47 protein-coding genes and 1 pseudogene (1 of these 48 running past the window's edge) are annotated in these 57,509 nt (G+C 62.1%); 25 read left to right on the top strand and 23 right to left on the bottom strand.

Annotation, left to right across the window (positions count from 1 at the left end):
* Nucleotides 1-28: 28 nt before the first annotated feature.
* Nucleotides 29-649 (bottom strand): L,D-transpeptidase, encoded by a 621-nt coding sequence (locus M6D32_RS03220; RefSeq protein WP_298253242.1) that lies wholly within the window; start codon nucleotides 647-649, stop codon nucleotides 29-31.
* A 253-nt stretch (nucleotides 650-902) separates the two neighbouring features.
* Between M6D32_RS03220 and M6D32_RS03215 the strand changes: the two genes are divergently transcribed.
* Complete coding sequence (locus tag M6D32_RS03215; protein ID WP_298253240.1) at nucleotides 903-2,450, top strand: acetolactate synthase large subunit; 1,548 nt, start codon at nucleotides 903-905, stop codon at nucleotides 2,448-2,450.
* 107 nt (nucleotides 2,451-2,557) lie between these two features.
* Complete coding sequence (locus M6D32_RS03210; protein WP_298253238.1) at nucleotides 2,558-3,064, top strand: hypothetical protein; 507 nt, start codon at nucleotides 2,558-2,560, stop codon at nucleotides 3,062-3,064.
* Nucleotides 3,065-3,152: 88 nt separating this feature from the next.
* Here the strand turns inward: M6D32_RS03210 and M6D32_RS03205 are convergent, their stop codons facing one another.
* Nucleotides 3,153-4,253 (bottom strand): DUF2336 domain-containing protein, encoded by a 1,101-nt coding sequence (locus M6D32_RS03205; RefSeq protein WP_298253236.1) that lies wholly within the window; start codon nucleotides 4,251-4,253, stop codon nucleotides 3,153-3,155.
* 2 nt (nucleotides 4,254-4,255) lie between these two features.
* Nucleotides 4,256-4,522 (bottom strand): EAL domain-containing protein, encoded by a 267-nt coding sequence (locus tag M6D32_RS03200; RefSeq protein ID WP_298253234.1) that lies wholly within the window; start codon nucleotides 4,520-4,522, stop codon nucleotides 4,256-4,258.
* Nucleotides 4,523-4,686: 164 nt separating this feature from the next.
* Here M6D32_RS03200 and M6D32_RS03195 point away from each other — a divergent pair, with 164 nt between their 5' ends.
* Together M6D32_RS03195 and M6D32_RS03190 are read left to right on the top strand one after the other, a co-directional pair.
* Nucleotides 4,687-5,472, top strand: a complete 786-nt coding sequence (locus tag M6D32_RS03195) for a cytochrome b/b6 domain-containing protein (RefSeq protein WP_298253282.1) — start codon at nucleotides 4,687-4,689, stop codon at nucleotides 5,470-5,472.
* Entirely contained in the window at nucleotides 5,456-6,232 is a 777-nt protein-coding gene (locus tag M6D32_RS03190) for a molybdopterin-binding protein (protein ID WP_298253232.1), read from the top strand. Before M6D32_RS03195 ends, M6D32_RS03190 begins: the two co-directional genes overlap by 17 nt.
* Nucleotides 6,233-6,342: 110 nt before the next feature.
* Here M6D32_RS03190 and M6D32_RS03185 read toward each other — a convergent pair whose 3' ends face one another.
* The 3 genes from M6D32_RS03185 to M6D32_RS03175 form a co-directional block, all read right to left on the bottom strand.
* Nucleotides 6,343-6,936, bottom strand: coding sequence for a fasciclin domain-containing protein (locus M6D32_RS03185; RefSeq protein ID WP_298253230.1), 594 nt, complete (start codon nucleotides 6,934-6,936; stop codon nucleotides 6,343-6,345).
* Nucleotides 6,937-7,615: 679 nt separating this feature from the next.
* Nucleotides 7,616-8,179, bottom strand: a complete 564-nt coding sequence (locus M6D32_RS03180) for a fasciclin domain-containing protein (RefSeq protein ID WP_298253228.1) — start codon at nucleotides 8,177-8,179, stop codon at nucleotides 7,616-7,618.
* 555 nt (nucleotides 8,180-8,734) lie between these two features.
* On the bottom strand, nucleotides 8,735-9,319 hold the full coding sequence (locus tag M6D32_RS03175) for a CAP domain-containing protein (RefSeq protein WP_298253227.1): 585 nt from the start codon (nucleotides 9,317-9,319) through the stop codon (nucleotides 8,735-8,737).
* Between the two features lie 409 nt (nucleotides 9,320-9,728).
* Here M6D32_RS03175 and M6D32_RS03170 point away from each other — a divergent pair, with 409 nt between their 5' ends.
* Nucleotides 9,729-10,247 carry a hypothetical protein gene (locus tag M6D32_RS03170; RefSeq protein WP_298253226.1) on the top strand — a complete coding sequence of 173 codons (519 nt, stop codon included), beginning with the start codon at nucleotides 9,729-9,731 and terminating at the stop codon, nucleotides 10,245-10,247.
* Nucleotides 10,248-10,792: 545 nt separating this feature from the next.
* On the top strand, nucleotides 10,793-12,142 hold the full coding sequence (locus M6D32_RS03165; protein ID WP_298253224.1) for an integrase family protein: 1,350 nt from the start codon (nucleotides 10,793-10,795) through the stop codon (nucleotides 12,140-12,142).
* Here the strand turns inward: M6D32_RS03165 and M6D32_RS03160 are convergent.
* The 5 genes from M6D32_RS03160 to M6D32_RS03140 form a co-directional block, all read right to left on the bottom strand.
* Complete coding sequence (locus M6D32_RS03160; protein ID WP_298253222.1) at nucleotides 12,087-12,455, bottom strand: hypothetical protein; 369 nt, start codon at nucleotides 12,453-12,455, stop codon at nucleotides 12,087-12,089. The genes M6D32_RS03165 and M6D32_RS03160 overlap by 56 nt on opposite strands.
* Before the next feature lie 281 nt (nucleotides 12,456-12,736).
* Nucleotides 12,737-13,396: a hypothetical protein gene (locus tag M6D32_RS03155; protein WP_298253220.1), complete on the bottom strand. Its 660-nt coding sequence runs from the start codon at nucleotides 13,394-13,396 to the stop codon at nucleotides 12,737-12,739.
* A 308-nt stretch (nucleotides 13,397-13,704) separates the two neighbouring features.
* Complete coding sequence (locus tag M6D32_RS03150) at nucleotides 13,705-15,126, bottom strand: hypothetical protein (RefSeq protein WP_298253218.1); 1,422 nt, start codon at nucleotides 15,124-15,126, stop codon at nucleotides 13,705-13,707.
* An 83-nt stretch (nucleotides 15,127-15,209) separates the two neighbouring features.
* Complete coding sequence (locus M6D32_RS03145) at nucleotides 15,210-16,253, bottom strand: protein kinase (protein WP_298253216.1); 1,044 nt, start codon at nucleotides 16,251-16,253, stop codon at nucleotides 15,210-15,212.
* A gap of 9 nt (nucleotides 16,254-16,262) precedes the next feature.
* Nucleotides 16,263-16,616: a helix-turn-helix domain-containing protein gene (locus tag M6D32_RS03140; protein ID WP_298253215.1), complete on the bottom strand. Its 354-nt coding sequence runs from the start codon at nucleotides 16,614-16,616 to the stop codon at nucleotides 16,263-16,265.
* Nucleotides 16,617-16,709: 93 nt separating this feature from the next.
* Here M6D32_RS03140 and M6D32_RS03135 point away from each other — a divergent pair, with 93 nt between their 5' ends.
* From M6D32_RS03135 to M6D32_RS03125, 3 genes are read left to right on the top strand one after another with little or no spacing between them, the layout of a single operon-like run.
* Nucleotides 16,710-18,251, top strand: coding sequence for a DUF2235 domain-containing protein (locus M6D32_RS03135; RefSeq protein WP_298253214.1), 1,542 nt, complete (start codon nucleotides 16,710-16,712; stop codon nucleotides 18,249-18,251).
* Nucleotides 18,248-19,699: a cyclic GMP-AMP synthase DncV-like nucleotidyltransferase gene (locus M6D32_RS03130; RefSeq protein WP_298253213.1), complete on the top strand. Its 1,452-nt coding sequence runs from the start codon at nucleotides 18,248-18,250 to the stop codon at nucleotides 19,697-19,699. Before M6D32_RS03135 ends, M6D32_RS03130 begins: the two co-directional genes overlap by 4 nt.
* Nucleotides 19,700-19,712: 13 nt before the next feature.
* Nucleotides 19,713-20,588 (top strand): S-4TM family putative pore-forming effector, encoded by an 876-nt coding sequence (locus tag M6D32_RS03125; RefSeq protein WP_298253210.1) that lies wholly within the window; start codon nucleotides 19,713-19,715, stop codon nucleotides 20,586-20,588.
* A gap of 145 nt (nucleotides 20,589-20,733) precedes the next feature.
* On the opposite strand, the gene M6D32_RS03120 is transcribed toward M6D32_RS03125, so the two are convergent.
* On the bottom strand, nucleotides 20,734-21,591 hold the full coding sequence (locus tag M6D32_RS03120) for a WYL domain-containing protein (RefSeq protein WP_298253208.1): 858 nt from the start codon (nucleotides 21,589-21,591) through the stop codon (nucleotides 20,734-20,736).
* Between the two features lie 78 nt (nucleotides 21,592-21,669).
* On the opposite strand from M6D32_RS03120, the gene M6D32_RS03115 reads away from it, so the two are divergent.
* From M6D32_RS03115 to M6D32_RS03100, 4 genes are read left to right on the top strand one after another with little or no spacing between them, the layout of a single operon-like run.
* Nucleotides 21,670-22,779 (top strand): hypothetical protein, encoded by a 1,110-nt coding sequence (locus M6D32_RS03115; RefSeq protein ID WP_298253206.1) that lies wholly within the window; start codon nucleotides 21,670-21,672, stop codon nucleotides 22,777-22,779.
* A gap of 56 nt (nucleotides 22,780-22,835) precedes the next feature.
* Nucleotides 22,836-26,156: a hypothetical protein gene (locus M6D32_RS03110; RefSeq protein ID WP_298253204.1), complete on the top strand. Its 3,321-nt coding sequence runs from the start codon at nucleotides 22,836-22,838 to the stop codon at nucleotides 26,154-26,156.
* A complete protein-coding gene (locus M6D32_RS03105) occupies nucleotides 26,153-35,449 on the top strand; it encodes an RNaseH domain-containing protein (protein ID WP_298253202.1) in 9,297 nt (3,098 codons plus the stop codon). The genes M6D32_RS03110 and M6D32_RS03105 overlap by 4 nt, the downstream gene beginning before the upstream one ends.
* Nucleotides 35,450-35,452: 3 nt before the next feature.
* Complete coding sequence (locus M6D32_RS03100) at nucleotides 35,453-37,132, top strand: AAA family ATPase (RefSeq protein WP_298253201.1); 1,680 nt, start codon at nucleotides 35,453-35,455, stop codon at nucleotides 37,130-37,132.
* 303 nt (nucleotides 37,133-37,435) lie between these two features.
* Here M6D32_RS03100 and M6D32_RS03095 read toward each other — a convergent pair whose 3' ends face one another.
* On the bottom strand, nucleotides 37,436-40,726 hold the full coding sequence (locus M6D32_RS03095) for a UvrD-helicase domain-containing protein (protein WP_298253199.1): 3,291 nt from the start codon (nucleotides 40,724-40,726) through the stop codon (nucleotides 37,436-37,438).
* Nucleotides 40,723-42,726: a PD-(D/E)XK nuclease family protein gene (locus tag M6D32_RS03090; RefSeq protein WP_298253197.1), complete on the bottom strand. Its 2,004-nt coding sequence runs from the start codon at nucleotides 42,724-42,726 to the stop codon at nucleotides 40,723-40,725. Before M6D32_RS03090 ends, M6D32_RS03095 begins: the two co-directional genes overlap by 4 nt.
* A gap of 222 nt (nucleotides 42,727-42,948) precedes the next feature.
* Between M6D32_RS03090 and M6D32_RS03085 the strand changes: the two genes are divergently transcribed.
* Nucleotides 42,949-43,410: a hypothetical protein gene (locus tag M6D32_RS03085; protein ID WP_298253195.1), complete on the top strand. Its 462-nt coding sequence runs from the start codon at nucleotides 42,949-42,951 to the stop codon at nucleotides 43,408-43,410.
* A 193-nt stretch (nucleotides 43,411-43,603) separates the two neighbouring features.
* On the opposite strand, the gene M6D32_RS03080 is transcribed toward M6D32_RS03085, so the two are convergent.
* On the bottom strand, nucleotides 43,604-44,011 hold the full coding sequence (locus M6D32_RS03080) for a hypothetical protein (protein WP_298253193.1): 408 nt from the start codon (nucleotides 44,009-44,011) through the stop codon (nucleotides 43,604-43,606).
* Nucleotides 44,012-44,152: 141 nt separating this feature from the next.
* Between M6D32_RS03080 and M6D32_RS03075 the strand changes: the two genes are divergently transcribed.
* Nucleotides 44,153-45,100 carry a Ku protein gene (locus M6D32_RS03075; RefSeq protein ID WP_298253191.1) on the top strand — a complete coding sequence of 316 codons (948 nt, stop codon included), beginning with the start codon at nucleotides 44,153-44,155 and terminating at the stop codon, nucleotides 45,098-45,100.
* Nucleotides 45,101-45,411: 311 nt separating this feature from the next.
* The gene (locus M6D32_RS03070) at nucleotides 45,412-46,017 is read left to right on the top strand and encodes a cell envelope biogenesis protein TolA (protein WP_298253189.1); all 606 of its coding nucleotides are present in this window, start codon (nucleotides 45,412-45,414) and stop codon (nucleotides 46,015-46,017) included.
* A 482-nt stretch (nucleotides 46,018-46,499) separates the two neighbouring features.
* Here M6D32_RS03070 and dinB read toward each other — a convergent pair whose 3' ends face one another.
* Complete coding sequence (gene dinB, locus M6D32_RS03065) at nucleotides 46,500-47,612, bottom strand: DNA polymerase IV (protein ID WP_298253280.1); 1,113 nt, start codon at nucleotides 47,610-47,612, stop codon at nucleotides 46,500-46,502.
* A gap of 464 nt (nucleotides 47,613-48,076) precedes the next feature.
* Here dinB and M6D32_RS03060 point away from each other — a divergent pair, with 464 nt between their 5' ends.
* The 5 genes from M6D32_RS03060 (at nucleotide 48,077) to M6D32_RS03040 (ending at nucleotide 49,692) form a co-directional block, all read left to right on the top strand.
* Nucleotides 48,077-48,532, top strand: a complete 456-nt coding sequence (locus tag M6D32_RS03060; RefSeq protein ID WP_298253187.1) for an Hsp20 family protein — start codon at nucleotides 48,077-48,079, stop codon at nucleotides 48,530-48,532.
* Nucleotides 48,533-48,622: 90 nt separating this feature from the next.
* Nucleotides 48,623-48,946 carry a hypothetical protein gene (locus tag M6D32_RS03055; protein ID WP_298253185.1) on the top strand — a complete coding sequence of 108 codons (324 nt, stop codon included), beginning with the start codon at nucleotides 48,623-48,625 and terminating at the stop codon, nucleotides 48,944-48,946.
* Nucleotides 48,947-48,980: 34 nt separating this feature from the next.
* On the top strand, nucleotides 48,981-49,208 hold the full coding sequence (locus tag M6D32_RS03050) for a hypothetical protein (RefSeq protein ID WP_298253183.1): 228 nt from the start codon (nucleotides 48,981-48,983) through the stop codon (nucleotides 49,206-49,208).
* Nucleotides 49,205-49,384 carry a hypothetical protein gene (locus M6D32_RS03045; protein ID WP_298253181.1) on the top strand — a complete coding sequence of 60 codons (180 nt, stop codon included), beginning with the start codon at nucleotides 49,205-49,207 and terminating at the stop codon, nucleotides 49,382-49,384. The genes M6D32_RS03050 and M6D32_RS03045 overlap by 4 nt, the downstream gene beginning before the upstream one ends.
* Nucleotides 49,381-49,692: a hypothetical protein gene (locus tag M6D32_RS03040; protein ID WP_298253179.1), complete on the top strand. Its 312-nt coding sequence runs from the start codon at nucleotides 49,381-49,383 to the stop codon at nucleotides 49,690-49,692. Before M6D32_RS03045 ends, M6D32_RS03040 begins: the two co-directional genes overlap by 4 nt.
* 97 nt (nucleotides 49,693-49,789) lie before the next feature.
* On the opposite strand, the gene M6D32_RS03035 is transcribed toward M6D32_RS03040, so the two are convergent.
* Nucleotides 49,790-50,161: a response regulator gene (locus M6D32_RS03035; RefSeq protein WP_298253177.1), complete on the bottom strand. Its 372-nt coding sequence runs from the start codon at nucleotides 50,159-50,161 to the stop codon at nucleotides 49,790-49,792.
* Between the two features lie 276 nt (nucleotides 50,162-50,437).
* On the opposite strand from M6D32_RS03035, the gene M6D32_RS03030 reads away from it, so the two are divergent.
* Complete coding sequence (locus M6D32_RS03030; protein WP_298253176.1) at nucleotides 50,438-51,649, top strand: histidine kinase dimerization/phosphoacceptor domain -containing protein; 1,212 nt, start codon at nucleotides 50,438-50,440, stop codon at nucleotides 51,647-51,649.
* 167 nt (nucleotides 51,650-51,816) lie between these two features.
* On the opposite strand, the gene M6D32_RS03025 is transcribed toward M6D32_RS03030, so the two are convergent.
* The 5 genes and pseudogenes from M6D32_RS03025 to M6D32_RS03005 form a co-directional block, all read right to left on the bottom strand.
* Nucleotides 51,817-52,083, bottom strand: a complete 267-nt coding sequence (locus M6D32_RS03025; RefSeq protein ID WP_298253174.1) for a hypothetical protein — start codon at nucleotides 52,081-52,083, stop codon at nucleotides 51,817-51,819.
* Between the two features lie 128 nt (nucleotides 52,084-52,211).
* Nucleotides 52,212-54,284, bottom strand: a pseudogene (locus M6D32_RS03020) (ATP-dependent helicase).
* A gap of 134 nt (nucleotides 54,285-54,418) precedes the next feature.
* Nucleotides 54,419-55,081 carry an SOS response-associated peptidase gene (locus M6D32_RS03015; RefSeq protein ID WP_298253172.1) on the bottom strand — a complete coding sequence of 221 codons (663 nt, stop codon included), beginning with the start codon at nucleotides 55,079-55,081 and terminating at the stop codon, nucleotides 54,419-54,421.
* A gap of 20 nt (nucleotides 55,082-55,101) precedes the next feature.
* A complete protein-coding gene (locus tag M6D32_RS03010; RefSeq protein WP_298253170.1) occupies nucleotides 55,102-55,401 on the bottom strand; it encodes a hypothetical protein in 300 nt (99 codons plus the stop codon).
* A 20-nt stretch (nucleotides 55,402-55,421) separates the two neighbouring features.
* Nucleotides 55,422-55,628, bottom strand: coding sequence for a hypothetical protein (locus M6D32_RS03005; RefSeq protein ID WP_298253167.1), 207 nt, complete (start codon nucleotides 55,626-55,628; stop codon nucleotides 55,422-55,424).
* A gap of 86 nt (nucleotides 55,629-55,714) precedes the next feature.
* Here M6D32_RS03005 and M6D32_RS03000 point away from each other — a divergent pair, with 86 nt between their 5' ends.
* From M6D32_RS03000 to M6D32_RS02990, 3 genes are all read left to right on the top strand, one after another.
* A complete protein-coding gene (locus M6D32_RS03000; protein ID WP_298253165.1) occupies nucleotides 55,715-56,236 on the top strand; it encodes a hypothetical protein in 522 nt (173 codons plus the stop codon).
* Between the two features lie 23 nt (nucleotides 56,237-56,259).
* Nucleotides 56,260-56,781 (top strand): thermonuclease family protein, encoded by a 522-nt coding sequence (locus tag M6D32_RS02995; RefSeq protein WP_298253163.1) that lies wholly within the window; start codon nucleotides 56,260-56,262, stop codon nucleotides 56,779-56,781.
* 130 nt (nucleotides 56,782-56,911) lie between these two features.
* On the top strand, nucleotides 56,912-57,109 hold the full coding sequence (locus M6D32_RS02990; RefSeq protein WP_298253161.1) for a hypothetical protein: 198 nt from the start codon (nucleotides 56,912-56,914) through the stop codon (nucleotides 57,107-57,109).
* A gap of 59 nt (nucleotides 57,110-57,168) precedes the next feature.
* Here M6D32_RS02990 and M6D32_RS02985 read toward each other — a convergent pair whose 3' ends face one another.
* On the bottom strand, nucleotides 57,169-57,509 hold the 3' portion of the coding sequence (locus M6D32_RS02985) for a nucleotidyl transferase AbiEii/AbiGii toxin family protein (protein WP_298253159.1). Its footprint extends 316 nt past the window's final position; only the last 341 of its 657 coding nucleotides appear in the window; the start codon falls outside the window, past its right edge; the stop codon is at nucleotides 57,169-57,171.

The raw sequence follows: 57,509 nt of genomic DNA, 5'->3' as shown, positions 1-57,509 counted from the left end.
ATTCAAATGGAACCCAGCCGCCAAAAATCTACCGCACCACCACCAGCGTGCCGACCGAGACACGATTGTAGAGATCGACGACGTCCTCGTTGGTCATGCGGATACAGCCGGACGAAACGGCATGGCCGATCGTCTCTGGTTCGTTGGAGCCATGGATGCGGTAGAGCGTCGAGCCGAGATACATCGCGCGCGCTCCGAGCGGGTTTTCGATGCCGCCGGGCAGGTAGCGCGGCAAGTCAGGACGCCGCCTGCGCATCTCCGCCGGCGGGGTCCAGCCCGGCCATTCCTTCTTGGCGGTGACGTGGTGGGTGCCGCTCCAGCCGAAGCCGTCGCGGCCGACGCCGATGCCGTAGCGCAGCGCTTCGCCATGGCCGAGGATCAGGTAAAGCCGCCGCTCCGACGTCGAGATGTAGATCGAGCCCGGCGGCAGCGCGATCGGTGCAGAGACCCGTTCACGCGGGATTGGGCTTGAGCCGCCGCCGTAATAATCGGAGCCGGGACCATAATACGGATAGGCCCGTTGTTGCATCGGCTGCTGCTGCTGCTGGCGGTGGAAACCAAAGAAGTCGTCATCCATCGTGGCGCGGGCGGGTGCAATTCCTGACAGCACGATCAGCGCCGCAGCGAGCGCGGCAAAAATCCGGGTCATCGGGTTCCTCGCAGGCTAGGTTAACCAATCAAGCAGGCCATATCGGCGGTAGTTTCGCAAGCGAACGTGACGGATTTCGAAAGGTGCGGTTAAGATTATGTCCGCCGCGCCTATCGATGGCAGCCATGCACCGGAAACCGCTCCCAGTCCTTCCGGACCCTTTGACGAAAGCTTTCAGGAATGATTGATCTGGATCATTGATTTTTTGCCGATCCTTTTGAACGGCCATCAACGCGGCGAACGGAGCCAACGAATGAACGGTGCGGAAAGTCTGGTGCGGACCCTGGTCGCAGGCGGGGTCGACGTCTGCTTCACCAACCCCGGCACCTCGGAGATGCATTTCGTCGCGGCGCTCGACCGGGTCGAGGGCATGCGCTGCGTGCTCGGCCTGTTCGAGGGTGTGGTGACGGGGGCGGCCGACGGATATTTCCGCATGAAGGGCACGCCGGCCTCGACGCTGCTGCATCTCGGGCCCGGCCTCGCCAATGGTCTCGCCAACCTGCACAACGCCAAGAAGGCGCATTCCGGCATCGTCAACATCGTCGGCCAGCACGCGACCTACCACATCGGCTACAACGCGCCGCTGACCTCCGACATCGAGGGCCTCGCAAGGCCGATGTCGGAATGGGTACGCACCTCGCCGGACGCCAAATCGGTCGCGGCCGACGGCGCCGCCGCTATCGCCGCCGCCAGGAGTTCGCCGCCGCAGATCGCGACCCTCATCCTGCCGGCCGATACCGCCTGGAACGAGGCCGACGGCATCGCACCGGTCGCACCGCCCAGGCAGCAGCCCGGATTTTCGGCTGACGCGGTCGAGAAAGCGGCGAAGATCCTTCACTCCGGCGGAACGCAGAACCTGCTGCTCGTCACTGGCAATGCGCTGACCGAGCGGGGCCTCGCGCTGGCGCAGCAGATCGCCGGCAAGACCGGCTGCAAGGTGATGGGCCAGACCTATCACCCGCGCATGGCGCGCGGCCGCGGCCGTTTCTCGATCGACCGCATCCCGTACGTGATCGAGAGCGCGCTGCCGCTGCTGAAAGACTTCAAGAACATCATCCTGGTCGAATCCAACGACCCGATCGCCTTCTTCGCCTATCCGAACAAGCCGAGCCAGCTGAAGCCCGAGGGCTGCGAGGTCAACCGTTTGACCGCCTGGGGCGACAATTCGATCGCCGCCCTGGAGGCTTTGACGGACGCGCTCGGCGCCAAGCCGTCCGACGTCAAGCCGCAAACGCTCGTCGAGCTCGCCAAGCCGACCGGGCCGCTCAATCACGCCACGATCGCGCAGGCGATTGCGTGTGCGATTCCCGAAAACGCCGTTATCGTCGATGAATCCATCACCACTGGCCGCGGCTTCTTCCCGCCGACAGCCGCCGCCGCGCCGCATGACTGGCTGCAGAACATGGGCGGCTCGATCGGCTTTTCGACCCCGGTTGCGACGGGCGCCGCGGTGGCGTGCCCCGACCGCAAGGTGATCTGCATGGTCGGTGACGGCAGCGCGATGTACACCATCCAGTCGCTGTGGACCCAGGCGCGCGAGGGTCTCAACGTCCTCACCATCGTCTTCGCCAATCGCATCTATCAAATTTTGCGCGGCGAATTCGACGGCGTCGGCGCCGGCTCGCCCGGCCAACGCGCGATGGACATGCTGAAGATCGACAAGCCGACCATCGATTTCATCGGTCTCGCCAAAAGCATGGGGGTCGAGGGCCGCGCGGTCGCCACAGCCGACGAGTTCAACAAGGCGCTTGCCGATTTCGTACCGGCCAGGGGACCGCGGCTGATCGAAGTGCGGATGTGAGAGCTTGTCATTCCGGGATGGTGCGCTAGCGCCAGACCCGGAATCTCGAGATTCCGGGTTCGATGCTGACGCATCGCCCCGGAATGACGGGGTGAGCAGGGACCCAGATGCACGCCGAGCTGGACAAGGTCGTTGCCGCGCTGAAGGAGTTTTACGCCCGCGAGGCGTTCCTGTTCGCGCACGACCTCGGCGAGCGCACGCTGACGCATCGGCTCGCCATCCAGGTCGAGCGGCAGTTTCCCGATTTCGAGGTCGATTGCGAATTCGACCGGCTCGGCCCGCGAACCCTGAATTTGCCGCACGGCTCGATCGTCTCGACCGACGACCATCTCGGCAAGTCGATCTACCCCGACATCGTCGTGCACCAGCGCGCTGTACCGAACAACCTGCTCGCGATCGAGGTGCGAAAAGCGGACAACCATCAACCGCTCGAGCACGACCGCCACAAGCTGCGGGCGTTGACCGATGCCCACATCTGGTTTGCCTACTGGATCGGCGCGATGGTGGTCCTGGGTAAAACCGGCGTCACGTCGTCAGAGGTTTACGTGGCGGGCAGGCTGGATGAGACCTTGTCCGGCTTTCTGGCGCAGCGGCTGAAGGAAGCGGGCCTCTAGTGCTCCGATTCCGAAGTTCGCATCATATTGCGGCTCCACGTTTGCGAACTTCGGAATCAAAGGAGCACTAGCCGCATGAGTTATTGGATCAATTCGGCCCGTTGCCCTTTTCCCGCATACGGTAGAACTTCAATGCGGTCCGGGCGGTCGCCGGCTGAAGCCGGAAGAAATTGGCAAACGTCACGTCGAGCTGCGCCCGCGACGAGCCGTTGACGCCGGCGTGCAGCAAAAGCAGCTTCGTCGTCGTTGCCCAGGAAATATCGATGGCGCGGGCGAGCACGACGATCTGTTCGGTCTGGTTCTGCACGAAAGCCCGTTCCACCACGCCGAACGGAAGGTCGCACATCAGCGCGAGTGCCGCGACCACGTTGTCGAAGTGGCCCTGGTCGGCAAACGCCAGCAGCCGCTCTTCGTTGAGCTTGCCGACGGCATTGAGCTCACGCACCAACCGGGTTGCTTGCGCAAACTCGTTGGAGCCGGCGCGTGCCTTGGTCTGGATCTCGTCGGTTGCGTGCGCGACCATGGTCTTGATCAGTTCGGCGCGGCGCGGGTCTGCCGCGATCAGCTCGTTCTTCACCGTCTCCGACGCATCGACGAACAGCTTGATCAGATTCTGCCGTGGAATGTCGGGGCGCGACCAGACGCACAGCGCAAGGTCGAGGTCGTCGCGCGCTCTTCGCACCAGCGTCGAGACGCCGAAGTCGGAGAAGCGCGCGCCCGCATTGTGCGCGGTCGCGGAGACCACGGCGCGGTTGCCGCGATCCACCAGCACATCAGTGACCCGTTCGACCAGGGTCCTGCGGCCGGAGATCGCCAGCAAATGATCCTGGCTCTGGGTTCTGGCGCTGTCGATCAGCGCGTCGTCGCCGAGCCGTTCGCTATGGGTGAGAACGGGGCCGGCGACTTCAATGGCCTGGTCGGAGGCGAGTAGGCGCACGATCCCGCGCGGCGCGTCGGGCAGTCTGGCGATGCGGCTGCCGAACTGGGCGCGGGCGGCGCTTTCGATGTTTTCCAGGAGCCTGGCCATCACGACGTCGAACAGCGCGATCTGATTCTCGGAGAATGTCCCCGACCTTAGGACGAACAGGTCGGTGACCTTGCGCAGGATCTCGGCGCGGCGCGCCAGGTCCTTGTCGCCGAGGGCGTCCTCGAGCTGATCGATCAATCCGGATTGCGAAGGCGCGTTCATGATCAAGCATCCAAATCGTGTTGTCCGCCCAAGCGCTTCCCGCTGGCCCGGCAGGTAGCGGACGGTAAAATCCGGTTCTGAGTCACGCCGGAATACCCGGTGGCAAAATCATCCAGCGCCAAGAATATACCCAGATTCTTAAGCTGGCGTATCGTTGCCAGCTGTGCCTGCTGGTTTTCCAGGAGCGAGGTCTCGATGATTTCGAGCTCCAGCCGCCGCGGTTGGCATGCCGATGCAGTCTTGATCCACGCCCCGACGAGCAGCGCCAACTGGCGCGACAGACCGACGTAGAGAGCCTCCGCCAGGTTTGTCCTGGAACTTGCTGCCCCAACATGGGTTCTCACCTTTGATGACCACTGAACCCCGCGCAGCTGCTGGCGACGTCGTGCCGGACCGGCCGGACGCGCGACGCTTCATTTATCGACACCCGGCCATGGTCCGCGCAACACACTGGATCGGCGTTGTATGTGTGACGATCCTGCTTCTCAGCGGTTTGCAGATTTTCAATGCCCATCCGGCATTGTATCTTGGAATGGACTCGGACTTCGCTCACCCCGCGGCATCGATCGGCGTGGCGCAGAGAGGCGAGCGGAAAATCGGCGTGACGACCGTGTTCGGCCGATCGTTCGATACGACCGGCCTGCTCGGCGTCTCCGGGCGGAATGACGCGGCCGAGCGCGCATTTCCGGCCTGGGCTACTCTCCCCGGCTATCAGGATCTTGCGACAGGCCGCCGCTGGCATTTCTTCTTTGCGTGGCTATTGGTGCTGGATGGGCTGGCGTACCTGGTTTTCAGCCTGGCTTCGGGTCATGTATGGCGCGACCTCATCCCGCCCGCGCGCCAGCTCCGCCGAATAGGCGCCTCGGTCCTGGATCATCTGCGGTTGCGCTTCCCGCGCGGGGAGGAGGCGAGATCCTACAACGTGCTGCAGCGTCTCTCTTATCTCGCGGTCATCTTCGTCATCGCCCCGCTCCTGGTCCTCACCGGCTTGACGATGTCACCCGCACTTGATGCGGTCTTTCCGTTTGTCGCGCCGTTGCTGGGAGGTCGCCAGACCGCCCGGACTATTCATTTCATCTGTGCCTTCCTGCTCCTCGGCTTTGCCCTCGTCCATGTGGCGATGGTGCTGCTGTCAGGCGTCTGGAACAACATGCGTTCGATGATCACGGGCTGGTACAGAATCAAGCCTGAAGGAAGTCTGCATGTCGGAGAAAATTGACCGGCGCATGCTGTTGAAGGCGACTGCGGCGGTGCTCGGTGCAATGCCGCTTGCCGGCTGCGATCTCGCTTCGCAAGATCCGACCGTTCGAGGTATTCTGGACAGCGCCGAGGAACTGACCGAAGCCGCACAACGAACCTTGCTATCGAGGCAGTCGCTCGCCCGCGAATTTCCGGAAACGGCTATCTCGAAGCATTTCCGCGCCAACGGTTCGGATAACCCGGACGACGGCGATTACCAAAGGCTGGCCCGATCGGGATTCGCCGATTGGCGCCTTGATGTCGGAGGCCTCGTCGATCATCCTTTGCGTCTTTCTCTGACGGATCTACGCGCGATGCCCTCGCGCACCCAGATCACGCGCCACGATTGTGTCGAAGGCTGGAGCTGCATCGGAAAATGGACCGGAGTCCCGCTCGGTGGGGTGTTGCAGCAGGCCGGCCTCAAGGCCAATGCGAGATATATCGTGTTCTACTGCGCCGATACGTTTGGCGATTCACTTGACCTGCCCAACAAGTACTACGAAAGCATCGATCTGGTGGATGCTTTCCACCCCCAGACGATCCTCGCCTACGACATGAACGGCAAGCCGCTCGAAGTGCCCTACGGCGCCCCGCTCCGCGTCCGCGTCGAGCGCCAGCTCGGTTACAAGATGGCAAAGTATGTGATGCGAATCGAAGCAGTCGAGAGTTTCGGCCACATCGGAGGAGGCCGCGGCAGCTTCTGGGCGGACCGCGGCTACGAATGGTATGCGGGAATCTAAGGGTCGTCACGACGCCGGTGCCTTCCGTGTGCGAGCCGGTGGTTGCCGGCTCGCAGCTTTCCGGGAGAACCGTCGCGTCAATGTTCAAGGCGCACGCGAGCGGGTTGGCCTTATGGCATCAGAACGGTATTGATGACCTGGATCACGCCGTTCGACTGATTGACATTGGGAATCGTCACATCGGCGGTACCGCCTTTGGCGTCGACGATCATCACCTTGCCGCCTGACCGTTTGACGGTGAGATCTTCGCCCTCGACCGTCTTCAGCTTCTTGCCGTCAGTCAATTCGGATTCCTCGTACTTGCCGGCGACGACGTGATAGGTCAGAATCTTCTTGAGTTCCGCCTTGTTCTCCGGCTTGAGCAGATTGTCGACCGTGCCTGCCGGCAGCTTCTTGAATGCCTCGTTGGTCGGCGCGAACACGGTAAACGGACCTTTTCCTTCCAGTGTGTCGACCAGGCCGGCTTGCTTGACGGCGGCAACCAGCGTGGTGTGGTCCTTCGAATTCACGGCGTTCTGGATGATGTTCTTGGAGGGGTACATCGGCGAGCCGCCGACCATCACGGTCTTCTGGCTCGACATCTCGCTCACGGTCTTCTGGCTCGACATCTCGCTCTTTTCCGCAGCATTGGCGGGCGCGAGCGTGGTTGTCGCAGCGAGGCAGCCAAGGGCCGCGGCCGACAACAGTGCTAGGGATTTTGACATAGGGATATCTCCGTTCGGATTGAAGTGTCCCGGCGGACATCCGCGAAAGCAGTGAAGACAGGAATGCAGAAGCAGCCATGTGCATCGCCGTTCGGCAAACCGCCGATTATTTGAGATACGAACGTCGAGCGATGCCGTTTTGCCTATATTTTTCGATCTGATAGGAACTTTTGCCGGTTCCGGGACTCCGCGATTTCCATCGTCCAGTTGTCGCGGCCCGAGGCATGCCAGCCTCCGCCACGCACTCGTGAGCATTGCGATCCGTCATTGAAATGGTTGTAGGGCGTGTCGCCGCCGCATGGGCTTTGACCGTTTAACTAAGTTCGCGTTCCCGCGGCGAAGGCCTCCGGCGACGCTCAGAGTATTGTTTTATTAGGAATTTGCATTTCGGTGCTCGATCCCGAGAGAGCCATCGAACAATCAGATTGCCGAGATCGAAAGAATTACGCCGCCGGGCAAGCGTGCCCGGCGCGCATCTAACCTAAGACCCGGGACCCGCTCCTGTCGCCGGACGTCACGTCCCCCAAAAGGACGGGCCTCAGCTTCCCCCAAAGCTGGGGCCTCCTTTTGCTCTAATCGTCCCAGGGACGATGGCCGCAGTCATCGCACATTCAATAGCGAAAAATGAACACGCATTGCTTGCGTCATGGGCCCTCGTCGTTTTGCGAGAACGATCATTTCAACCCGGCATCAGCACGGAGTTCACGACGTGGATCACACCGTTTGATTGGTTTACGTTGGGAATCGTAACCCGTGACATGCCGCCCTTGGCGTCAACAATATAGATCCTGCCGCCGCTACGCCTGACAGTGAGCTGATCGCCTTCGACCGTGGTGAGCGTTTTCCCATCCGTAAGGTCGGAGGCCTCGAGTTTGCCCGGCACCACATGGTATGTGAGGATTTTGGTAAGGGTCGCCTTGTTCTCGGGCTTGACCAACGTGGCGACGGTACCCTTCGGAAGCTTATTGAAAGCTTCGTTTGTCGGCGCGAATACCGTGAACGGACCAGGGCCCGACAACGTCCCGACCAGACCGGCGGCCTTTACTGCAGCAACCAAAGTGGTGTGATCCTTTGAGTGAACTGCATTTTGAACAATGTTCTTGGACGGATACATGGCGGCCCCGCCAACCATGACGGTGTCGCTGTGTCTCATCATTTTCGCACTGACCGGTGCAACCAAGCTTGTGGAGACCATGACGGCGCAAAGCACCGCGGCTGATAAGATACCTAACCCTTTGGACATGAGCTTCTCCCAATCTGGAAATCGACTTTTTCGTTGGCAACAACACGCGCCAACTCCATTAGCTACGATTGTTATCTGAGTTCGTTTCAAACGAAGTTTTGAGCGGCGTTTGATCAAAATTTGAAACCGAAACGCTCGATGGAGCGTACCTCCGTCACGGAAGATTCCGCGCGTGTTGAAGCGGTCGGGACACGTCAAGTCGTTTCAGAAAGGTGTTGCGATGGGCCGCCGGCAAACCGACCGCAGCTTTCAAGATGAAAATGAGACGCCGGGTTGCGAACTGGAGCCATCGTTTCTAGCCCTTCTGCCGCCAGCAGAATCTGGTGTTCGAGGTATTGCGGCAATCGTACGAATCGCCGCGCTGTGCAGCGTTGACGCGATGCCGTCACTGAGGTGCGAGTCGATGGCTATCCGCCTCGATAACCTCCGCCTGCGAAGCGCGCCTCGTTTCCGCGAAAGCTGCCTCCGGCGAAACCGCCACTATGAAAGCTTCCACCGCCGCGCCACCGCCGTGTCCGCCGCCGCTTTGGCGGCCGCGCAACGTGCGAGCCGCAATCAAAGACAGAGATCGTTGAGCATCAATCGGCAGGGCTTTTCCCTGGCGCCTGCGCGCCTGGCGCCGTCGATGCGCTCGGGTTTTGGACCCGCGATTTCCATCGCCCAGTAGGTCTCGCCGCTCTTCTGACTTCTGGCGCTGGCGATGCCGATGCGCGTCGCCTCGTGCATCAACAGGTTGCGGCGATGGCCATACGATCCGATCCATTGCGCCAGCGCCTTCGCGAAGGTGGCGTCGGCGGCAAGGTTTTCGGCGGCCCGCTCGGCGTCAAGGTTTGCCACGCGATCGCTGAAGGGCCGGAACGCGGCATGATCGATCGCATCCGTTGCGGCCATCGCCCTGGCCTGCTCCTGCGCGATCCGATTGAGAACCGGATCGATCGTGACCTTGCCTTCGCCGTGCTGATGGCGAAAGCTCGAAATCAGCTCCGCGTAAGATGCGGCGCTTGCGGCTGGCGGGGAAGAGAAAGCGAGCAGGGCGACAGCCAGGGCGCCGAGCCATCGCGCCCATGAAGCTCGCGCGAGCCGGCAACGCACGCGTCCTCTGATCGGGAGCCATTCTCCGGATTGTTCATGCCTGCTCATGTCGCCTTCTGCCGCTGCTGTCTCGATACCCCAAACAAAAAGCCCCGATTTGGGGCTTTAGGATGTCCGCCTGCGCCATGGCCCTCTTCAATGGCTTCGGCGTGACAGCCCTCGCACGTCCGTCTTCGCTTTCGCGGCGCTCAAGCTACGCCGGACATGCTTCAAAGAGATTTTTGGCTGGCTGTGCCATGCGTAGCCCGACGGGCGAAGCATGGTGGGCGCACAAGGGATCGAACCTTGGACCTCTCCCGTGTGAAGGCTTCGCTCGCTCTAAATTATGCTATTGAATTGTAATAATTATCTCTCTCTCTCTCTGTATTCGTCAGCTGGGCGCTTTTTGGGCGACGACTTCAGCGGGACTGCATCTAAAGTCGACATATAATTCGAGCCCCAACTTAGGAACGTACGCATGGTCGACGGCGATACTGAAAGCCAAGGAAAACTCTTACGCGCAGCTCTCGTCGAGCATGTTCGCACCTCGATCAGCTCCGGAAAAACTCAGCGCGTTGGAACGGGAAAGCACATTCGAGTCAACGTCGATGATGTTATCAATCAATTTTCCCTAGAAGGAAGTACGTTTGATTATGCCGAAAAAGTCTTGCGAGCCGCCGAGTTTGTAGTTGACCCGCGGCCAACCCCCGAAGCCCCGGGATTTGTCGGCGGCGAGTACGCGTTCGACGTAAACGCCATGGCGAAGCTTGACGGGGTGAATGGAGTGAAATGTGTGATCGCCCTTCGTCCAGCGGCGCCTTATGATTACGGCCGGGTATCTCGTGTTCTCACTGATTGCGGACTTATATGGTCCCCCATCCCACCTCTCCCGCGTTGGTTGGCCCGGCGGCCAGATTGGAGGATGGTTCTGGTTGCATTCATAGGAATCGTGGCCGTCTGCATTTGCCTGTCAATCCTGCTTTCCTGGGCCCGTTAGTGGTCGCGATAACGTTGCACGGTGGCGTTACGCCGGCCACTAACGGTTCACACTTGACATAGCTCGTCACAGGTATTCGACCTAGGACCTCTCCCTATGCAGGGGACATGACAAGCCTTCATATAGAGTCAGCTCGATAAGTCGCTGAGCGATGGCTCTTAAACGCGCGCACGCGCGTGCAGCTTCAATTTGCCGGCGCTTTCAGTGGGCGGAGTTTGGGCCAATCTAAGTGCGAAAACGTAGCGAAGCGCATATCGGGAATTAGGCGGAAAATAAAAAGCCCCTCAAAACAAGGAGCTTGTGGTGGGCGCACAAGGGATCGAACCTTGGACCTCTCCCGTGTGAAGGAAGAACCACGGCTCCAAGGTGGCCATATCAGACCATAGGTCTGATCGAAAAATCCCTTGTGCTACAGGCAGTTCGTGCCATATTAAACCCCAACCGGCGACACGCGGCCATAGCTCAAAAACCTGTACCCCGGCTGTACCCCGAGAGCATTTCTCCCCTGGGGTACAGCTGGGGTAAGGTAACACGGGAAAGCTCTCATGTCTCGCACCGCCAACGAGAAAGGTCCCAAGTCCGAATTGAAGTTGACCGACGCGGTCGCCGCGCGCGCCGACGTGCCGGTCGGCAAGACCGAGGTGATTCTCTACGACAACGAACTGCCCGGGCTGACGCTGCGAGTCCGCAAAACCGGCGGCAAGAGCTGGGTCTTTCTGTTCACCAAACCCGGTGTCGATGGCACACAGCGCAAGACGCTCGGCCCCTGGCCGAGGTTCAAGGAAAAGGACGCGCGCGCCGCCGCCAAGATCGCGACCGGCGATCTGGTGCGCACTGGTGACCCGAACGCCGCCAAGCGCGAAGCCAAGCAGCAACAGCAGGCCGCAAAGGAGCGCATGACGCTCAGCCAGCTGATCGAGGCGAAGGGGCCGTATGAGAAGGCGCTGCAACGGCGCGGAATTGTGAACTGGCAGGTTGCACTGTCGGCGATGCGGCGAGGGCTGGCCGGGCATCTGACCAAGGACATCAGATCCCTGACGCGCCGGCAGATCGTCGCGGAAGCGGACAGGATCGCCGCCACCGGCAAGCGCGGCGCCGCCGACGATATGCGCAAGCACACACACACCTTTCTGGAATGGTGCGTGAGCCGAGGTTTTGTCGATGCCAACGTTCTCGCCGGCTATCGAAATCCAAAACCGACTCGCGCGGAGCGGGTCGGGCGCCGACAGAAGGGGCGCGCGCTCACCGATGATGAAGTGGTCAAGGTCTGGAAGGCGGCGGGTAAGCTCGGCACGTTTGGACAGCTGGCGCGACTGTGCCTGCTCGGTGGTCCGCGCCGCAGCGAGCCGACGATGCTGGAATGGTCGAGGCATATCCTGGACGACCGCATCACCTTCGACGAAGCTTGGACCAAGATGGGTCTACACCACGACGTGCCGCGCACGCAGCCGATCGATGAGGTGCTGGCCGCGGCGAAACATTTTCAGCGCTCTACTTCTGACTATGTGTTCCCTTCGCCGAAGACCGGGGGGCAGATGTCGGGCTTTACCAAGATGGTTGCGCGCTTGATCAAGGAAGCCGAGGTCGCGAGATTCACCATGCATGATCTGCGGCGCACGCTGCGCACCATCATGTCGCGCTGCGGCTACGACAACGAAATCCAGCGGCTGTGTGTCGGGCAAAAGCCACGCGGAATCGATCAGGTTTACAATCACGACGAACAGTGGATCATCCGCAAGATGGCGTTCGAAGCGGCTCACGACTACATTGCAGAGTTGGTCGGCGCGAAACGGATCGGCAAGGTCGTGCGCCTGCAGCGAACGAATCCGCTCGATCCCATCAAGGCGGAGCTGCTCGGCCGCCTCCGCGAGCATTATGCGACTGGGGCCGCTTAGGGGTCTTATCGCATCCGGACAGATAGTCGCGCACCGCATCGACTCGATAGAGCGGGCGGCCGTCGACGTAGCGCCATTTCAGCGGGTGGTTCGGGTCGCGCCGCCACTGCTCGAGCGCGCCGGGCGTGCGCCGGATAACCGCGGCCGCCTCCAATACCGTCAAATTGGTGCTGCCCGGTAGCGCATCGATATCGAACGTTGCCGGCGGCGGTACACCACGGTTCTTGCGGCGGCGCTTCGTGGCGCGCGGCATTTCCGTGCTACTTGGCGCCGCAAATGCCTCGATCCGATTCTTTTCTTCCTTGCCGCCCATGCCTTCATCCCGAACCACGATCGGTCTGAGGCAATAAGATCGTAGGCTTCTGTAGCAAGAAAGAAATTTAGAGCGCAGGTATGGCTGCTGGGTAGCTGTGGCGTACAAATAGGATGACTCGCAATCTGTCTGTCGCAAGGTCGATCCCACAACCTCCTTATTGGCAAGCGTTCTCGTTCCCGTCGACGTGTCGGGCGGCGGGCAGCGGCGATCATCGCAGCCGGCACCACCACCATGATGGTCATGATGGCGACGATGATGCGGGAGCCACGGGCAGTGGTTTAAACGGCTCCTGAGCGCGTGGCCCCGGCGACCGAGATTTCCTTGGACGAGATGTTGAAATGGGCGTTGGGCGAACCGGAATGGGTGCGTTCGGCAAAGAAGCCCATTGCGAGCGCGGCGGCGATCATCATGCCGTTCGCGACGTAGTCACCGGACATGCGTTCGGCGTCGTGCTTCAGCCCGTAGCTGCTCCTCGTGCGGTTCATCGACTTCCGTCGGCCGAACTTCGAGAGGAACGCGGCGGCGCGGATAAACTCGTCGATTCCGTGCAGTTCCAACATCTCGGCGCGGCTCGCGAGGAAACGCGTATCGGCCTCTTCGAACGTCTCGTTGCGGTCGATGGGCACGCGGTATCCGAAGCTGCTGAGGGCCGGCTCAAGGTCCAACGCCCGCCGGACGCCAGCCTGCGCGAACGCTCGAACCAAGCTACCGCCCGGCGCATCAAATGAATGTTCACGCAGATAGCCCAGAAACGCGCTTTCGTCGGGACTGACTTCCGTGGGGGCGGCAACCAGCGCGACCCGCAACGATGCGTTAGTTTGCCAGCCGAGACCCCGGGCGAGGGCTTCGACCCTGTGAGACGATTTGACGTGCGGGAGTGATGCCCGAAGGGCACCTTTCATGTGCTCGACGTCGGCGAGAGTGATGGTCGACTTCATCTACGATCCTCGGTTTGGGCACGGGGTTCGCCGATTACGCCAAGTGCCACGGTCCGGATGGATCGGGATGGTCGATTAGGAACTTAAGCCGTTTGACCCGGCGACAGGTCGAGGGTGGCGAGCCGTCGCCGAATATAGCAGTCGGAATGGGCCGCCGCAACGCAGGTGCCAACCGACGCATAAAAAGTGCCGTTAACGCGACAGCGCATCCTTGATGTCATTAGAGGATTTTTGAACAGCTAACATGGGGCTCGCCGCGCCAACACATACGACGTGCCTAGCCCATGTTTATTCGAAGCGCCAAAGGTCTATTCGCCGCGTGTCACGCGAAGCCTATGCTCAACCGCCGCCTGCCACCGCTTCGCTCGCTGCAGCACCACTTTGCAGTCAGGTACGTAACGCAGGTCCTTAGCTAAGTCTTCGGCTTGCTTGATGAACTCGGAAGCGGACGCGCTTCCAGCCCGTGCCGCCTCAAGTGCGAGATAGGCAGCCGCTGACGCTTCCAAGTTCTTGCTTCCCTGCCGCTTGAACGTGGCGATCACGGCCTTGTATCCCGCGATTCCATCGTCGATCTCGCCGAGACGCATGGAGAGCATGCTGGCGGTCGCGGCGAGGTAGTCGGCTGGCAAGTCGTCCGTTTGCTTCTTGATCAGCGCCTGGCGGAGGATCTGGGCGGCGCGGGGGTATTCGCCCTTCTCGATGAGAGCGTAGGCGAAATGGTTGCGAAACAGAAGCGACTCCGGCTCCAGCTCCAGTCCGCGCTGCGCGAGGCGGAGACCGAGGTCGAAATCGCCGATGGTGAGGGCCGTCGAGGAGCTCACCGCATACGGCTTCGAGGCGAAGGGCTCCTCTAACATCCATTGCTCGCAGACTTTGATCACACCATCGAAATCCCCTTGCCAGTAGGCGTGAAACGCGCGCGCTTCGCCGGAATCGATCACCCGATCGATCTGCCTCGAGGTTACCAGTTCGCCGCCCAAATGAGGATTGGCCCATTCGGCTTGGGCGAGCGAATTCCCTGTCGGATTGACAAGGCTCTTCCGGAACAGCTTGCGCGCGCGGCGGTTGCCATCGCGCAGATGAACGGTTCCTATGGCTGAGGCGAGTTCGGAGACGTGCAGCGGCTGGAATCCCCCGTCTTCCACCATGTCGATCCCGACCTTAAAGAATTGGGGCTTGCGACCAGCGGCGGAAGACAGCGCGATCTCGCCGGCGACCAGCCACGGATCGAATTTCGTCGCTGCATTCCGCCTGAGAACGTCGTGCGCCTGCTCGGGGTCGTCGAGATGCAGGTGCATCCGCGCGGCGCTGCGCAGGACATGTCGGTCCGCAGGCGCCAGTTGCAACGCGACGGTCATGGCGCGCTTCGCCTTGTCCTTCTCGCCATGGGTTACGTATCCGAGCGCCAAATCGACCCACGACAGCGCATCTTCCGGATATCGGTACACGTGTTGCCGCAGCGGACCGATCTCGATGCCGGTCTGGTTCGATGCATCCGGATCCAACCTTCCTAGCAGGAGGGCCGCCTGCTTCTTGACCAGCGGTGTCGCTTCGGATTCTTCCCGCACCAAGGTGCGTGCCGCGCGCTCGGCTTCCTTCTCCCGTCCTTCGACGATGGCGGTTTCGACCAGTTCCGCGGCGGCGACAAGGTCGTTGCCGATGCGCCATGCCTCCAATCGCGCTTTGAGCTCCTCGGGAATCCGAGCGTTCTGCGTCGGCCTGCGCGGCATGTCCAATTCACCGGAAGCGGCCACCCGCGCGGCCGGTCTCCACCGTGGAACGATATCCCTCTTCTTCGGAAACGCCTGTGCCGTCATGCGACTTTTCGCGCGCGTGCCGCAACGGTCGTCCGCTTCAGCAGAAGGTCGGTATAGGATTTATAGCGCTCTAGGGAATACTGGTTTGGCGACCCGATGCCCTTGCGATGGCCGCGTTTGGCCAGATCGGGATTGCATAATTCCCGCACGACCGTGGATATCTCGGTGCGGACCAGCGGATCGACTGCGGTGTCGAGGTCGGCGAGCACCTGCGAGAACGCGTGCTGGAGATGCGGCAACACCTGGTCGTAGGTGCCGCTCCAATTGCTCGGATGGAAAGCCGCATCAAGCCGCGAGAGCAAGGCCGCCGTGATGTTGATGCCAGAGAACAGGAACGCGGCGAGATTCCCGAGCAGGTAGAGGTCGCAACCGATCCGCCGTACTACGAAATCGGTGTGGAGATTTGAATATAGCTGCTCCGGAGGAGCGTAGGTGCGGTCGCCGGCGATGACGAGATTGTCCATCCACACTTGATGGCCGCGTCGTGACGATCGCCCGAAATCGCCGACGCGACAGCCGCCATCGTTGTACGTCATTACGTTCGAAGGCTTCAGATCCTGATGCGCAATCGTCTCCTTGTGCAGTTGCATCATGCCGAGAGTCACGTCGTTCAGGATGCTGAGGCTGATCAGGCAGTCGAGGCGCATCTTGAGATCGACCTGTTTGCGCACGTCGCTCTCCGCGAGTTCGAATATCAGGTAGGCGACCCGCCCCTCGATGTTACTGAATCCCGGCACCTGCGCGTAGCCGTGGGTCACGGCAAGCACGACCTGCGAGAGTCTTCGGTCCCTGCAGTGCTCCAGGACGTCCCGCTCATGATTGTATGCCGACGTCATGTTTTGGAGCGCGCGCGCGGGATCGGGGTCGTTGAACGCGTCTGAGAAGTCCAGGGCCTTGAGGAAATGCTCCTTCCCTTCCTTATCCACGACGATGTAGGGCACGGAAAACACGCCGCCGGAGCTCGGGACGTGCGCGATCTTGCTGACGACCTTCCAGCCGCCATCGAGCGTCATCCCCACAAGCTGTTCTGCTGCTGTCATCAGATGTCCCTACGTTGCCTTGGAGTCCGCGACGAGCGCTTTGAGGAGCGATTGCCCATCCGGTGAAAGAAACAGCGCCCGGCTTCTCGGGTCTTTGACGTTGACCTCCTGCCGGATGAACGCGCGCGGCACGACGGTCTCGGAAATCTGATAGCGTCCGAGAAGAACCGAAACGTGGCGGCTCACGGTCTGCTGCGGCTGGTCCAGCCTTTCGGCGAGTTCGTTGACCGACAGGCCAGGGTTTCTGGCGATGACGATCAAGGCCAGCGCCTGCGGCAGGCTGATCTCAGCCTGCCACTTCGAGAATGCCTTGAAGATCGCGTCCAACCGGGACGCTTCGGACACGGTGAAATCGGGTTTCATTGACCCACACTTGAAGTTATACCCAAAGATGAGTATATACCATCTGTCGGCAGATGCAAGGCGCTTCTTCGGTGGCCGACGAGGAGATCGGTCATGGCGAAGAATATCGTGGTGTATTCGGACGGAACCGGCCAGGACGGCGGTGCCCGGCCGGAGCAACGTATCAGCAATATTTACAAGATGTACCGCATATCGCGGGATCATGCCGAGACGGGCATAGATCCCTCGCGGCAGGTCGTGTTCTACGATGCGGGCCTCGGCACCGACATCGGCGCCACGGCCCTGACCGCGCCGGTCCGCTTCGTCCAGAAGCTGCTCGGGTCCGTCACGGGCGCCGGCATCAAGCGCAACATCGCCGACTGCTACGAATTCATCTTGAACCACTACGAACCCGGCGACAGGATATTCCTGTTCGGCTTCAGCCGCGGCGCCTATACGGTCCGCAGCCTGGCGAACCTGCTGATGCTCTGCGGCGTTCCCACCAAGAACCCGACCGGCCAGCCGATACGTTTCCGGAAGGCCGCGAAGGACATCGCGAAAGAGGCCGTCGACACCGTCCTCGAACACGGCGCGGGTCATCCGCGGGCCGAATTCGAGGACGAGCGGCTCGAACTGGCCAGGCGTTTCCAGATCAAATACGGATCCGGCGACGGATCCGATTCCAACGTCGCGCCCTACTTCATTGGCGTCTTTGACACCGTCGCCGCCCTGGGCGCCAGCGGCCTTCGCTACTTCGTCATCCAGGCTGGCCTCGCCGCGGGCGTCGCGGCCGCGGCGTTCGTCGTCGGTTTCATTCCCGCGGTGCTGATCGCGCTTCTCTGCTCCTGGTGGTTCGGCACCGGGTTCATGGCGACCGGATTTCTGGCGCAGGTCGCCATCGTCGCCGCTGCGCTCGGCGCGTTCTGGTACTGGCAGAACAAGTCGACGACCAAGACGATCGTCGACTATCCGAAGCCCGGAGAATCGCGGTCCCACAAGGCGGTGTGGAAGGGCGAGAACTTCGACCGCCTGTTGAGCCGTCACGTCGCGTTCGCGCGCTCGGCGAACGCCATCGATGAGACGCGCAAGGATTTCGACCGTGTGGGCTGGGGCGGCGGCAATGAGGGCGCACCGCAATTTCCCGGACACGAACGGCTTCGCCAGTGGTGGTTCGCCGGCAACCACTCAGACGTCGGCGGCTCCTATCCGGAGCCCGAATCCCGCTTGTCCGATATCGCGCTGGAATGGATGTGCAGCGAAGCCGTGTCCGTTCCGGACGGCCTGCTCACCGGCCCGATCGTCGTCGGCGGGAAGAAGATGGAGGGGACGGGCGACGTCGGCCAGGCGCTGAACGTCTATCCCGACGCCGGCGGCGTGCAGCACTGCGAGGTTGCCGGCATGCGCGACACGATCGACGCCTTGGCCGACGTGCTCCCGAACTGGTCGTGGCTGCGCGGTCTGCTTGCCCGTCAAAACTGGCAGGTGAAGCTGCGCGACGTCGGCGCCGAATCCAAGGTACATCCCACGGTGGGCCAACGCTTCGAGCTTCCCGCCGTCGTCCAATGCGCGAACGGAACAGCAGCCTACCGTCCCGAAGCACTCGCCCATCACGACGATTTCAAGAGGTACTATCCGACGAAGGCGGACGCGTCATGAAGCTGGTATCGCTGTTCGATGATTTTCTGAAGGACACGGTCAACCTCAACAAAACGAGGATCGACCTCCTGGAGGCCAGCATTCCCGCGCTCAAGTCGTTCGTGCGCGAATCCGACTGGAAGCCGAAGGTCCGCACCTTCGTGGAGCAGGGATCGTGGGCACACCAGACGATCATCCGCCCCGTCGAGGGCAAGGAATTCGACGCCGACCTACTGGTCGTCGTGGATCCCGTCGACGGATGGACTGCCGCCGAATATGTCGAGAATCTCGGCCGCTTGTTCTCCGGCAGCAAGACCTACGAGGACAAGACCAAGACGTGGGACTACTGCATCACGATCACCTATGCCGGCGACCGCCGGATCGACCTGGCCCCTTGCGTCGTCGGCAGGCTCTGGGAAGGCAGCATGGAGGTCTGCAACCGGAAAAGCAGCTTCGAACGGACGGAGCCGGTTGAATACACCGACTGGATGAAGGAGAGGAACGCATATTCGGGCAACAACTCCTTCCGCAAGGTGACGCGCCTAGTCAAGTATCTGCGCGACATCAAGCAGACATTCACCTGTCCGTCCGTTCTGCTCACGACCCTGCTCGGCAACGAGATCCAATGGTTCGAGAAGGGCAGCGACGAGTTCGCCGACGTGCCGACCACGCTCAAGACCCTGACGGGCCGTCTCGACGATCGGCTACGGATGTATCCGACCAGGCCTACTGTGACGAACCCGAAGCTGCCGAGCGAGGATTTTTCGCCGCTCTTCGGCACCGACGAGCAGTATTCGAACTTCCGCACGGTGATCGCGCGCTACCGCAAATGGATCGACGAGGCGCACGCGACGGAGGGGCGGCAGGAAAGCATAAAGGCGTGGCAAAAGGTGTTCGGATCCGAATTCGCCAAAGGCGATCTGGTGAAGGCGGCGGCGGACGGAATGACCGAAAGCACCGGCACTTCTCTGATCGGCCGATTCCTGGATTCGACGGCGGCTCATCTCGGCGGGATCGTGGATATGGTCAGGGACTACGGGATATCGATCCTGCCGTCCAGCTTCGCGCGGCCTCCGCACATGCAGGATCCGCGGTGGCGCAGCGTGCCGCAGCCGGCGGACATCGCGGTTCGAGCGGAGTGGCGCTCCGCCAGCCATGCGGAGGTCGGACGGCCCGTTGTCGCCGGTCAGTTGTTGAAGCCGCACGGAGGCCTCTACTTCCGTGCGACGCTCGTCGACGGAACTCCGGTGCCGCCGGAATACTACGTCGAATGGCGGATCACCAACACCGGCGCCGTGGCGATGTCTGCGAAGGCGGGACGCGGCGGATTCGAGGTGTCGAGCAAGCCGAGCGGCCGATGGGAAACGCTGCTGTATCGCGGTATCCACATGGCCGAGGCGTTCGTCGTCCGCCGCAGCGACGATGTACTGGTCGGCGTCAGCAAGCCGTTCTACGTCGTCATCGAATGAGCGGGAGCAGTGGATGAACACCATCGCGCGGGATCAGGACACGCCGGAATTTCAGCGACTGCTCAAGGCCCGCCAGCGCATCTATTCCGACGCGACGCGTTATCGGATACTCCAGATCACCCTGACGGTCGGGCTGCCAGTCCTCGGAGCGGTGCTGGCATTCACACATCAGGAGACCAGGCCCTACGTGGCCCTCTACGGCCTGATCGCGACGGTACTGGATGCGATGTGGATCGATCGGATGCAGCGTCGGCTGCTGAAGGTCGCCGCAAAGATCAGCGAAGAATTCGATTGCGTTCTTCTGAGGATGCCCTGGAATTCGTTCGTCGCCGGCAAGCGTGAAGATGCCGAAGTCGTCGACGCCGCCGCGCGCCGATGGAACGACGATGCATCGAGCATCGCGGGCTGGTACACGGGCATTGTTCCGACCTCCAGGCATGCGATGGCCCGCCTGGTCTGCCAGAGGATGAACCTGCAGTACGACGCCTCGTTGCGAAGGAAATATGGCACCTATCTGATCTGGGGTGCGGGCATCCTCTTCATCGCTCTGATCGTCGGCGCGGTGGTGAAGGATGTCAAACTCATCGACTTCGCGGCGGTCGCAGCCACGATTTCGCCTGCGATCTTCTGGGCGGTCCGCGAACAGTTCAGACAATCGGATTCCGCGACGGCCAACGAGATTCTAAAGAGCGAAGCGGAGAAGTTCCTGGAATCTGTCCGGACTGCCAGGTGCGACGATGCCGAATGCGAGAAGCGGTCAAGAGAACTTCAGGACGCTATTTTCCAGCGCCGGGTCGCCAACCCCTTGGTGCTGCCGCTAGTCTATAGGCTAATGCGCAGCGAATTAGAGAAGCAGGCACAGGCCGGTGCCGACGCTCTGCTAGACTAAATGGAGAGCAAACGTCGAAGGCGCCGCGAAGCGGGGTCGCAGCGTTGCAAGCGGAAGGCGAAGCGCCCGAGCGGAGAAGCAGACGAAGACGACACGTTACCGTCTCACCGGACGCCGGCCGAAGAGCGTAGAAGATATTGGCCGACTAGCTATCGTCATCCATCGAGGCCAACTCGCCCGCAATCTGTTCCGAATTTTTCACCCAGACCGGCACGTCCACCAGATCTTTGTCCTGTTGTCTGATCGCTTTCAGTAAACGCATCTCGTCTAAAAGATAGAATAACATCGCTCGTCTTACCGTGACGACCGAGAGGCTTTTCATCATTCCGTATTCCCGTGCGATCGTCGAGCGCTGCGTCGGCGACAATTTTGGGTGTGGAATGAATTCGACTTCGACCATCTTGTGCCAATCGTCATCAAGAGTGGAAGGAACGGCTGGATAGTTGGGCATAGGATCAGACGACAACACGCGGGAAAGGGAGAAGTCTATGAATCGCTTTCTGGAGAAGTCGAAGGCGCGGACATGGTAGCGTCCCGATGCCTTTACCAAGGCATGCGGACACACGATGCGTTCACTGCCTTCGGTGCTGGTCATCGACTGATACTTCAAGCGGCAGCTTTCGCGGAGTTCCGTCGCCGCGAGAAGCGCTCTAACGGAATTGGGCTCGATCCTATGCTCAGGAGCGCACAACAGCTCCACGGAAAATGATGCGTCCAGGCGGGCGTCTGGAAGTCTCGAAAGCCAGAGATCGTCTAGGGAACCCGGCCCATCAAACACGGGCACGAATTTTTCGGGTCGAAGATAAGTGCCAGCTCCCAGGCCGCCGGCGGCTGCAGGTCCCGGTTTCCTCTCGGCGGGAGGGGTAGTGGATAGGTTGCGATAGGTCTTTATATCTATTTTTCCTTGTACGTCGGATATGCCAAATTTTGCGGCATGATCGGCGAGTCGCAAAAACCCAAACCAGTTCAATCTGTCATCGACGTGCTTGAGGCGGGCCTTCAAGGCCGTGCCGCCTCTCAAGGATTTTAGTTCGGATAGTGACTTTACAGACATATAATATTCAGTTTTAATGTTGGGATGATGAGTACTCAATCAGATTCGGAGGAAGACGTCGAGATCGCACTCCGCGTGCTGAGCCGGGGATTCGTCGATTTGCATCAGGGCGTCCGGGCCGGCGAGATCGTGGATCCATATTCGCTGCCCCAGACCATGGGAGACGGCATGCGGATGCTGTCGAGGCTGTGCGTCAAAGCAGGCGCGGAAGATCTCGGGGACAGCATCCATTCTCTTTCGGACATGGCCCGGCGCCTCGCCGTCGGCGACTGGGGCGTTCCGCAGTTCGCCGCTCCGTTCCGTTTCGCCGAGGCCAAGCTCCTCACCTCCGAGCCGGTCGCTCCCACCGAGGAATGCCGTGCGCTGGCGAGCAAGGGCGGTACGGACGGAATTCTCGAAGGCGTCCATCACCTCCAGCTTCGCGAGATCGTGCAGCGGGTCCGCAGTCAGAGCCGGCTTCAGATCTATTCCATGCTGCGCGAACGGATCGTCCGCAAACCGGTGTACGAGCGCCGCGAGCTTTCCGGCTTCCTTGAGGATGAAGGCATCGTCGCTGCCGACGAGGTCATGCGTCAGTGGTCGTCCGATATTCCACTCGGCGCGCTGCGGCGCGACGGCTCGTTCGCCATTTGCGCGAACTGTGGCGGCCTTCTCTATCCCCACCGTGACGCGAATCGCTTTCCGGACGGCCGCTGCAAGATCGGCCCCTGCCGCGAGGAAGTGCCCTCATCGACGCTGCGGCGGATCGTCGAAGACGCTGCCGGCTGGCGCGTCTTCAAGGACGACATCCTGGCCTATTGGGTCGGGCCCGGCCTGGCGGAGATCCGCCTGTACGACGAGCTCCGCAGGGGCGGTGTGGACGTGCAGCTCTATCCTCGCGATGATGCCGCCGACGTCGGCCGGACGAGCGAGCTCGGCATCGACGTGAAGAGTTATGCCTGTCCCAGGCTTCTCGGCGACACTTTGTCCGAGCGGCTCGGCGGCCTGGCAACCTTCGACGAGCGGTACGTGGCCATTCCGGATGCCATCGCAAACCGCCGACCGGGTTATCTGGAGGACCTGCGCTACGCCTATCGCGGCTCGACCAGCGTTATGTTCGGAAAGGTCAGCGAGATCGCCGCGAGGATTCTCGGATGAGGGGCGCTCCGGACGGATACACGCCGGCGCTGCGCGCCCAGTGGATGGCGTGCGTGATGCATGACATCCTCGGCCTGCGGTCGCTCGCCGGCGCGCCGGCCCTCTTTTCGGGGTATCGCTCGATCGTCACGCATTCTGCCTTGGCCGACGCGCGCGTCGCGCTGCGCAACCTTCGCCTTCTCGGCGTCAACATCGAATCCGAGGCGCACCTACAGGAGGCGGTGACAGAAGCCCGGGCCTGGGAGGAGGATCATTCGTCCGCGGACGATTACGTCCAGCCGCCGTTCGAGATCTCGACCGATCCCGGCACCGGCTTTGCGATCCGTGAGCGCGTCCGTCGCGACGACGCACGTCGCGCCGGCATGCTCGCTTCCTTGTTAGTCGTGCTGCCTCACGACGTCCAGAAGACGCTGCCCGCCGACCACACCCGCCGATTTCGCTTCCGCGTCGACGGAGACACCGGGCCCGACGTCATCTGCGACACCCGCGAGATAGCGACGTTGCCGCCTCCTCCCCAGACCGCTCCGGAGATGCGGGAACGCGCGCCGATCAGCGTGACGATCGCGGAGCTCGAGGGCGTCGCCAGGGAGCTCGACGAGGAGGATGCGCGCGACCCGACGCGGGTACCCCGTAACTTCCTGACCCGGTTGAGGTCGGAGCGGGGAGAGGCCGTCTTTTCGGTGCTTTCGCCGCAGGGCGCAGAGCTCGCGCCAACGGACCGGATCGAGCTCGACGATATCAGCCACATGATCGGCCTTCCCGGCGCAGGCAAGTCGACCCTGATCTTCCTCCTGGTCGTGCTTCTCGCGCGGCAGGGCCGGCGCGTCACGTTGCTTGTCCCGTCGATCGAGTTCGCCCTCGCGCTCGACGCAGACCTCACACGGTATGCGGTGCCGACGGCGCTCCTCGTCGGCCAGTCGCCCGATGCCAGAAGACGGCATGCGACACGGCTGGCAGAGCGCATCGCGACGCTCGACAGCGCCGGCTTCGGCCAGACGGCGCCGGGTGCGGAACTGCTCGGGACGCGCTGCGCTCTCGCGGGGTTCGTGTCGGTGCCCCCGCCTGGCTTCGATTTCCCGCACGACCGCCCGCCTTGCAGGTCGCTCCGCCAGCCTGCGGTCAACAAGGACGGGAAGGAGGGCAAGGAAGGAAACAGGCTCTGTCCGCTCGCTGTCACTTGCGGTCGTCAGCGTTCATCTCGACGGCTCGCCGACGCCACGGCGCTCGTGCACATCGGGCACGTGATCTCGACCGAGGTCGTCGCCTCTCCGCACTTTCACACGGAGCGAATGCGGGAGTTCGAGATGCTCGCCCGCACCAGCGATCTCGTGATCATCGACGAGGTTGACGGAGCGCAGGCCGCGCTGGATCAAAAGGGCTTCGCTGAACTCGATCTGTTCGGCTCCTCCGACTCCTATGAATCCATCCTCCTGGACGACGTCTTCGATCCGGTCGCCTCGGGGCGCGGCTTCGCGGTGTCGAACTCGATCGAGAACTACACGCTGGCCTCCAATAGGTTCATGCGCCTCAATCGTGGGCTGCGCGCTCACCTGCTCGAGCGCATGGTCGAGGAGGGCGGAGTCCTTTCCCGGTACAAGGACGCCTTCGTTACGGGAAACTCGATCCTCGCCAGCATGTATCTCGACCCCGAGGTCGACGAGGAGGAACACGGCAGCGCCAGGTTCGATCTGGTCCGTCGGCTCTTCGAGCAGCTGGTCCGCTCCGTCCTGACGTCGGGCGTCGGAGGCGACGGCGAGGACGAGCTTTCGGATCTCGATCTCGAACGCGTCGCGCGGGATCTCGGCATCGACCATGCGGCACTGGTAGCTGCGGCCACGCGCTTCCGCGACGCGCTGTTCGCGCTGCTCAATGCCCGTCTGGTCGAGAGGTTCGCCGAATACTACGACCAGATGCAGGAGGTTTTCTTCGGCATCCTGCCGCCGCGCGCTGAGCTGGATCCGCAGGAGGCGCGCATCTTGTTTCGCTTCCTCGTCGAAGTGACGACCGTCGTGCTGCAGTTCCTCGCGCTCGTGCCGGCGCAGTACGCCATGATCGCCGAGGGCGTGCATACCGAGCGCGTGTTCGGGCAAGGCGTCTCGCTCGACATGCGCCGTCACCTGCCGGAATCGCTGATCGGGCGACTGTCGGGCATCCGCTTCTCGTACGAAACCGACGAACGGGGCAAACGAAAGCTGGCTCTGCAGTACCTCTCCTTCGCGGGCGTGCCCCGGCTGCTGCTGTATCACTTGTCTAGGATGCTGACGGAGGACGGCATCAAGGGACCGGCCGTGTTGCTGGCGTCGGCGACAAGCTATCTGCAGCCAAGCCCGAGCTATCACGTGTCGGTGCGCCCGAACTACGTTCTGCGCCGCGAGGGCGAACGCGAAGCCTGGCGCGAGAGCGTCTACGCCTTCCGGCCCGTCCGAGATCCGGACCGGCCGGGCGAGTTCGTGAGGGTCAGCGGCGCCGGCACTGAGCGCGATCGCAACCACGCCCTCCAGCTTCTCACGGATCATTGGTTCGGTGGCGCGGATCCCTACGTACGCCAGTTGCGCGAAGACCAGTTCGATCCGGGTCGCCGGACCGGCATCGTCGTGAACTCCTACGAGCAGGTGCGTTTCATGAAGGCGCACCTGAAGCGGACATCGTCGTCGGCCCATCGCGTGATCGGCGTGACGTCCGACATCGGCAAGATCCCGCTGCAGGAGCGGGCGGAGTGGGTCTCGGCCAGCCAGGTGGAGATGCTCGGCACGCGCGACGACTGGGATGCGATAATCTTCCCGATGAAGGCCATCGGCCGCGGCGTGAACATCGTGTTCCCGGACGGCGATCGCGTGCGCGACGCGGTCTTGGGTTCGGTCGCGTTCTTCGTTAGGCCTCACCCGACGGCCGACAGTCTCGCGTTCACCGGCGGTTTGGCCGGTCAATTGGCTTTGCAGTTCGACCAGAGAGCCATCCCTCCCGGCGCCGACATACCGCAGCTGGCCCGGGAATGGCGCAGCGCTCGCGATGACGCGCTTGACTCGCTGCGACGGCTGCTGCGCCGGCCGCAACAGATGAGCCGGCTCGGACCCATGATTCGTCCGTTCGTCGCGGACGGCATGGTCGATCTGCTGCAGACCATTGGTCGCGCCATGCGCAACGGCTGCAAGGCACGCGTATTCTTCGTCGACGCGTCCTTCGCGATGAATTCGACGCAGAACCGGCGCGACAGTCAGCGCTCCAGCATGGTGGTGGCGATGCGCGACGTGCTTCAGGAGCTTCTCTCGTCGGCCGACCCGGTCGAACGCGAAATCTATCGGCTCCTCTACGAGCCGTTCCTGCATCCGCTGCGGAGCTGTGCCAACGTGATCTTTCCGGAAATGAATCCAGAATGACGGACGAGGAGCGCCTTTTCGTCAGATCGTACGGGGAAAAAAGCATCCTCGAGAACGCTTTCGTCTGGCGCGGACTGCCTCCGTCGACGCCCTCGCCCGTCCCGCCGCTGCGCTTCGGCTGGACCGCGACCACGAGGGATCTCCTAAGGCGCATCGCGCGCAAGGCGGTCGACACGAAGAAGGCCGAGGGGAGGGAGCTACCGTACTCCGACCTGAGGGCCGCGCTGCAGGCGCGCGTCGCGGGGCTGGTGCTGCTCGACAGCCGGATCGCGCAGGCCGACGATTCACCCCTGTTCGCGGCGACCGGCGACGTAACGGAGATCGAGACCGCGGCGCACCGCTCCGTGGCGGCATGGATCCAACTGACGCTTCGGCCATGGGCGGAAAATCTCGGTACGGATTGCGGCGACATAGATGCTCTCGAGGAGAAGGGACGGCGGCGGGAGCTTTTCGCCAGACTCCCGTCGCCGCCGACGCCGGAGCCCGCCAGCGTGCCGGACGCCCTGCGTTCGGATTTCCGACAGTACGCCGACGTCCTCCTCGCGATGGCGGCCTCCAGCCTCGAAGGTGGCGAACTCTTCGAAGGACTGGGTCCGGTCCACAGGGTGCTCGACCGCGAATACAGGAACTCGATTGCCTTCGAAACGTGGCCCTCGGCCTTGCCCGGCGGCGACGACCTGTTTTCGATGGTGGCCATCGTCAGCGTCGAGACTCGTCCTTCGTCGCGTCTGCCGTTCCTGGTCGTCAAGGCCTCGAAGCGCATCTGGTGCCGCGAATTTCCGGCCGCCAACCGGCTGTTCGGACGACGCCGGATCTCGGTGCGCGTTCTCGCGCGAAGTTCTCCTGCCCGCGCGGTGACGCTTTCGGTGAGGCTCGAGCAGGGACTGCCGAAGACGCAGGTGAACGCGATCGTCTACGAAGCCGGCAGAGAGACCGGAGAGTCGTTCGTCGAGGATCTCGCCGCGCTGGTCGCGTCCCGCGGGCGCGCGCCCGATCTCTTCGTCGGGGTGCCGTTCCGGTACGGTTACAGGCCGGAGCCCAAGCTCGCTCCGGGCGTGACGCTGCAGGACCAGGTCGATCTCTTCCGGAAGGTCCAGGAGCGGATCGGCATCTTCGGATTTCAGGAGCCACGGCTCAGGGAGGTCGACGCGAAGATCAAGCGGCCCAAGGAATCCCATGATCAGGCGACCCTGCACAACCTGATCAACCATCATTTCGGGCGGGTTCAGGAACAGGACGTGCCCGCGCGCGTCGAGGAACTGTTCGGCGCTCCGGAGAAGAAGAAGTGGGGCCGCGAGACTCCCGCCAAGACGGTACCTCTCGAACCGCTGGTGCAGGCGAACCGGGAGCGGCTCGACAGGGCCTTCGGCAAGGACGTCGCGATTGATCTGATGTTCGTCTGCCGGCGCGAGGAGGAAGGGCGCCTCTTCGCCTCGGTGGTCTCGTTGATCTTCGGAGACCGGGTGAACGTCGTCCGCCACGCGATGCCGGACGGCGTGCACGGTACCCGCCAGCAGCTCGACGGCGACGCGCGGAACAGCAGGCTTAAAAGGGCCTCCGCCCGCAAGGAGGCGTGGCTGCCGCTCGCAGAGCGGATCCGGACCGAATTCCCCGGGGCGCCCGTCATCGTCCAGGCGGCGCTCAAGTATGACGGGAAAGACGAAGACGAAGTCAACAAAAGCGTGGGCCGGAACACGCTCGCCACCGTCGCCGGCAGCAACGTCCAGTACTTGCTCCCGCCGGCGGCGGGTCATGCCGCCGAATACATGCACCGAATCCAAGCGGCCCTCTACGACCTGCTGTTCGGTCACGCGGGGCTAGGACCGGTCCCGGCGCCCATCGTCGAAGCCGCGTTCGTCGACGGTCCTCGGCCGCGCACGATCGTCGGCATCTCTATCGTGTCGCAGGCCGGCTCCCGGACCGGGCGCCCCGAGGGGGCTACGATCGCGGTCGCGATGAAGACCGACGTCGCCACGGGGCGCATCTCCGGGCGACTCGGATTCCTTCGCAACGGCACGATGGATACGGGGAAGTTCGAAGCGCTCTCGAAGACCCTGGTCGCGGTTGCGGCTTCAGGAATTACCTCGCTTGGAGAGAAGCAGCCCGAGCGGCGCGAGAATTTCCTGTCCTTCGTGCGTCGGGTGGTCGAGGAGGTTGTAGCCGAAGATCCGAGCGCGCTGGTGCTCGTGGATTCCACGTCCGCCCGGTCGTTGTGGTCCTGGCTTTCCGACGAGAACATCTCGTCCGACCTCTATCTCGAGGACGTCGCCGCCGCGCCTCCCTCGTCGTGGAAAGGACTGCGCTTCGTCAGGGTGAGGGAAGGATCCGCGGGACGGCTTTCCGTCCTGACCGAAAGAAAGTGGACGCCCGTCACGCGGGAGGGTCTGCCGGTCCCCGCTGATCCGATCGAGGAGATCTACGCCACGGCCGCGGAGCGGCTGATCGAAAGTCTTCCCGAAGGAAACGCGCGGGCGCGCCATTATCTGACCGCGCACGGCTTCGACGTTCGCAATCGGGGTGCGCGCGGTCAGTCGGTCTATCGCGGCAAGAGCGGCTTCCAGAAGTTCGGAGCCCCGACGCCCGCGGACTCGCCGGTCGGGAAGAAGATCCTGATGCGGCAGGCGCAGATCAAGCCGTGGGACCCGCCGTCGAGGATTCCCGTCACGCTCGAAGTGACGGTGCTGCCTTCCCAGACCGGAGACGAAGACGCCATCGCCGCATTGGTCGCGGGTCTGCGCAACGGCTATGCCCATACCGGCGACGGTACCTTCCTGCCGGCTCCGCTTTCGTTTAAGTCGAAGATCACCGACTACATGGATCGCTACGGTACCGGCGCCGTCGAGGACGAGCCCGAACCGGATCCGATCGACGACGGCGACGACCGTCGGGACGAGGATGAAACGGTCGATGCCTCGGCCGACGTGATCGGCTACGCCGAGACGCGACGGTGGTTCGAAGGCACCGTCGACGTCGACGACGACGAGCTCCCGGATATCGACGAGCCGGAAGAGCCCGACGAGACGAAACCACCTCTCCGTGCGCAGGCCCCGCCCGTCATTCTGCGCCATCCGGAAGCCCGACCGCTCGTGTTCGCGCCGGGCGCGGACACGTCAATCAAGGCATCAGCCATGCTCGAAGCCGTCAAGATAACAGACCCGGCGCCGGAAAGCCCAAAACCGGAGCAGGCCGCGATGGAGTTGGAGGATCTGGTCACGCTGCTTCGGAGCAGGTCAGCGCCGCTCCCGGGTTTCGCAACCAAGCAATTCCTCTCGAACGCGATCAATATCGTGCCCCGCGACACGCGGCTCATGCACGAGGATCGCGAGTGGATACGAAAGGCGACGGGCTATCCGTGGCCGGAGGAACGACCGGCGCCCGAAGACATGCCCGGTCTCTACGAGGAGGCCTTGCGGTACCCCGCCTTCGCCATCGTCTTCCAGCACCAGTTCTTTCCTGACGACGACAACCGCGGAGGCCGCGGGCTGCCGAAGAACCTGATCATCGTGAGAAACACGGACGCCTGGAAGCGCGTGCGGACGAAAGGACCCATACCGAAGGGCGTCGCTGGCGTGCCCTCCCTGCGGATTCTGCATTGTGTCCAGCAGGGATGCGACAAGGAATCCCAACTCGCCGAGGCTCTCGGTCTTCCCGGGCACGACGCTTGGGGCGCAAGGTGCTCGACGGCGACGGATGGGTTGGAGAAGCTGGACGCCGAAGGAGGAGAGTGGGCCGACCTGGCCGAATATCTGCGGGCGGTGCTGGGTCCCTTCCGGCAATTCGGCCCGGAGAGGACCATCGGGGAGATCATGGAAGAGGTCGTGATCCCGCAAGCGATGAAGCAGGTGCTGACCGAAGCCGCCCCCGCTGCGGAGCTACCGGAGCGAACCACGCCGGGTGCCGAGCCTGAGCCGGTGGTCGTCGGCGCCGCTCTTGAAGACGAAGCAGTCCGCGAGCCGCTCGACGATCTGGCGGCGATTGAACGAACATGGCGTTCGGAATGCGAGAAACTGGCGGCATTGGCTGGCGCGGCCTCTTGGGCGGGGCCGCAGGCCGATGGTCTGGACGCAATTAGGTCGAGCATGATCGTCCTGCAGGATCTGAAAGATCGCGCCGCGCGGTTGGTGCCTTGGATGATGTCGACGTCCGACCTTCGCGAGAACCTCAGGCGCCTGACGGCCAAGGCCGCCGAATCGTTGACCTCGCTGCTCGGCGACGCCTCTAACGCTCCCGAACTTCTGTCGAAGCTTTTCGACCTTCCTGACGAAGCTGGCGAAGCCGACGTCGCGTCGGCGGACCATCACCGCGTGGAGGCCGATACGGCCATGGCGGAATCCGACGCCGGCGCAGCGGAGATCGAGCGTCTCGAAGCGACGCTTCCGCGCAAGACGGCTCGGGCTCACGCAGTCGCAATCGACGAGGATAGAGAGCGGGCACTGCGCCGCGTTCTCGAACATGTCGGTGCCGCCATCGAGGTGTTCCGCAAAAAGGCCGGAACCGACGCGGGACCGCCGGCGCCCCCGCGCGAAGGCCCGGCCGTAGATCCCGTCGCGATCCCCGACGAACCGTCCGACGTGGCCGTTCCGGAAGCGGCCGCGCATCGTTCGACGGAGCTCGCGACCGACGATGCCCCGGATCTCGGAGACGAACTACTGCTTGAGACGGACACCGCCGAGTTGCCGGCTGCATCGCTAACTCCGACGGCGCCGCCGGTCGCGGCCGACGAAGTCGTCGAGGACCCGCTGCTGCAGGAAATCACCTCGCGGCTGGACGCGTTGTTCGCCGCCGGCGAATTCGGCTTGGCCTACCATCTGCGCCGCTGCGCGAGGTCCGTCCTGCCGTCATCACCGGATATCTATACGGAAGAGGAGCTCAGACTTGCCGCCGCCGACGGGCGGGCCATGGGGTTGTCGGGCCAGGACGTCCAGTTTCTGACGTCGTCCAGAAGCGAAGCGCTGACCGTGGCGCAATCGCTTGCCGACCAGGAGGACGATCGGTCGATCGCCCGGCTGACGATGCTGCTCGCAACCGCCATTCCCGCGGCCCTGTTCCGGCCGGACGACGGTGCCGCGGTGCCCCTGATCGAAGCGATCACGACCTTGAAGCCCTTTGAGCAGCTGCGCAGCGCCTACACGATCGTAGAGGAGAACCGTCGCTTCAATTTCCCGCTAACGGCAGCCAACCTGATGGCCATCGAGGCGCATTCGCGCGAGAGTTCGTTCGTGAGCGATGCCGTGGCATCGATCAAGGACACGGTGGTCGGACTTCGGTCGACGAAATTCCGGTTTCAGTACGGCGAGCGGGTCAAGGCCGCGCTCCTGCAGCCCCAAGGGTTGCTCGGTCGTCTCCTTTCGAATCTGACGGAAACGAGCCATGACGTAGCTCGTGAGGTTTCCGAAAAGCTTCACCGCCGGGAAGACATCCTTCGTCTCCTCGATGCGGCAGGGTCGGAGGGAGCGAGCCAGGAGATCGACCTTCAGGCGCGAGAACGCATCTTCGCGGCCCTTTCGAGGGTCGGTCAGCAGTGTGCTGATCTGGTCAGGGCTCTCGAAGGATTGGCCACGCTCCGCAAGTCGGCACAGCGGCTGGAAACGGTTAAACGGCTGCGCGATACGGCGCTCGCGGAGATCGATGCCGCGTTGGCGCGGCCCCGTCCGGACGGTCCGCAGCTGATGGCGGCAGCGAGCGGACATGCAGCGGTCATCCTGCGATCGGTGCGGGATACCCTCAAGGGGCTGTCCTCCTCGGATCGGAACGTTCCTCCGCTTGCCGTCGGATTGCACACGCCCTTGCTGTGGCTGCCCAACATGACCTGGACCGGCGGCTGGATGCCTTCTCCCTATACGGAGGAGCGGATCCTCCAGGAGATCATGAACGCGAATATTCCGCTGAAGGGCGCCGACGCCGGCGCCGCGATCGCGAGTGCGTTCGAAGCGCGCCGCGCGGAATCCGCTTTCGTGCCGGCGTACATGCTGGCCAACATCGCGCATTGGTTCGGCGTCAGCGAAGCGACCGCGGATTCCCTGAGGGCGAGGCTCGACGCCGACCGCGAGACCAAGAAGAGCCAGGTCAAATCGCGGCTCGCGGCTGCTGAACGCTTGATCGAGCGCATGCGCCGCATGGCGGTCGGTTCGCTCGATCAGTCGGCCCGACTGAAGGAGACGCTGTCCACCATCAACCCGAACAACCTGCCCGCGGAGCTGTCGCCGTCCTTCCTGCCGGAAACGCTGGCGGGGGACCGCGTCGAGGACTTCAATTCGGCCTTCGCCAGGATCAAGGAGGTCGAGAACGAAGCGCAGCGCGAATTCGAAAAGACGGCCACCGAATTCACCGGCAAGATCGCGGCACTCGACGAACAGAAGAAATTGGACCCGGAGACCGCCGTCGAGCTCCGCAATCTGCTTCAGCGGCGGGAATTCACGACGCTGGCCGACTGGTTGAACATGTTGAGCTCCGGTAGCCCCCGCCGCCAGCATCTTCCCAGCGGCACCCTCAACGTGCGCCTGGCCGAATTCAAGGAGCTGCTCCCGCTGCAGGAGTTTTCGGCGGTCGACGTGCTGAAGGCGGCACGTGCGATGGACGAAGGCCGGTCGTACGGTACGCTCGACTACAGCCATCTCGAACCGGAGCAGCGACAACAGGCGGCAAACATCGCCAGAACCCTGCTGCCCGCCCTCAAACGATACATGAAGGCGGCCTCGGGTTCTCAGGTAAAGGATACGCTCCAGACCGTCGTATCGCAGCTGCTGTTCGAGGTGACGAAGCTCGACCCCGACGAGGTGCTCACCAAGGTGAAGCAGCAGGTCTACGTGTTCGACGCGAAGGTCTCGTTGCCGTCGGTGGATTCCAAGTCTCTGCTGCTCCCGGAATTCGGCAGCCTCACGCAGGGCTCCTGGCGCATCTGCGTGGCAACATCGACGACGCCCCAGCCGGCTCTGCTGGAATTGGCGGAGGGCGCTTCGCCGCGCGGCGTTCTTCTGATCTATCTCGGCGTGCTGAATCCGGAGCGGCGCAAGAATCTGCGGCTGGAACTCTTCAAGCGCAAGAAATCGATGCTCGTCGTCGACGAGGCACTGGTCACGGTCGCGCTCGCGGACAGGTCGGATCACCGGCGGGCCGTTCTGGAGATCGCGCAAGGATTTTCCGGCGCCGATCCGTATCGCGACTACAATCGCTCGGCCGTTCCCCCCGAGATGTTCAAGGGACGCTCCTGGGAGAGGAGCGCCATAGAGCATTTGTTCGGATCGCACATCGTCTTCGGCGGCCGGCGGCTCGGCAAGACCGCGCTGCTGAGGCAGATCCATGCCACCCCACCCGCGAACGCCATCTTCGCCTACGTCGACGTGGATTCCGTCGTCGACGCATCGAATGCGTTCGAGCAGATGTCCCGCCGCATCCCGATCTTCACCTCGCCGGTGAGGAGCGAGGACGAATTCACCGCCACGATCGCGAAATGGCTCGACCAGGACGAGCGCCGCCGGCTTCTGCTGCTGATCGACGAGGCGGACAACTTCGTGCTCTACGAAAGCCAGCACAATTTCCGCTGCATCCGCACGCTGCTCCGCCTGATGGCGGATACCGGCAACCGCTTCAAGTTCGTGCTGGCCGGCCTTCACAATGTGTCCCGCATTGCGCGGACGGAGAACTCGCCGCTCGTCCACATCTCCAACAATCCCCTTGAGATCGGACCCCTGCTCGACGAGGACGTCGACGACGCGGAATTCCTGATCCGAGGCCCGCTCGCCGCCATGGGCTTCGAGTTCGAGAACAGGGAAGACGCCTGGCGCATTCTCAGCTTCACGAACTACTACCCGGTGCTCATCCAGGTATTCTGCGAGGAGCTGCTCAAGATCATCCACGGACGCGTGCAGCAGACGAACCGGCTGCCGGATCTGATCTCGACGGCATTGGTGGAGCAGGCACTCGATTCGGCGGACGTCCGTGGCAAGCTGTTCCTCACTTTCGAGAAGACCATCAATTCGATCGAAGGCCGGTACGAGCTCCTAACATATATCCTGGCGGCTCGCGAACTCGTGGACCATGGTTCCGGCATGTCCGCCGAAGGCATGACGCCCGCCGAGGTGGCGGAGCGGGCGATCGAGTACTGGCCCGCTGCATTCCCTCGGGGCAGCGACCCCATCGAGATCGAGTACCTGCTCGAGGAGATGGAAGGCTTCGGGATCGCGCGACGCACCTACTCCGGTGGCTTCGCGTTGCGCTCTCGCAGCCTCCTCGAGCTGATGGCGTACGACGAAGCCGATCTGACGAGCAAGCTCGAGCAGTATCACAAGCGGCGCCCGGAGCGGATCTTCGACCCCAAGAACAACCGCAGGACGCTCGCAAAGCCGCTTCCTACGGTCGACAGCAACGGCCACCTTTCGCCGCTGACCAATGGCCAGGAGGCCGACCTCCTCGCCCCGTTCGCGCCCGCCGCCGCGGTGAAGGCGGACGGTTCGCCGACGTCCCCTCGCGCACACGGCATCGGCGTCGTCTTCGGTACGGAGTTGGCAGGCGTCCGCTTCGTCGAAGCGGCGCTGATGGATGCCGAACGGACGAAAGACGGATTGGTCGAGGTCGAGCCTCGGACCTACGAAGCGAAGAAGGACCTCTTCGACGATGCGAAGCGGACCTCGCGGTCGGGGCGGCCGCGCGTGATCGTGGTCTCGTCGAGAACGCCGTGGCGTCCTGACTGGATCTTCGAAGCAGAGCGGCTCGGTCGCGTGAGGAAGGGCGAGGTGAGGATCGTCTTCGTCGGCGATCCGGTTCACGCCTCCGCGTGGTCCGAGGATACGGCCGTGCTGAAGCGCATCAGACCCCAGGTCAAGTTGGCCCGGCTCCGGCCGGTGACGCGGTCGTACCTCGGGTCGCGCCTCGAATCGCTCCAGCTTTCCGCCGACTTGATGGATCGCATCCTCGAGGCGACCGGCGGGTGGGCCGAAACGGCCGGTCCTCTCCTGGCCAAAATAGCCGAACGGCCGAGCCAGGCGTCCGCCTTGATCGAAGCCGACAAGCAGGCCTTGCTGGCCGCGCCGGACCTGTACGTGCGATTGGGCATTCAGCCGGAACTCGTAGCCTTCTTCCGGGAACTCGCTCAGTACGCGCATGGTTCAGTCATCACGTACCGGGATTTCCAACACCTTTGCACCGACGGCAGGAAGATCGTTCCGAGCGTCTTGGCGGTCTACAGCGATGTCTTGGGGATCATCTCGTTCTCGCCGGACCAATCGGGGAATCGCAGCCTGCACAAGGTCGATTTGAATCTGCTGGTCCTCGCCGCACTGCTGAAGCCGGAGTGAGGCATGGAACGCGAAGCTCTGTGGTGGTCGCAAGCTGGGCCGTCGAGCGTTCTCGGCAAGATCGCGCTCGCGGTCTCGCGGAAGGAGAGAGTCGTTTGCATCTCCACGCCGTTTCCGAGGGTTTCGGGAATGACCGCTGCGATCGAACGAAGGCTCCGTACAGAACTTTCGCTCGACAGCGTGTCGATCGATCTGAGCACCGAGGATCAATCGCAACCCATCGCCCACCTGCTGGCGGGCTTCCTCGACGTTTCGGCGGTCGAGATCGGCACGGTCACGGACTTTGCGGTCCATCCGAGCCTCATCGACCGGGTGCTGGTCGTCGATGGTTTGGACCGCACGCAACTGCGCCGGTGGAGTCTATTCCTGCGCCAGCTCATGGCCGAACCTGCGGAGGAGGCCGTCGTCGGACCGGTTCTGCTTGTGCTGCTCCCGACGAGCCTCAACCGGGACGACCGATCGGCTCTTTGCGGTCCCGCAACCCTGGTTTCGACCCAAGGCATGTGCGACCGGTACGACAGCACGAGCTATGCGGCGGCGATCGGCGCCCGTCCCGCGCAGGGACTGACCTCGCGCGTCGGGCACGCTGCGGCGATCGAAGTGGCGGCCTGGTCGCGCGAACTGCTTGAGGAGATGGTCGGCTGGGACGCCGCGGACCAGATTGCGCCCTTACCGTTGCTCGATCGGCTCGTGGCGAAAAGGCGGTATCCGTTTCCGTGCTGGGAGAACGGCCTAGTCGACTATTGGGACGACGAGCCGGCTGCGCACGCCGTGGCCGCACTCAAATACGGATATGTCGACCATATTCGGCGAAGGGTCTGGAGCGCGCAGGCAAGTATCCTCCTGCCGTTCACCTATCGCGTCTTGAGGTCGCTGATCGCGAGGTACCAACACGTGCTCGCCAGGAAGGTCTCTCCCGCAAAGCCCTACGTTCGCAAGATCCACGATTACGTGAAGACGATCGACGATTTCTGGAAGCTCGAATTTCACGACCTGAAGGAGTTCACGAAGGATATGCTCACTCCTAACGAGACAAACCTGCTGGGCCAAGCCGGCTGGATCCGCAACAAGGTGGCGCATTTCCAGGCGATCGAACCGGAGGTCGTTTCGCGGTTTTCCGATTACTACGAGGTGACGATCGGGGACGTCGACTTCGAGATTCCGGGCTGGAACTGGCCCCGCTGCGGACAGAGCATGACGCTCACGGTAGGCCCTTCGGGAGCGGGGAAATCGACTTGGTCGGCAGCGCAAGGCGTGGATGTCGTTTCTTCAGACGAAATCAGGACCGAGAGGAGTCTGGACGGCGAGGTGCGCGGCTCGCAGTCCGAAATCTTCCACGAAGTGCGCATGCGAAGCGCCAAGATTCTCGGAAACGGTCGATCCGTCATCGTCGATGCGATGCATATCGAGCGAGAAGATCGACTTCGTCAGCTGGCGATAGCCCCCGACGACGTCCCGAAGAAGTACGCGCTCATCGACCGGCCGCTCGAGGACAAGCAGCGTGACGGCGGCTGGAGAGGGCAGAAAGGTCTCGTCGACAAGTATCATCGCCTCTTCGCCGATCACGCGGGAGCCGCGCTCGCGGGAGACGGAAGAAGCGATGTCGAGGTTGTCGATCTTCGTGCTCAAGCCGACGGGCCGTCGCCAGTTGATCCCACTGGATCGGCCGCGTCATGCGCGTGACGAGCTCAACATTGGCCGGTGTGGCGACGATGCCCCTTGCAAGGAATTGGAGGCAAAGCAGCATTTTTGCCTCTAGTCTAATTCCTTACAGTAGAACACTCTTGGATCGTCTCCGCGGGCCGGCCTTGCGCATTGACGCGCTGTCGACCGATCGACGCTGATGCCTCCATCAGGTCGAGGGCGTTCTCGCCCTTCGGTCTCTCCCATTCGTTAAAGTCGATGCCATGCTGATGAGGCGCGACGAGAGGCTCCGGATGGCAAAGTCCGCGAAGACATAGGCGGTGATCGAGGATGCGGACACAGTTACTGGGAAATCCAGTCAACCCGACCGGATGTCATGTAGACGATGGCGCCCCGTTTCGCTCCGGCCACGTGCAGATATTGGCCAAGCTGCTGTCTATAGGCTGCCCGGTCTGTCTGTTTGGGTGCGATGTCACTTTTCCAATCGAATACGACTTTTTCGCCGTCTTCGCCACTCGCCGCCGCATCTGCCCGCCCCGCGACCAACTGATCCGAGCTCGCCGCAGCAATGCCATAGAGGGGTAATTCTGCCACGAGCCGAGTACGATACGGCTTGATATCGGGAAGCTGGAGAGTGCGTAGCGCGGTAGTCGCAAGCTCCGTCGGATCGGGGCCCTGCTCGGACGATAAGGGCGAGCGCAGTTGATCGCACAGTAGCGTGGCCCTCCCCATGACCGTGTCCGTATTCTCGTCTAGTTCGCCGGTTATCAGTTCTTCCATCAGCTTGTGCAAGAGGATGCCGCGAATGCGCCCGCCCTCCGCAACAGGCAGGGGACGAAGAGGCTCGTCATCGCTTATTTCTGACGGAATCAATTCGGTGATCACATCTGGATCGCCGTCGCTTGGCGTAATCCACCGGATTCGCGGCGAAGCCTCGAGCCGCGATTGCTCGTCCGCAAAAAGCTCGGCGCTCTGGAGATTTTCGGTCGCGGTGGGCGAGACGATGCCGGCCCGCGGTAAGCGCGAGATATCCAGTTCCGGCACGGTGTCCAGCTTGAAATCCAGGAGCTTGGCCCAAGAGGCGTCGTTGCTCCACGTGAAATCCGGTAGGATCAGCAATTCCATGGCTCGCGTGCATGCAACGTAGAGAAGGCGCAGATTCTCATTTCGCTTCTCGGCTTCTTCGGCCAGCAGGGCGTCTCCGAGGCTCGGAGGTACCACCTGCCCTAGGGCCCAGTGCAAGGTCTCGTCCCTTCGTCGATAGACGAACGTCTCGGCGCGGCGCGGCATCGACGCGCGATTGATCGGAATGACGACGGGCCACTCGAGGCCCTTCGAGCTGTGAACCGTCACGATCTCTATCGACTGACCGTCGGCCTCGACCATGCCCTCCGGGGATCCTGCACTGCTCGACCATTCGTCGTCTATGTCCCTGGCGAATTGAACGAATCCACGGACGCGATAGCTGCGGGCGCGCTCGACCAAACCGTCGATATTCGCGAGCGATCTCGCGGCCTGATCCGCGCTGCGGGCCGCTACGATGGCGCGAACGCGCAATCGCTCGATCGCTTCAGCGAGGATGAGGGCGGGCGTCGTGCCGTTAACGCGACGGCGAAGTTCCCGCAAGATTGTCAGCACCTCGCGCGCAACGGGGTGGTCAACGCTGGCCGGATCGGTTCGCAGGGAGAGGCCGGTGATCCGATCCTTTTCGTCCGGCGTCGCAAGGTGTGCGGTTATGTCCAGCAGCTCTTGTTCGGTAAGCCCAACCAGGGGACCGCGCAACAAGGCTCCGAGCGCCAACGTATCCCGCGGGTCCGCGAGCGCGCGGATCAGCGTCACCAGGTCCTGTGCCTCCTGCCTCCTGAACAGGTTCTTACCTGCCTGCGAGGCAAAGGGCAGGCCGGCTTCTTCGAGTGCTCTCTCATATCGCCAGAGATCTGTTGAAACGGGAGCGAGCAGCGCAATATCGCCTGGGCTGAGGCGTCTCGTTTCGCCGTCGTTGAGCTTCACTTCGACGTTTCCGATCAAGCGTGTGCAGACCTCGGCAACCACGCGGGCCTCCTCGTCGCGAGAGCTGTCGACCCGCGTGTCTGGAGGGAGTTGCACCATGACCTTAGCGACGCTCGGAAAGTCGACGGCGGTTCGCGTGCCTCGCAGGGCGACGTAGCCGGCTTCCTGCGATGACAGGCGCTCCGCGAAGCAGCGGTTGACATGGTCGAGAATTTGACCGCGCGACCGGAAGTTGGCAGTGACGCGAAGGATATTGTTCGGAAATTGCGCCTCGATGGCTCTCCGCACCGTCAGGTAAGTTGCGAGGTCGGCGCCTCTGAAGCGATAGATCGCCTGCTTCGGATCTCCGACGAGGAAGAGGTGGCCGGGTCTCAACGACCGGAGGTGCCATGACTGCGCATGCTCATCGGCGGTGCACAGGAGGAACATGATCTCCGCTTGCACGGGGTCGGTGTCCTGAAACTCGTCCACTAGTATTCGGGAGAACCGCGCGCCGGCAGTAGTTCGTACCGCTGGATAATTGCGAAGCACGTCGCGACACGTGAACAATAGATCGTCGAAGTCGAGAACCGCCGCTCGCTTCTTGAAGGCCTCATATTCCGCGAGCACCTCTCCGAGCTCTGCGGAGAGTGTCCCGATAAGCGATGTGGCGATCCTCCCCATTAGCGTGCCGTATGCGCTGCGACATCGCGCGTAGTGCTCCTCTGCCTGGTCCGCCAGATGGTCACCGGCTTCCCGTCCCGCCACCTTTCGCCATAGGGACCGCCGTCTATAGTCGCGCAGATCGAACGCATCCTTGCGCATGATCAGAAGCCAAGCCGGGTGAGCCAATTCCCAGAGGCCTTCGAAATCGGGGAGAGGGGCGAACCGCCCTTGAAAATGCAACGCCAATGTCTCAAGTGCCACAATATCTGGATCTGCTTCGGGCGGGACGTCGACGTGGTCGCACCAGCGGCGGAACTCGCGAACGTTTTCGGCGAACTCCAAATCGGCCTTTGGATCGAGATCAGATGGCAAGGGCTGTGCCAATCGATAGCGGCGCCGGAATCTGGCGAAGCTGCGCAGAAGATCTTCGGCGCCAGTCGGATCTCTGCGCGCGATCGAGGCAACGCAATCGCCCGGCGAAGAAGCCGATTTGTCGAGCCGATTCCGCCACCATCGGTCAAAGATCGCATCGAAGGCGAAGTCCGCCTGATCGGCGTCCAGCACCTCCGCACCCGGATCGATGGCGGCTTCGACGGAGTAGGTGCGCAGCAGATCGTGGCAAAACCCGTGAATCGTCCCACAATTCAATTCATCGAGCCGGTCGGACGCGGCGCGCAGCGCTTTTCTCTGATCGGGCGTCGGCCCGTCCGGCACACTGAGCCTGAGTTCGTGGGGAACCTTGTTCGCGAGAATGCAGTCGAGATACCACGCGATGCGCTGACGAAGCTCGCCGGCCGCAAGCTCCGTGAAGGTAATGGCTGCGATCGATTTTGGATCCACGCCAGCCGCGAGCAGCATCACCACGCGGCCCGCGAGAAGGGACGTCTTCCCTGTGCCCGCCGCTGCCTCAACCAGCAGGCATGAGTCGAGGTCGGTCAAGGCGCGAAGACGTTCGGCGTCGTCGACCATGGCCGTCATGGTACGCTCCAGAATCGGGCGATATTTTCACTTGCCTTGTTGTAGGCTATGAGCTTGCGCCTTTCGTAGCCGGGCGATGCCGGGAGCGCCAATCGCAGTTCATTCGATATGTCGAACGACAGCCGTCCCGGCACTGCGGCGCCACGCCGGAGCATTGCGACAGCGACGTTGATGAAAGCTGCAATCTGCTCGATCGCAGCACTGAGATCTTGAAGCCTTAAAACCAGAGGCTCGCCACGCAGATAAAGGAGTCTTGCGACGATCTGCGGGTCTTCCTCCAGCAATTGGCGGCAGGCGAGGCCGTACAGCGCGCGTTGAAGCTCAGCTCCGCCGTTGATCACGATGCGGTTGGCGTTCCTGGGAGCTTCGCTTGTTTTATAATCCGTGACGCGAACCGCTGAATGGTCCATTCGCAGGTCCAGGCGATCGATGGTGCCGCGCAGCTTTACGGGCGTGCCCGGTACGGCAACGGGGATTCTTGGGTCCCAAGGCAGTTCCCGCTCGGCGGCGAAGTCCTCGGGTTGACCGAAAGGGACCTCGGTCCAACTGCGCGTTCCAGTCTCCGCGATCTCCTTGCGCAACAGCCCTACCAACGCCAGGGAAGCCGCGAAGTCGACTGTGTTGTTCCACAATAGCCTTGGAGGCACGTGTCCTTCGAGTGGCCAGACTTGGCGCACGGTTTGGGTCGCTTCCTTCAGAGCGTCCTCGATCTCTTCATCCGACGCGCGCGCATAGCCCGGTTGAGGCTCCAGCAAGTCCACCGCGCGGCGCAGCAATTCATGGACTAGCTTTCCGAACTCTGCAGGCGCCATTGTAAGCGGCTGCTCTCGATCCTGGGGCGTCGACCAACCGAGTCCATAGCGCCAGACGAAGCCAAGCGGATCCCGCAGCAGTCTTTGCAAGGATGTCGGGGACTGCACGCGTTCGATTGCCTTGATGATAATCGGATGATCTGCGTCGAACTGGCCGTCGTTGCGGGTCAGTTGTCCAAGGTGCCAATTGCGCCAACACAGATGAGCCGATCTCATCCGGTCGATCTTGGCCGCGTCCTCCGGGCGAGCCATCAGCCGGTCCGCTTCGCTCCAGGCATGTTCGGGTATGCGCGCCCTCGAGAGCGATTGTTCGGGGCGGTCCAGCAGCAGGGGGCTTCGACCGACCCGGCTACCTTGCGCGCTTCGACGGCTGCGCGACAACACGATATCGCGAGAGGCCGCTGCCAGGATGACCCGAAAATGTCTGCGATCGGACTTGGCAACGGGATCAACGTCAAACTCGTCCGACGGGACGACATGATCGGGCAGAATGGAATCGTTGCCCGCGTGACGAGGCCAATTCCGGTTCGTGAGGCCGAGCAGACGGACATGGGCTCGCGGTGCGGCCGCAAGATCGCGCGCCGAACACCAGACAATCGAATCAGCGGCGTCATTTTCGGATTCAAGTCGGGCATTCTGCAAGGAGAGCTCGATCGCCTCGGGCGGCGCTGTCCGCAATGCCGCCTCCCAAAGCTGCAGTGCGCGGCCGCGCAGAAAGTGGCGGGCTGCTTCTTCTGCAGCCGAAATACCCTTCGTGAGCACCTCGACGAGTGGTAGGACCGCTTGCGCGCCGTCCAAGGACGGGTCTTTTAGCGCCATGGCGGAAATCGCGCGTCGCCAATCCTCCACGCGGGCCAAGGTCGCGCCGCGCGGGATCGAAGCCATCCACTGCTGAGGAAGCTCGTCGAGAAGTTCATGCTGGCCGCGACACAGCGAAGCCAGGCGACGCATGCGTTGTTGGTTCAAGCCATGCAGGAGGATGTCAGCCAACGCCCCGCACCGTTGACCGTCGCGCGTCGAAAGTGCGGGAATTCCGTGGGCGAAATGCAATCTCAATCCAGCATCAGCGGCCAACGCGTAGAAATGATCATCCCAAGGCTTGGTGCCCGCCGAGGTGATCGCGATCTCGTGCGGTTTTGCTGCGCCGGACACGATCGCCTGTCGTGCCCAGCGCAGGCTCTCGACCACCTCATGATGCGGATCGGCGCAGGATACGGCGGAGCCTTCGCGCTCGGGTCGGGGTTCTTCCGGCCGCACTACGGGTCCCGCAAACCACTCGGTTTCGGCATGCGCGGGTGCATGCCATTCGACAGGCACCTCTTTCGAAAGCGCCTCCACCAAAGATCGCCAAATCGGCGCGATCCAGGAAAGCCCTTCAATGGTCACCGGACCGATCACACGCTTCGCGTAATGAATCCGCTTGAGGGCTGCCGCGCGCAGATCTCGCGGCGTCAATGTCGCGCTTGGCAACGATCGCCGGATGCGTTCTTCGATCAGCGCGAGGTCTGCGAGGCGAACGTGGCCCGATCGCGCTTTCGAGTGGAAATCGATGTCCGCTGCCCAGACCTTTCGCAGCGTCCGCGAAACAGCTCGATTCATCCCCGGAAGGTGTCTCACCGCCTCGAGTTCGCGGAAGCCGCCCTCGGCGAGTGCGCGCTGAACCGCAAGGTCGAGTGCCTCCGTCGCAAGTGGCGCGGTAAACCCGCTGGCGAGCCTGGCGGCGAGTTGCGAGAGAGTCAGGATTTGAAGGCCGCATTCGTTTGCACGCGCAGCTGCTGCACGCCGCATTTGAAAGGCGAGATGGCCCCCAATTACCGACGTCCGGATATTGACCATATGATCGCCGCCTTATTATCGAGTCCCGTGTCATGATAGACCGCAACGTTTGCAAGACCGCGGCAATCTCACGAGCTCTCCCCAGAAGATCGCGGCGAGATGCATTTGGATCATAACCAGGCCGTATTGGAAGTGCTGCTGTGGATTGCGCTCCTTTTGCCTTTCTGCTTCGCCACACTAGAGCTGCAGTGATGCACTGCTCACATTTCGTACGTTCTGCCGATGACCTTCAGGGCGCCGCATCGTAGAACGGCCAGCAGCCGTCTTCCTCATGGCGGCCCGTCCGCTGCGTACAGGTATCGTCCAACAGGCGCTGCCCGACGTCCTTCCAGACGGCGCGCTGGCCGTAGAGGCGGATAGCGTCCACCTTCTGTATCTCGACAGTCCGGCTGCAGCGCCGGCACTCCACTCTCAGAAGATGCCGGGGAATTTGGTCCAGCCGCAGCGCGGCGATGGAGGATCGGGATGGACTGATATGCGAAGGAGCATCCTCGAGAAGCGCTTTCCAGTATTCCGCCGGCAGGTCGTCATTCGGAGCCAGGGCCGGGGAGGGCGCGGTCTTCCTGCCGAAAGCGGTCCCCATCTTCTCCATCTGTTTGACTGTAGGCATGCGCCAACTGGCCGGTCGGTCCATCATGGGACGATTAGAACATAACAAGAACAAATGTCGAGTCCGGCTGGGACAAAAATTTCGTGTTGTGAAGACGTCGGCGGTGTCGGAACCTCGATCGTCCATTCGTCTTGAATCCAACCGTCCCGTTTTCGGAGTACCGCTTGCATGGCCCCGCGCGCCAATTGGAAAGGCTTTCTGCGCCTCTCGCTCGTCACCTGTCCGGTCGCGCTGTATCCGGCCACCTCTGATTCTGAGAAGATCTCGTTCAATCAGCTCAACAAGCAGACCGGACACCGCATCAAGTACGTGAAGGTCGACGCCGACACTGGGGAGGAAGTGCTGAACGAGGATATCGTGAAGGGCTACCCGCTTGAAAACAATGAGTTCATCGAGGTCTCGAAGGAGGAGCTTGAGGAACTCGCGCTGGAATCTACGCGCACCATCGATATAGATGAATTCGTCGACAAGTCTGAGATTGATCCGCGCTACCTGATCCGCCCGTACTACCTGCGTCCCGATGGCAAGGTCGGCCACGACGCCTTCGCGGTGATCCGCGAGACAATCCGTGACATGAACAAGGTCGCGATCGGCCGCGTCGTGCTTACCAATCGCGAGCACATCATCGCGCTTGAGCCGTTCGACAAGGGGCTGGTCGGCACGCTGCTGCGCTACCCCTACGAAGTGCGCAGCGCGGACGAATATTTCGATGAAATTCAGGACGTCAAAGTCACCAAGGACATGCTCGATCTGGCCAAGCACATCGTGAATCAGAAGTCAGGCAGGTTTGAGCCCGAGAAGTTCGAGGATCACTACGAGACGGCGTTAGTGGATCTCATCAACCAGAAGCGCGCGGGCAAGCCGATCACGCCGAAGGAACGGCCGAAGGGCGACAACGTCGTCGATCTGATGGAGGCGCTGCGGCGCAGCGTCGGCGGACGTGCCGCTGAAACTAAGACCAAGTCTTCGGGAAAAGAGTCTCCGGGCAAGGCATCCAAGAAGCCGCGGAAGGCGGCGGCGGGTCAGAAAGAGATGTTGATGCCGATCGAGGGCAAAAAGCAGAAGGCCGCAGCTGCGAAGAAATCCTCGGCAAAGTCGCAACGTCGATCCGCTTAGGACAAAGAGCTCCTTGAGCCGTTGCTCGGGGCGCTCTTGGAGGCCACTATGGATGAGAAAGAAGCCTCGGCAATGACGGGAGTCTCAGGACGGACGAATGATCAGGCAGGTCTCGGAAGTGCTTCTCATGGGACGGCCGACACCAATTTGAAACACAACTGCGCTCATTCATAGTGGGTCTCTCCGCGCAGTTGCTGCAGACGACCTCGGAGGCGCCGATCCGATCGCTGTTGCTGGCGTTCATCTTGGGAGTATGGGTCGTCCGTCGGCGTTGATGGTCGTGGGCGGATCGACGGCGTCGCGCGGGATCAATGGCAAGGAAGCTCAAGACTTACCAGACGTCACTTGGCTTCTTCGATCTCGCGATCGCAGCCCCCTCCATGAAGGCGGCCCTGGAGGCTTGGGGCGCGGGTAGCAACCTCTTTCATCAGGGCGTTGCCCGAGAGACGGACGACCCGGACGTCGTCGCCGCAACGATGTCAAAGCCGGGCGTCATCCTCAGGCGGCCTGCGGGATCGAGCGGACGCTTCGCAGAGCATTCCGACCTGCCCACCGGCGATGAAGCCCGAGGTGGCAGCGAAAGGCGTCGGCCGAAAGCTGAAAAGCGGTCGCCTCCAAAAATCAGTGAAAAGGCTGTCCGGAAAGCTGCACTGGATTTTGAGCGGGAGCAGAAGCGGAACGAAGCCAAACGCCGGGCGGAGCTCGCCGCCGAGGCCAAGAAGCGCGAGCGGCGTGGCAGGGCGGTCGCTAAAGCCCAGGCTACTTTCGATGGAGCTGAACGCGATCATGATGCGCGGGCAGCCGCCATTGAGGCCGACCGCGCGGCTGTCGAAAAGCGGGTCCAGGATGAGCAGGCTCGTTGGGAGAAGCAGAAGGAGAAGCTTGCGGCTGCTTTGCGGCGGGCGCGGAGCGAATAGCGTCATCTCCTTCGATCTCTAAACCGAAGGTAGAGTGAACGATGTTGAGGGGCGCGTCCGGCAAGCCGGACCGGCTCTCGTGAACCGAGCCCCAAGGGGGTCTCGGCCTTGCGGCTTCGCTCCTCGCGCTCATTCGGTGTTGCTCGCCGGAGGCACTCGGGCGAAGGGCCCGCCGCTTTGCGGCGTCGTTATCACTGCCCGTCGCCCGGGTGCCTTGTTAACCGGTCTCGCAACTGCACTCGCTGTCGGGTCCCGCCGTTCCGGCGTCGCTATCACTGCCCCGACAGCGGGTGCCAACCTTCCGCCTCCGCTTCGCTTCGGCCACCCATTCGCCGGTATGCGGTGGAGGGACGCTTGGTGCAACGATGTAGGACTGATGCAACATCCATCGTGCGGTACGTCGCGTGCGCAAACGCCGATGGCAGCGTTCTCTTCAACGGCCGGGGACCAGGGAATGCATGGCTAGCCCGAAGACGCGGTCATTACCGAACGTCAGCTTCATCGAACATGAGCGGAAGTTGATCCTCCGGTTCAGGATCGGCAAATCCTGAAACGGAGATACCTATCAGCCGGATGGCCTGTGTCGGCGGCATCAGCTGCTTCAGCAGGTCGAGAGCCAAGTTCGAGAGATCGCTTTCCGAGTTGATGAGGGTAACCGACCTGCTGCGGGTGATCAGCTCGAAATCGGAGAACTTCACCTTGAGCGTCGCCGTCCGCCCTCGTGCCCCCGTCGTCTCGCAGTGATGCCAAACCTTCTCGATCAGCGGCTGTAGCTCCGCCGCCAGGGCATCATAGTCGGCGAGATCAAGGGAAAACGTGCTTTCGGCGCCGACAGACTTTCGGACCCGGTTGGCGCGGACAGGACGCTCGTCAATGCCCCGCGAGATCCAGTAATAGTAGGCTCCTGCCTTCCCGAAATTGGCGGCCATGAACTCGAGCGTCTGGTTACGCATATCCATGCCCGTGAAGATGCCAAGGGCATTCATCTTGGCGGTCGTCGCCGGACCGATTCCATGGAATTTCCCGACAGCTAGATCCTCAACGAAGCTCGGACCCATCTTCGGGGTGATGACAAACTGTCCGTTCGGCTTGCGTTGGTCGGAGGCTAGCTTTGCCAGAACCTTGTTGTAGGAGATGCCGGCGGAGGCGGTCAGGCCCGTCTCGCTCAGGATTTTCGCTCGGATCATGGTCGCGATCTCTGTCGCGATCGGGATGCCTTGGATGTTCTCGGTGACATCCAGATAAGCCTCATCAAGCGAAAGTGGCTCGATGATTTCCGTATGCTCGGCGAAGATCGACCGGATGTGTCGCGAGACCTCTTTGTAGACCTCGAAGCGAGGTTTTACGAAGATCAGGTCCGGGCATTGCCGCTTGGCTGTTACCGAGGGCATCGCCGAGCGAACCCCGAGCTTGCGTGCCTCGTAGCTCGCAGCGGCGACGACACCGCGCTCCTTCGAGCCGCCCACGGCGACCGGCTTGCCACGCAGGTCCGGATTGTCCCGCTGCTCGACCGAGGCGTAGAAAGCATCCATGTCGATATGGATGATCTTGCGGTCTCGCACTTCGGCAGTGTTCTGGCCCTGATGCGACGTCATGTGCAGATTATACCGCGCATCCGTTCCTTTGGGTCCTTCCTTCGAAGCCCAGCAGAGTTCGGCCTCCAAGAACCGCTGACCGTGCTGCGGAAGAGCTATATGGTTCGCGCGCGTCAGCCCGCAAGCACGATGGGGCTTCGTTCCGCCGGCTCCCTGCGCACGCGGCTGTCCGGAGCAAAAGCCGCAGCGGTCGGCGTAAGACGGCGAGATTGGCGCTCCACAAGAACTAAAGCCTTGGCTATTGCACCCGCCCAGGGGCAGGGGCCAATGGTCACAAAGGGTTAACCCTAGCCGTTTCTCGGCAAAAAAATTTGGCGCCCCCCTTGAAACTTTTTCCGGATTTACAAATTTTTTCGGCGTCGCCATGAGGCGATCGGGATGCCGTCAGGGTCCCGCCACTTGAGACGGGCACCGGTAGTGTCCGGTGCCGCTCGTACCATTTTGCTCTTAAGGAGGATCTGGCTATGCGCACTGTAGATTTTTCGCCCCTGTTCCGGTCGGCCATCGGATTCGACCGTTTGTTCGACCTCGCCGAAGCCGCCCAGCGTGTCGGCGAAGAGAGCTATCCCCCCTACAACATCGAACGCCTCGACGAGAACAACTTCCAGATCTCGGTCGCGCTCGCCGGATTCAAGCCGGATGAAGTCGAACTGACGGTCGAGCAGAATGTCCTGACCCTCGAGGGCCGGAAGAGCGAAAAGGAGGGCAAGACCTTCCTGCACCGCGGCATCTCGGCGCGCAACTTCAAGCGCCAGTTCACGCTCGCCGACCACGTCGAGGTCAAGGGCGCCCGCTTCGAGAACGGCCTGCTCGTCATCGACTTGCAGCGGGAAATCCCCGAGGCGATGAAGCCGCGCCGTATCGCGATCAACGGCGCCGCCCCGAGCAACGTCACCCAGATCGAATCCAGAGCCGCCTGACCGGACACGGGCGCCTTGGATCGATCGACGCCGCGCGGGGGCTCCCCTGCGCGGCCACCCCTTAAACTCGTCTCAGATTTGGAGGCAGCCATGCGGCCGACGACCGCTTTTGACGACAACGTTTTCGATTTCGACTATCTCCTTCATCCCGGCACCCGGTTCGAGCACCCGAGGGAGGTGGTCTCTCATCCGGGCCTCACGCTTGCCGAGAAGCGCGCCATCCTGGCTTCATGGGCTTCCGACGCCTCCGCGATCGCGTCCTGCCCGTCGCTGCGGGCGCCCGAAGGACTTGAGGCGCCCGTCACCATCGACGAGATCCTCGAGGCGCTTTGCGCGCTTGATGGCGGCCCCCGGCAACCGCCTGGCGGCAAGCCCATGCGGCTCCGATCGACCGAACGCCGCGCGGCGGCCTGACGCGCAGACCGTACGATCATCACGAGGGACGACGATGTTCGAACAAAACTTGGCCCGTATCCGTACCCATCGCAACAACATCCATCGTTATCGGAGGCTGCTCCGGACGGAATTGTCCGATCTTGAGCGCGATTTCATCGATCGACGGATGGCCGACGAGCAGGCCGCGCTCGATGCGCTGGTTGCCGAGACATTCCCGGTGACATTTCCCCTTCCGAAAGATTTATCGTCGGCTTCCTCGAGCATGGGGGCGGCATCATGAGCAATATTCGAGACCTGCTAATCCGCGGCAGCAAGAAGGTTATCGGCCACTATCGCCTGCTGCTGGCGAGCGCGAAGGACGAGGAGGAGCGAGAACTGTACAGAAGCCGGATCGAGCGTGAGCAGCGGTTGTTGGACGAGCTCCACGGCCGCTTCCTGGATAGGTTCGCAGCGTGACCTGTCGGACGGACGACGATCGCTTCGCCACGTTCGACATCGTGCTGAATCGGCGCGGTCGTGGCAGGTGGAAATGGTCTGTTCGTGCGACCGACGGACTTGTCGTCATGGGTGGCTCGGAATGCAGTCGCGGCGGCGCGAGATACAAGGCGGAGCGCGCGCTGTTTCTCCTGCTGTGGGCCAGTGCCTCAGGCTTCCCCAAGTTGGCGATGGAGCCGTCTGATCTTGCTCGGCAGGCCGCTCGCTGGCGTAAGAGCACATCAGAGATTCATTGGACGCCTGATCTCACCCCGCGGGCCAAACAGTGACCACCATCGATCTGGCCGCCACCTTCGCTATAAGTCGGTCCGCTTCAGACGTGACGCCTAAAGAAGCCCAGAGGCGACGATCGCAATGACCGGACGTTTACGCCAGCCCAGTCAGGCTCCGGAGCGTCGCGGCAATCTCTGCCGCGCTGTAGGGCTTGGAGATGAACACGCCGCCTTCGGGCAGGTCGCCGTCTTCGACGGCAAGGAGGCCCGACGTCGCGACGATCTTGATCGGCGGCCAGCGATCCCGGACAAACCGAGCAAGCTTGAGACCGTCCATTGAGCCGGGCATTTGAATGTCGGTAAAGACAACCCCGATATCCGACCGCGCCCCAAGAATTGCGACCGCTTCGTCGGCATTGGCGGCTTGCACGACTTCAAACCCAGCCTCTTCCATCATCACAGCCGAATCCATCCGGAGCAAGAACTCGTCTTCGACGATCAGAACGACGGGCTTCAATTGCTCCATATCATGGCTTCTCTTCCTGCGCTCTTCGGTTTGTCCCCTAGACTCCCCCAAGTGCATCAGTGACCTTTCGTTCCCGTGTACCCAGGCCCCGCGCCTTTTTATCTCTCCAACCGCCACGTTTGGCCGATGAGCTGCATGACGAGCGGATGATCGGGCGCGCTTGATCCGAGATCACCGGCCTCGGAGCGGTTCCCGGCTTGAAATCCTCACCACACCGACGGTGTTGTGCTACGTTTCCTCGAAGTCAACCGCGACCTCGATCCGAGGGGACAATGCATGAGCGACCGACCTGGGAAGGAGTCGACATCGGAGCCTTCCGCTTCGACCGATGTCACCAGGCAAGAGCTCCCTTACCGCCTGCGGCAGCAGTCCCTGCTGGGTGAGTTTGGCCGCTCCGCGCTGCAGACCCGCGACATCGGGCAAATCCTGCAGCGTGCGACCGAACTCTGCGCCCAAGGACTCGACACTCGGTTCGCCAAGGTACTGGAATATCTGCCCGACGATGATCGCCTGCTGGTCCGCGCCGGCGTCGGTTGGGAACCGGGGATCGTCGGTCGAGTGTCTCTGGGGCTCGACCTGGGATCGCCTGCTGGCTACGCTTTCCAAACCGGACAAATGGTCATCTCCAACCACCTTCAGGAGGAAACGCGGTTTCGAACGCCGAAGCTGCTGACGGATCACGGCATCCGGCGCGCAATCAACGTCCTGATCGCGCGAGGCGGCGAAGGGCATCTTCCATTCGGCGTCCTCGAGGTCGACAGTCCCGAACCCGGGCAGTTCGATGTCGCAGACGCGGACTTCCTTGCCGGCTTCGCCGGGCTGCTTGGCATTGCCATCGAGCGCCAGCATGCTGACGCCGATCTGCGGCAGGCCCTCGATCACCAGGCCATGCTAACGCGGGAGATGAGCCACCGCGTCAAGAACAGCCTCGCATCGGTGGTCGGGCTGCTGCGGGTGCAGAGCCGTGGCGCGCAGTCAGAGGAAGTCCGAAATGCGCTCAAGGACGCCGCGTCGCGCATCACCACCATTGCCCAGGTCCACGACCATTTGTGGCGCAGCAACAAGATCGGGTTTGTCGACATCGCCGATTTCGCCGGCGAGCTTTGCGGCAAGCTACAGGAAACGATGTCCCACAAGGTCGTCTGCAGCTTTGGTCATCTGATGATTTCGGCTGACAAGGCGATTCCGCTGGGCCTGTTGATCAATGAGCTCGTGACGAATTCCGCCAAGCATGCCTACCCCGATGGATCTGGCGAAATCCAGGTCTCGGGCGAACGGCGAGGTGACGATTTGCATGTCGAGGTGTCTGATCGTGGAATTGGACTGCCGAAGGATTTCGATATCGACGAGCCGCGCGCAAGCCTGGGCTTCAAGGTGATCAAGAGCCTGATCGCTCAACTCGGCGGACGCATGGCAGTGGCGTCCAACACGCCAAAAGGCGTAACCGTCCAGCTTGATATGCCCTTGGAGACGACCACCCTAGCTTGAGGCACGATCAGGGCGCTACCCAGCGGTTCTCTGCCCATTGCCAGAAGCGGCGACCGCGGTCAAAAAGGTAGCCAAGAAGGTCGGCAATAGCCGCAAGCGAGTCGAAGAGCGGCGCGGACGCTAGGCCAGTCTCTTTGGCTGGCGCCGGTCTCCCGGCGCCAGGCCCTTTAGCAGTCCGGCGGACATTCGGGGCACGTGTCGCCGATCGAGTTCAATACGTCCTCGATCTCTGCGGTCGCCTTGGCGGCAGAGAGCCCCTCGGGGGGATCCTGGCGGGCGATGTCGAAAGCGCGTTCGCGGGCGTGCGGGTCGGCACGCTCTTGCATCCAGCCGTGTGTCTCGCACTCCCGGATCGCGCCTGCCTCCCGCAGGACCGAGATAGCCCAGCCGCGCAGGCTGCGGGTTGCAGATCGGCGCTCTTTCGTCCTCAGCATTGGAATCTCCTGCTGGGATGAATCCCCGCACCCGGCCGATCGTTCCGGGCGATATCGCAGATTTGGAAAGCGAGATCGGCCCGGCTGCGAGTTGCTGCCGGGCGGATCCTGCCTATTCGGAATGTCCACTAGCGCCACATCCCCCGCATGCGCGCGCCGATGTCAATGCGCGGGCCTTGGCTGGGGCCTCGCGCGGCGGCACTCGGAGACACGACCGGCCAATTTGTGCGCTCGAACAGGGTGAGCAGCTTCTCGGGTATGAAACGTGTCCTCGATGCATAAACATGGCGGTCACCCTGGGAATGCTGACCGTGTGTGAAGAAGCGCTGCGGCACGACCAGATGGAGATCGTCCTTTGCACGCGTCATCGCGACGTAGAGCAGGCGGCGCTCCTCCTCGAGCTCAGCGGACGTCCCGGCTCCAAGGTCTGATGGCATGCACCCGTCGACCACGTTGAGGACGTAGACTGACTTCCATTCCTGGCCTTTCGCCGAATGGATCGTCGACAGGATCACATAGTCCTCATCCAGCAGAGGCACGCCCGCCTGATCGCTGGTCGCGTCCGGCGGGTCCAGGGTAAGTTCCGTCAGGAAGCGCTCGCGAGAGGCATGTCCGCTAGCGATCTGTTCGAGTTGAATGAGATCGGCACGCCGAACCTCTGCATCTTCGTGGATGCGATCGAGATGTGGGTCGTACCAGAGACGGGCACGCTCCAGATCCGCAGGCCATTCCGAATATCGGAGATTGCCGATCGCCTCGACGAAAATGGTCCAGTCGTCGCCGGCGCGGGGTGGCGAGGGAAGGGTGGTAAGTGCCTCGAGCGGATCGGTTGCCTCCGCCATGCGATCGAGGATGCGCTGCGCGGAAGCGGGACCGACACCCGGCAACAGGTGCATCACGCGGAAGCCGGCGACACGATCGCGGGGGTTCTCGACGAAGCGCAGCAGCGCGAGCATGTCCTTGACGTGCGCGGCGTCGAGAAACTTGAGACCGCCGAACTTCACGAACGGGATGTTGCGACGGGTGAGCTCGACCTCCAGCGGTCCGCTGTGCGAGGACGTCCGGAAGAGTATCGCCTGTTGCTTGAGGAGAGCACCTTCCTCGCGGCTTTCGAGAATGCGCTCGACGATGTAGCGCGCCTGGTCGGCCTCATCCCGAACGGCGACCAAGCGAGGCTTTGCCGATGAAGTGCGCTCCGTCCAGAGGTTTTTGGTGAAGCGCTCCCTGGCGAGATCGATCACGCCGTTCGCGGCGGAAAGAATGGCCTGGGTCGAACGATAGTTGCGGTCTAGGGTGATGATCTCTGCCTTCGGACTGAACTGCTCGGGGAAGTCCAGGATGTTGCGGACGGTGGCCGCACGGAAAGAATAGATCGACTGCGCATCGTCGCCGACGACCGTGAGGCCGCGGCCTCCGGGTTTGAGCGCGAGCAGGACCGACGACTGCAGGCGGTTCGTATCCTGGTATTCGTCGACAAGCACATGATCGAACCGGCCGCCGATATCGTCGGCGATGCCGGCGTCGGACATCATCTGCGCCCAGTAGAGAAGGAGGTCGTCGTAATCGAGAACGTTGTGCTTCTGCTTGGCTTCGACATACGCCGCGAACAGCTCCTTGAGTTCGGTGGCCCAGCCGGAGCACTAGGGATAAAAGGCTCCCAGCACCTGCTCAAGTTCGCTCTCGGCGTTGACGCAGCGCGAGTAGATCGAAAGGCACGTACCCTTGGCCGGGAAGCGGCTCTCGGTTTTCGACAGACCGCGTTCATGCCTGACCAGATTCATCAGATCGGCAGAGTCTTCGCGATCATGAATGGTGAAAGCGGGATTGAGACCAATCTGCTCAGCATATTCGCGAAGCAATCGGGCACCGATACCGTGGAAGGTGCCGGCCCAACTCAGCGCGTCAGTCATGATGCCGGCATTGTTGCCAAGAACCTTACGAGCAATCCGCTCGACGCGCTTCGACATCTCGGACGCAGCGCGGCGCGAAAACGTCATCAAGAGAATACGGCGAGGATCAGCACCGCTGACAATGAGGTGGGCAACCCGGTGAGCAAGCGTGTTCGTCTTGCCGGATCCGGCTCCGGCAATGACGAGCAGAGGAACTCCGATATGACTGTCGGCGGTTACACCGTGCTCGACGGCCTGGCGCTGCTCCGGGTTGAGCGACTCAAGATATGATGCGGCTGTCGAAGCGAGCACGAATCAGTTCCTCTGCTGAGATTCAACGCTCGATGATTTCCGCCAGAACCGCAACATATTCGACTGCGTTACGGCTGCAGTCAGGGTGCGTGGTAAATATTCTTAGTCGTCCGGGTGCACTGCTTGCAGTCAGCTTAGGCCGCCGCTTTGTCTTCTTTGTCGATCCCGCGCATGACGATTCGTAGTGCATCATCGGGCAGGGGACGCTGCAGCGCTCTTGCCTCATCCCACGGGGCGCGCATCCAGATCTCGCGCTCCTCCTCCGTGGTGAGGATCACCGGCATTGCCTTTGAATGGATAGGCGCCACGACCGCGTTCGGCGCGGTCGTCAGAAAGCCGTAGACCAAATGCGGCCCCGGAATCGGCTTCGACTTCGTGCCGCGATCGCCCTTGAATTCGGTCCAGATGCCGGCGAAGCAAAACAGCGGCCGGCTGTCATCGAGCGCGAACCAGACGACGTCCTTCTTCTTGGTCTCCGGATTCGTCTCGGGCGCGTACTCGGCGAAGCTGTTCGCCGGCACCAGACAGCGGTTTTCCGGCTTCAGCCAGCCGCGCCAGTGGGGAGAAGATGTATTGCGAATATTCGTCACCGGCGGGCCGCCGGTCCTCGGTGGTGACGGCATGCCCCAGCGCATCAACACCATCTCTTCAGCGTCACCGACGTTGCGGACCACCGGCGCCGGATAATCCGGAAAGACGCCAGGCATCGGCGGCAGGTTCCCGACATACCGGTTCATGCGCCGGAACAGGCCGACAATGGCCGCCTGGTTGGTCGTGATCGAATACAGATTGCACATCTCTAGTTCACTCTCGGCAATCAGGACACCTTACTCGCCATGCCCTGTTCGCACGACCGCATCATGATGCCGCCGAGGATCTTGCCGGCGCTGGCTCGAATTTTTCGTTCGGTATCTTCCGGCATCGCTGGCAATTTGTACGTTGCGACGAGATCGGCAAGCTCCCTGTGAACGTCCGAGCGGAAGCCTTGCGGATCATCCGCCATTCCAGAGACGATTTGAAACAAGGTCATGAGCATGAACTGGATCGCCATGTCGGCGCCCATGTGCTCGGCCTGGTCATCGGTTATAAACGAACATTTGTCCTGATGTTTCGACACGATTTCACTCCGCCTTGCATCTATCCGTTGTAGGTCCGAAAGCGACCGCGCGTGTACGCATGCGATACGGCCTTTTTCAGCTCCGCTATCTCGGATTCCAGGAAATGGTTCGCGACAATCAGCGCACGAACAGCCGCTCGCGTGTCGCCGTCGCAAGCGGCGATTGCCTGGTCCACCGAGGCCTCCAGCCCATCGTCTTGTTCTTTCGGCTGGGAGACCGAGGACATCGCGTTGTTCCAGGTTGACCATCGGCAGTTTATGTTCTTATTTTGTTCTCATGGAGTCAAGCCGTCGTTTCAAGCCACCTTGGACCTTGGTCCGGGAGAATTCCGAGTGCTACGTGGTCAAGGACGCCAACGGCGTGACCCTTGCGTGGCTCTATTGCCGCGACGATACGCAACGCTACAGCTTCGGTGTCAGCAAGCTTTCCTCGGACGAAGCGCGCCGGATCGGCAAGGCGATCGCGCGCATTCCCGAATTTCTGATGCAGCGACAGGGATTTTATCAACGCGGTGGCGCGTCGCGCTGGCGTGCTGACCGGCCGTACCATGTTGCCCTCGAGGATCGCTACATTCGCGAGCATTGGGATGAAATTGACGCGCTCTGCAAGCTCAACAGCCTGCCATTCAATGCGACCGACGAGGTGATCGAGGATGTCGGCGTCTGGAGGGTCTACGAGTTTACCTGGCAGATGGACGCAATCCTATTCTGGGACCGCTTTGAGGGACGGTGGCTGCGGGGCACGGAGTTTCATTATCCGGAGCGACCCGAGAATCTGCCGTCACTCAAGCCGCTTCAGAACTGGCCGAAATTCAATCCACGCAATTTGCGATAACCACAGGTGCCAAGGTCATAAGCATGCATCGATCTCTCGTCTTACTGATGTTTCTATTGGGGTCCAGCACGTCCTTCGCAAATGATCTCATTGGCCAAGCCAGCATCATCGACGGCGATACGCTGGAAATTCATGGGACACGCATCCGGCTCTGGGGCGTTGATGCTCCGGAGAGCAGCCAGCTGTGCCGAGGTGCGGATAGCAACCTGTATCGCTGTGGGGCGAACGCAGCCAATGATCTCGACACCTTCATCGCGCGGCGACCAGTGACTTGTACGCCGGTCTCAGAAGATCAATACGGCCGGAGTGTAGCGATCTGCTCGGTCGGCGGCGCCGATCTCGGGGAATGGCTTGTTCGCAATGGCCTTGCGCTGGATTGGCCGCAATATTCGAAAGGGAAGTACAACTCCGCCCAGCGCGATGCAGACCGTTCGGGGCGCGGTATGTGGGCGGGCAGCTACGTGGCGCCATGGTTGTTTCGTGGGTGCATCAGGGCCGGCGGCGCCCCGACCAACTGTTCGGATGATGCAAACTCACATCCTTGAGTGCGCGCGCAGTCGGCGATTCGGAGCTTCGGTATTTAAGAGCTGAACCAACATTGGCGTGAGCTAGCGCCTTCTATGCGACTCACGCTAAGCAGTCGTCGTTACCTTCTCACGGCACAAAGGGAATACAATGATTGCGACCGCCCACGAATTGCCGGCTTCAGGTTATGCGCTTGAAGTCGACGGTCGACTCAAGGCCGAATTTGCCACAAGGGATGGGGCCAAAACGGGCGCGGAAGAGCTGAAGAAGCGTTTTCCCATGCTTCAGATCCGGATCTATGACGCGCAGACCAAGACGCGGGAAGAAGTGCTGTTTCCGCAAGTCTAGTTCCTGATGATTGAACAACGCTTGCTCTCGGAAGACGTTCGCTCGTATGCCGGAATGTATCAAATCGATTTAAGGAGTTCGGTCGCCTCAACGAGGGCCGTACCGATGATCGGTTTGAATGAGTTCCTGATCGCGAGCTCTGCGATGGTCGCATTGACGAAGTCCGGTTTCAATCGTTCGATCGCGCTCAGCGTCTTGGCGACGTCATCCTTGTGGTGCTTCAGCGCGCTGATGATGTAATCGCGATCGTGGCGTGCCGCCGCTGCAATGTCAAAAATGTCGCGCGGCTTGATCGTCGCGCCGCGGTAATGAATTTTCTTGGCAATGACCTCCGCAACCGTTTCCAGGTCGACTTCCTCGCCCTCGATCTTCTGCCTCGTCGTCGCGATGTCCGTAACGG

This window comes from Bradyrhizobium sp. (assembly GCF_027307225.1).
Classification (GTDB): Bacteria; Pseudomonadota; Alphaproteobacteria; order Rhizobiales; family Xanthobacteraceae; genus Bradyrhizobium.
The sequence above is the reverse complement of the archived record's forward strand: the minus strand, read 5'-3'. Positions and strand labels throughout refer to the sequence as shown.

What these genes read in the sequence shown, in the direction of transcription:
- M6D32_RS03220 (WP_298253242.1), bottom strand. Translation starts at nt 649, where the DNA reads ATGACCCGGATTTTTGCCGCGCTCGCTGCGGCGCTGATCGTGCTGTCA.
- M6D32_RS03215 (WP_298253240.1), top strand. Translation starts at nt 903, where the DNA reads ATGAACGGTGCGGAAAGTCTGGTGCGGACCCTGGTCGCAGGCGGGGTC.
- M6D32_RS03210 (WP_298253238.1), top strand. Translation starts at nt 2,558, where the DNA reads ATGCACGCCGAGCTGGACAAGGTCGTTGCCGCGCTGAAGGAGTTTTAC.
- M6D32_RS03205 (WP_298253236.1), bottom strand. Translation starts at nt 4,253, where the DNA reads ATGAACGCGCCTTCGCAATCCGGATTGATCGATCAGCTCGAGGACGCC.
- M6D32_RS03195 (WP_298253282.1), top strand. Translation starts at nt 4,687, where the DNA reads ATGGTCCGCGCAACACACTGGATCGGCGTTGTATGTGTGACGATCCTG.
- M6D32_RS03190 (WP_298253232.1), top strand. Translation starts at nt 5,456, where the DNA reads ATGTCGGAGAAAATTGACCGGCGCATGCTGTTGAAGGCGACTGCGGCG.
- M6D32_RS03185 (WP_298253230.1), bottom strand. Translation starts at nt 6,936, where the DNA reads ATGTCAAAATCCCTAGCACTGTTGTCGGCCGCGGCCCTTGGCTGCCTC.
- M6D32_RS03180 (WP_298253228.1), bottom strand. Translation starts at nt 8,179, where the DNA reads ATGTCCAAAGGGTTAGGTATCTTATCAGCCGCGGTGCTTTGCGCCGTC.
- M6D32_RS03175 (WP_298253227.1), bottom strand. Translation starts at nt 9,319, where the DNA reads ATGAGCAGGCATGAACAATCCGGAGAATGGCTCCCGATCAGAGGACGC.
- M6D32_RS03170 (WP_298253226.1), top strand. Translation starts at nt 9,729, where the DNA reads ATGGTCGACGGCGATACTGAAAGCCAAGGAAAACTCTTACGCGCAGCT.
- M6D32_RS03165 (WP_298253224.1), top strand. Translation starts at nt 10,793, where the DNA reads ATGTCTCGCACCGCCAACGAGAAAGGTCCCAAGTCCGAATTGAAGTTG.
- M6D32_RS03160 (WP_298253222.1), bottom strand. Translation starts at nt 12,455, where the DNA reads ATGGGCGGCAAGGAAGAAAAGAATCGGATCGAGGCATTTGCGGCGCCA.
- M6D32_RS03155 (WP_298253220.1), bottom strand. Translation starts at nt 13,396, where the DNA reads ATGAAGTCGACCATCACTCTCGCCGACGTCGAGCACATGAAAGGTGCC.
- M6D32_RS03150 (WP_298253218.1), bottom strand. Translation starts at nt 15,126, where the DNA reads ATGCCGCGCAGGCCGACGCAGAACGCTCGGATTCCCGAGGAGCTCAAA.
- M6D32_RS03145 (WP_298253216.1), bottom strand. Translation starts at nt 16,253, where the DNA reads ATGACAGCAGCAGAACAGCTTGTGGGGATGACGCTCGATGGCGGCTGG.
- M6D32_RS03140 (WP_298253215.1), bottom strand. Translation starts at nt 16,616, where the DNA reads ATGAAACCCGATTTCACCGTGTCCGAAGCGTCCCGGTTGGACGCGATC.
- M6D32_RS03135 (WP_298253214.1), top strand. Translation starts at nt 16,710, where the DNA reads ATGGCGAAGAATATCGTGGTGTATTCGGACGGAACCGGCCAGGACGGC.
- M6D32_RS03130 (WP_298253213.1), top strand. Translation starts at nt 18,248, where the DNA reads ATGAAGCTGGTATCGCTGTTCGATGATTTTCTGAAGGACACGGTCAAC.
- M6D32_RS03125 (WP_298253210.1), top strand. Translation starts at nt 19,713, where the DNA reads ATGAACACCATCGCGCGGGATCAGGACACGCCGGAATTTCAGCGACTG.
- M6D32_RS03115 (WP_298253206.1), top strand. Translation starts at nt 21,670, where the DNA reads ATGAGTACTCAATCAGATTCGGAGGAAGACGTCGAGATCGCACTCCGC.
- M6D32_RS03110 (WP_298253204.1), top strand. Translation starts at nt 22,836, where the DNA reads ATGCATGACATCCTCGGCCTGCGGTCGCTCGCCGGCGCGCCGGCCCTC.
- M6D32_RS03105 (WP_298253202.1), top strand. Translation starts at nt 26,153, where the DNA reads ATGACGGACGAGGAGCGCCTTTTCGTCAGATCGTACGGGGAAAAAAGC.
- M6D32_RS03100 (WP_298253201.1), top strand. Translation starts at nt 35,453, where the DNA reads ATGGAACGCGAAGCTCTGTGGTGGTCGCAAGCTGGGCCGTCGAGCGTT.
- M6D32_RS03095 (WP_298253199.1), bottom strand. Translation starts at nt 40,726, where the DNA reads ATGACGGCCATGGTCGACGACGCCGAACGTCTTCGCGCCTTGACCGAC.
- M6D32_RS03085 (WP_298253195.1), top strand. Translation starts at nt 42,949, where the DNA reads ATGAATCCGCTTGAGGGCTGCCGCGCGCAGATCTCGCGGCGTCAATGT.
- M6D32_RS03080 (WP_298253193.1), bottom strand. Translation starts at nt 44,011, where the DNA reads ATGATGGACCGACCGGCCAGTTGGCGCATGCCTACAGTCAAACAGATG.
- M6D32_RS03075 (WP_298253191.1), top strand. Translation starts at nt 44,153, where the DNA reads ATGGCCCCGCGCGCCAATTGGAAAGGCTTTCTGCGCCTCTCGCTCGTC.
- M6D32_RS03070 (WP_298253189.1), top strand. Translation starts at nt 45,412, where the DNA reads ATGGCAAGGAAGCTCAAGACTTACCAGACGTCACTTGGCTTCTTCGAT.
- dinB (WP_298253280.1), bottom strand. Translation starts at nt 47,612, where the DNA reads ATGACGTCGCATCAGGGCCAGAACACTGCCGAAGTGCGAGACCGCAAG.
- M6D32_RS03060 (WP_298253187.1), top strand. Translation starts at nt 48,077, where the DNA reads ATGCGCACTGTAGATTTTTCGCCCCTGTTCCGGTCGGCCATCGGATTC.
- M6D32_RS03055 (WP_298253185.1), top strand. Translation starts at nt 48,623, where the DNA reads ATGCGGCCGACGACCGCTTTTGACGACAACGTTTTCGATTTCGACTAT.
- M6D32_RS03050 (WP_298253183.1), top strand. Translation starts at nt 48,981, where the DNA reads ATGTTCGAACAAAACTTGGCCCGTATCCGTACCCATCGCAACAACATC.
- M6D32_RS03045 (WP_298253181.1), top strand. Translation starts at nt 49,205, where the DNA reads ATGAGCAATATTCGAGACCTGCTAATCCGCGGCAGCAAGAAGGTTATC.
- M6D32_RS03035 (WP_298253177.1), bottom strand. Translation starts at nt 50,161, where the DNA reads ATGGAGCAATTGAAGCCCGTCGTTCTGATCGTCGAAGACGAGTTCTTG.
- M6D32_RS03030 (WP_298253176.1), top strand. Translation starts at nt 50,438, where the DNA reads ATGAGCGACCGACCTGGGAAGGAGTCGACATCGGAGCCTTCCGCTTCG.
- M6D32_RS03025 (WP_298253174.1), bottom strand. Translation starts at nt 52,083, where the DNA reads ATGCTGAGGACGAAAGAGCGCCGATCTGCAACCCGCAGCCTGCGCGGC.
- M6D32_RS03015 (WP_298253172.1), bottom strand. Translation starts at nt 55,081, where the DNA reads ATGTGCAATCTGTATTCGATCACGACCAACCAGGCGGCCATTGTCGGC.
- M6D32_RS03005 (WP_298253167.1), bottom strand. Translation starts at nt 55,628, where the DNA reads ATGTCCTCGGTCTCCCAGCCGAAAGAACAAGACGATGGGCTGGAGGCC.
- M6D32_RS02995 (WP_298253163.1), top strand. Translation starts at nt 56,260, where the DNA reads ATGCATCGATCTCTCGTCTTACTGATGTTTCTATTGGGGTCCAGCACG.
- M6D32_RS02990 (WP_298253161.1), top strand. Translation starts at nt 56,912, where the DNA reads ATGATTGCGACCGCCCACGAATTGCCGGCTTCAGGTTATGCGCTTGAA.